Below are 48,559 nucleotides of genomic sequence, written 5' to 3'. Positions count from 1 at the left end.
GCCCCGCCGATGCCCGCGGCGGCCCCCGCGGCACCCGCGCCGGCCCCGGCCGCCGCCCCGGCCCCCGGCGGCACCGGGAAGATCAACCTCGACAAGGGCCGCGTCGACCTCCGGAAGAACCAGACCGTCTCCCTCGTCAAGGGCGGCCGCCCGCTGCTCTCCCAGGTCAAGATGGGTCTGGGCTGGGAGCCCGCGTTCGGCGGCCGGGCCATCGACCTGGACGCGTCCGTCATCGCCTACGGCCCGCAGCGCAACCACATCGACAGCTGCTACTTCGGCAAGCTGTCGATCCTCGGCGGGGCCGTCAAGCACTCGGGGGACAACCTGACCGGCGAGGGGTCCGGGGACGACGAGGTCATCGTCGTGGACCTCGGCCGGCTGCCCGCCGAGGCCACGGGCCTGGTCTTCACGGTCAACTCCTTCTCGGGCCAGAAGTTCACCGAGGTGGCGAAGGCGTACTGCCGTCTGATCGACGCGGCGAGCGACGAGGAGCTGGTCCGCTTCGACCTCACCGGCGCCGAGCCGCAGACCGGCGTCATGATGGCGAAGCTGATCAGACAATTCAGCGGCGAGTGGGAGATGACGGCCATGGGCGACTTTGTGAAGTCCCGCACAGTGCGCGGCATGGTCAAGCCCGCCTCGGAAGCACTCTGAGCAGGTGGGCGGCCACATGGCGCCACCCGGCGCCGACACCGGGTGAGCGATGACACCTCTAAATCGGAGGTGACTGTCAGTGGCCGCCCGTAGCCTTGTAACCATGCAGAAGACACTCCAGCCCGCGGGTCCGGCCCGCCCGTCCGCCGCAGAGGCGAACGCGGCGATCCGGCACCTCGTCGAGACCCGAGTGGACGACGAGTGGCCCTCCGAGGCGTACGAATTCCTGCTTGAGGAATGGGCCGCGGCCTCCCGCGCGGAGGCCACTCCGGTCCAGTAGGGCCGCTAGCCGGCCGGGCCGCGTGGGCCCGGCCGTCGTCCGTCGGCGTTCGTCGGCATCCGTCGGCGTCCTCAGTGGGCGCGCCGCCACGGCCCGGTGATGGCCAGCATGATTCCCGGTTCCTGGATGTTGGCGTACAAGGTGCGCCCGTCCGGGGAGAAACAGACGCCGGTGAACTCCGAGTACTCGGGGTTCTCGGCCGTCCCCATGTTCATCTCGTTGCGGGCGAGCGGGTAGGTGCGGCCCGATTCCGTGGCGCCGAGCAGGTGCTGGACGCCCTCGCCGTCCTCCGCGATGACCAGACCGCCGTACGGGGACACCGTGATGTTGTCGGGCCCGTCGAAAGCCCCGTCCTCGGACGGGTCGGCGTTCACCCCGAACAGCACCATCAGCCGGATCGTGCGCCGCTTGGGATCGTAGAACCACACCTGGCCGTCGTGCGCGGTGCCGGGGCTCTCGGAGCGGGCGTAGGAGGAGACGAAGTACGCGCCCCCGTCGGCCCACCACATGCCCTCCAGCTTGCGCGCCCGGGTCACGGCGTCCGCCCCGAACTGCTTGCGCACCGATGTCGTGCGCGCGTCACGGTCCGGGACCTCCACCCAGTCGACCCCGTACACGGTGCCGGTGCGCGTCGCGCGCGAGAGGTCGTCGACGAACCGCCCGGTGCTGTCGAAACACTTGGCCGCCGCGAGCACGCCCGCGTCGGGGGCGAGCGTACGGAGCTTCCCGCGCCCGTGGCGGAAGCCCTGCGGCGGGGTCCAGCGGTACAGCAGCCCGTTCGGGCCGGAGGCGTCCTCCGTCAGGTAGGCGTGGCCTTGGCGCGGGTCGATGACGACCGCCTCGTGCGCGTACCGCCCGAACGCCTTGACGGGCCGCGGGTCGCGGTTGGCGCGGCGGTCGTGCGGGTCGACCTCGAAGACGTAGCCGTGGTCCTTGGTCATCCCGTTCTTGCCGGCCACGTCCTCGGTCTCCTCGCAGGTCAGCCAGGTGTCCCAGGGGGTGGCGCCGCCGGCGCAGTTGGTGGACGTACCGGCGATGCCGACCCATTCGGCGACCTCGCCCCCGCGGCGCACCTCGACGACCGTGCAGCCGCCGGAGGCCGCCGGGTCGTACACGAGGCCCTCGGTGAGGGGGACGGGGTGCGCCCAGCCTGAGCGGGGGCCCTTCAACTCGTGGTTGTTGACGAGGAGGGTGACCCCGCGGTGGCCCTCGAAGGCGGCCGTCCCGTCATGGTTGGAGGGGGTGCTCTCGCCGGAGTCGAGCTTCGTCACACCGCTGTGGGTGATGACGCGATAGGTGAAACCGGCCGGGAGGGCCAGGATTCCGGCCGGGTCGAAGACGAGGGGGCCGTAGCCGGGCTCGTACGGGCGGCCGTTCCCGTCATGCCGGGTGGTGTCGTCGGCGGCCGGCGCGCCGGGGGCGGTGGCGAGCGCGCCGACGGTCCCGGTGAGCGCGACTCCCGCGCCGGCGATGACGGAGCGGGCGGTGAAGTCTCTACGGCTGAGGGGCATCATGGCTCCAGGGGTGGGCGGTGGTGCGCCTGTCGTACGGTCGTCGGCGCACACGCTCCCGCCCGCACGTGAACGGCGGCTGAATTACCCCCGACGACCGACCGTCCCATGCCGGCCCCCCGAAATGGCGAACTCCGGTCCCGGATCGGCGCGTTGTCCCCTCTTGCGCTGGCGCCCTGCCCGTCCGGCGCGGTCCGGCGGCCCGCCCGAGCCGCCACGCGGGCACGGCCGTCCGGGACCGGTCAGGGGCGGCGGGAGCGGGCCTTGAAAGCGGCCTTTCGGGCTTCCTTCGCCGCCTTCTTGTCCGGGTGCATCCGGCCCATCGCCTCCAGGACGTCCGCCGTCGCCGGGTGCTCCACCCGCCAGACCTCGTCGAAGAACCCCGCGTGGTGCCCTGTCAGGCTCCGCATCAGCAGCGGCAGTTCCTCCGCCTCGCCGTCCGCCGCGAGCTGCGCCGCGATCGTGTCGACCGTCAGCCAGAACACCATCGCCCCGTCCGGCGCCGGTACGTCCTTCGCCCCGCGCTCGGCCAACCACACCCGTGCGAGCCCGCCGAGGCGCGGATCGTCCAGCACCGCCCGGACCGCGGGTTCCGCCTCCGGCCCCGCGGGGGCGAGTGCCTGCTGACAGCGCAGCCGGCGCAGCGGGGCCCCCTCGTCGTCGCCCCGGGCCGCGTCCAGCAGTTCGGCCACCGCCGTCGGCAGTTCGCGCCCGGCCAGCCACTGTTCGATCTCCGCCTGCGCCGCGTGCTCCGGGTAGCGCGAGACCGCGTCCAGCAGCGCGTCGGCTCCCTTGTCGGCGAGTTCGCCGATGGCGGGCGCCTCGACCCCGGCTTCGAGCATGCGGGCGCGGACGCCGTACAGGCCGAGAGGGGTCAGCCGCACCATCCCGTACCGGGCGATGTCCTCCTCGTCCGCGTCGGCCGGGTCCGGGAGCAGCTCCTCGTCGTCCGCCTCCGCCATCAACTCCTCGTCGACGGGACGGAACTCGACCAGCCCGATGGGCTCCAGCTGTCGGAACTGGTCGTCGAGGCGCATCATCGCGTCGGAGACCTGCTCCAGCACCGCGTCCGTCGGCTCCCCCATGTCGTCCGGGACGACCATGGACGCCGCGAGGACGGGCAGCGGCACCGGGCTCTGCCCCACCCCGCCCTCCGCGACGGTGAGCAGGTAGAGGTTGGCGAGGACCCCGTCGAGGAAGTCCGCCTCGCGCGCCGGGTTCCAGTCCAGGCGGTCGAAGTCGATCCCCGCGCCGTCCTCCGGCTCGCCGACGAGGTCGTCCGGATCGGGTACGGCCGCGTCCGCGAGCACGGTGTCCAGCGCGGCCAGCCACAGGTCGAGCACCTCGGCGGGCGCGCCGCCGGTGATCAGGGCGAGGTCCTCGCCCGGCTCGGCGGCCCCGTGTTCCGGTTCGCCCGCCTCGTCCTCCTCGGGTTCGGTCACGTCGACCAGACCGGTGTCGACGGCCACCCTCCAGGCCTGGCTCGCGTGCGTCGGGCCGTCGGGGTCGGCCGCGTCGAACCCGAGCGCGGTCGCGGCCCGCGGCAGCTGCTCGGCGGCGAGTTCGCCGCCGAACCCGACGCGCGTGTCGGGTCCGGCCCAGCGGGCGAGGCGCACGGCCCGGGCGAACAGGGGTGCGACGAGGGCGTCGCGGGCCAGTTCCGCATCGGAGTGCAGCCGTACCGGCGGCAGCGTGGGGTGCGGCTCTGCGGACATGGGGCGGTTCTCCTCGGGGACGCGGTGGTGACCGTCGGGCCGGACGGTGACGCCCAGCGTAGACGCATTTCGGGCACGACCAGGGGGCCAACGCCTTTGGTTCATCCCACAGTCAGCTGCCGTCTTCCCTGGAGACCTTGACAACTTCACGCCCCACACAGGAAATTGACGCGCGTAGACATAGCGAAGGCCCCGTCCCGTTCCCTCCACACGATTCCGGGTACCCGCGACCCCCTGGGTTCCCCCTCCACACACCGGAGTTCCTGACCATGCGCTCCTCGCACCCCCGTTCCGCCGCCATCGCGGCCCTCGTCGCCACGGCCCTGGCCACCGGTCTGCTCGCGGGCTCCGCCGACGCGGCCGAGGGCGCCGCGTCCGCCGACCCGGTCCGCATCCACGACATCCAGGGCACGACCCGGATATCCCCGCTCAACGGCAAGCAGGTCACCGGCGTCGAGGGCATCGTCACCGGCGTGCGTACGTACGGCTCGCGCGGCTTCTGGATGCAGGACCCCGACGCCGACGACGACGACGCCACGAGCGAGGGCATCTTCGTCTTCACGAGCTCGGTCCCGACCGTCGCGGTCGGCGACGCCGTCAAGGTGAACGGGACGGTCGGCGAGTACATCCCGGGCGGGGTGTCCTCCGGCAACCAGTCGGTCACCCAGATATCCAAGCCGGCCGTCACCGTCGTCTCCTCCGGCAACGCGCTGCCCGAGGCCGTCACGATCAACGAGTACAGCGTCCCCGCCGAGTACGCCCCGGCCGGTGACACCGCCGCGGGCGGCAGCGTCAACGGCCTGACGCTGGACCCCTCGCGGTACGCCCTGGACTACTACGAGTCCCTGGAGGGCATGAACGTCCGCATCGGCACCTCGCGCGTCGTCGGCGCCACCGACCCGTACTCGGAGCTGTGGGTCACGGTGAAGGGCTGGGAGAACACCGCCAAGCGCGGCGGTACGCTCTACGGCTCCTACGAGTCCCAGAACACCGGCCGCCTCCAGATCCAGCAGCTGGCGCCGCTCGCGCAGCAGCCCTTCCCCGTGGCCAACGTCGGCGACAAGCTGACCGGCACCACCGAAGGCCCCCTGGACTACAACCAGTTCGGCGGTTACACCCTGGTCGCGCGCACCCTGGGAGAGGTCCGGACGGGCACGCTCACCCCGGAGAAGACCAAGGCGCAGGCCCCGGGCGAGCTGGCGGTGGCCACCTACAACGTCGAGAACCTGGACCCGTCCGACCCGCAGACGAAGTTCGACAACCTGGCGAAGGCCGTCGTCGAGAACCTCGCCTCCCCCGACATCGTCGCCCTGGAGGAGATCCAGGACGACAACGGCGCCAAGAACGACGGCACCGTCTCGGCCGATCAGACGCTGACCAAGTTCACCGCCGCCGTCACGGCGGCGGGTGGTCCGGCCTACCAGTGGCGCTACATCAACCCGGAGAACAACAAGGACGGCGGCGAGCCCGGCGGCAACATCCGCCAGGTGTTCCTGTTCAACCCGGCCCGCGTCTCCTTCACCGACCGCGCGGCGGGCGACTCCACCACGGCGACCGGCGTCACGACGGAGAAGGGCCACGCGGCCCTGACCCACTCCCCCGGCCGGATCGACCCGGCGAACCCGGCGTGGACCGACAGCCGCAAGCCGCTGGCGGGCGAGTTCGTCTTCCGCGGCAGGACCGTCTTCGTGATCGCCAACCACTTCACCTCGAAGGGCGGCGACGAGGGCCTGACCTCGGCGCACCAGCCGCCGGTGCGTTCCTCGGAGGCCAAGCGACTGCTCCAGGCGCAGGCCGTGAACGGCTTCGTCAAGGAGATCCTGGCGACGGAGAAGAACGCGGACGTCCTCGCGGTCGGTGACATCAACGACTTCGAGTTCTCGGGGACGGCGAAGGCGCTGGAGGACGGCGGCGCGCTGTACTCGGCGATCAAGTCGCTGCCGAAGGCGGAACGTTACTCCTACGTCTACCAGGGCAACGCCCAGGTGCTGGACCAGATCCTGACGAGCCCGGCGGTCAAGAACTTCTCCTACGACAGCGTGCACATCAACGCGGAGTTCTCCGCCCAGAACAGCGACCACGACCCGCAGGTGCTGCGCTTCCGCCCGTGACCGGACCGCGGGCGGCCCGGGCGCTCTCCCGCCCGGGCCGCCCGCCGTTTTCCCGGGCACGCCCTCGTGCCCCGCGCGGTACGGATGCTCCCGGTCCGGCGGGGTGACGGGCGAGGCGCGGGGTTGACGACCGGGCGGGCGCGGGCGGCGGCGAGATGAGACGTTTCGCCCCCTGACGTGACGCCGGCCACATCCGTACCCGTTCCGCCCGGGTTGTGGTGTTGAGTATCCCCACGCTCGACCCGCCCGGGCCGGGCGCATGCCGGACCCGCGCCCGATCCCGTCCCCCCGCACTCCTGGAGGACCGCGTGCTCCCCTCCATCCCCCTCGCCCGCGAAATCGGCCTGGCCGTCCTGCTCGTGGCCGCGCTGGTCTGGGTCATCGGCCTCGGCCGCGTGTTGTGGGAGACCCGGTTCCACCACCCGGAGCCGGGCGCCCACGAGGGCCTCGCGGCCATCCCGGCCCAGCGCGGCCGGGCCGGCCATCCGATGGAGACGGTCGAGCTGACCGAGGAGGAGGAGCGCGCCTTCGCGGGCCTGATCCGCACGATCGCCCTCCACTGAGCCCGTCGCGCGGGAACCCCGCGTCCACGCGAACGCCCTCCCGCCCCGCTCGGGGGTGTGGGAGGGCGTTCGCGCGTACCGGCCGGGGGGCGGGGCGGGTCAGTTGTGGCTGTGGAGGACCTCGTTCAGGCCGCCCCAGACCGCGTTGTTCGGTCGGGCCTCGACGGCGCCGGTGACCGAGTTGCGGCGGAAGAGGATGTTGCTCGCGCCCGAGAGCTCCAGGGCCTTGACGATCTGGCCGTCCGGCAGGGTGACGCGGGTGCCCGCGGTGACGTAGAGGCCGGCCTCGACGATGCACTCGTCGCCCAGCGCGATGCCGACGCCCGCCTCGGCGCCGATCAGGCAGCGCTCGCCGATGGAGATGATCTGCTTGCCGCCGCCCGAGAGGGTGCCCATGGTGGAGGCGCCGCCGCCGATGTCGGAGCCGTCGCCGATGACGACGCCCGCCGAGATGCGGCCCTCGATCATGGAGGTGCCCAGGGTGCCGGCGTTGAAGTTGACGAAGCCCTCGTGCATGACGGTGGTGCCCTCGGCGAGGTGCGCGCCGAGGCGGACACGGTCGGCGTCGGCGATGCGGATGCCCTTGGGGGCGACGTAGTCCGTCATCCGCGGGAACTTGTCGATCGAGGTGACCTGGAGGTGCAGGCCCTCGGCGCGGGCGTTCAGTCGGACGGTCTCCACCTGGTCGACGGCGACCGGGCCGAGCGAGGTCCAGGCGACGTTGGCCAGCAGGCCGAAGAGGCCGTCCAGGTTCTGGCCGTGCGGCTTGACCAGGCGGTGGCTGAGCAGGTGCAGGCGCAGGTACGCGTCGTGCGCGTCCAGCGGCTTGTCGTCGAGCGAGGCGATCACCGTGCGGACGGCTACGACCTCGACGCCGCGGCGCGCGTCCGACCCGAGGGCCTTGGGCGCGGCCTCGCCCAGGAGCTCCACGGCCTGCTCGGCGGTGAGGCGCTCGGTGCCGGCCGGGCCGGGCTCGGCGACCAGCTCGGGGGCGGGGAACCAGGTGTCGAGGACGGTGCCGTCGGCGGCGAGGGTGGCAAGTCCGGCGGCGACGGCGCCGGTGGTACGCGTAGCAGTCATGTCCGAAACCTAACCGGCCAGGGCCCGCGGTCGCGAACCGGTCTCATGTGCCGGGCGTGGTGCGGGCTGCCCGGCCCGGTGGACGGCCTCCCCGCGCCCCTGCCGCGCCGACGCCCAGAACACCGCCCCGCCCGCGCCCGTCGCGAGCGCCGCGCACAACGGCCAGAGCAGCGCCGGCGCCGCCGCGTACAGGGCCCCGCCCAGCGGCGCGCCGAGCACGACCCCGCTGACCGAGACCCCGGCGTACAGGCTCTGGAACCGCCCCACCGCGTGCTCCGGCGCCTGGTCGGCGACGTAGGCGGTGGCGGTGGTCTTGTAGAGGATCTCCCCCAGGCTCAGCAGCACCATCATGGCGACGGCGCTCGCCGCGCCCGCCCCGCCCAGCAGTGCCGCGTACCCGGCGCCGACGAGCACGAGCCCGGTGGCGATCACGGGCAGCGGGGGCCGGTCGCGCAGCGCGACGGCGGCGGGGAGCTCCAGCAGCAGGATGACGCCCCCGTTGAGGGCGATGACGAGCCCGAATGCGCCGACGTCGAGGCCGTGGTCGGCGAGGAAGACCGGGAAGGTGCCGTACTGCTGGCGGTAGACGAGGTCGGTGACCAGGATCGCCCCGAGGAGGACGAGTACGGCCGGCCTCGCCCGCAGTTCGCCCCACACGCCGGGCCCCCGGCCCCCGTCCGGCGCCGCCGCCGGCTTCCGGCAGGCGCCGCGGGCCGGGACGACGCGGGCGGTCCAGACTGCGAAGAGGAGGGTGCCGAGACCGTCCGCCAGGAAGAGCCAGTCGTAGGACAGGGCGCCCGCGACCAAGGCCCCGAGGGGCGGCCCGAGGGTGAAGCCTCCATTGGAGACGCAGCGCACCACTGCGAAGGCCTGCCGGCGGGCGCCCTCCGGCACGGTGACGGCGACCAGTGCGGAGTTGGCGGCGCGGATCACGCCGGAGGCGTACTGGGCCGCCGGCAGGGCGGCGTACAGCAGCGCGGTGGGCAGCAGCGGAAGGCTCATGAGGGTGAGCCCGCCGAGGCAGGCGGCGGCGAGGAGGACCCGGCGGTGGCCGAAGCGGTCGCCGTACCAGCCGCCGGTGAAGTTCCCGGCGACCATGCCGACGCCGCCGATGCCGACGGCGATCCCCGCCTGGGCCGGGCCCAGACCGTGCGGGCCGGACAGGTAGAGGAAGACGAAGACGAACGTGAAGCTGACGACCGCGTTGACGAACACCCCCGCGGCCAGCAGCCAAACCACCCTCGGCACGTCCCCGAACGCCCGCACACCTAAGGCCTCCGTCCCGGACCTCCGCGCACCGGACCTCCTCGCACCGAACCACTGCGGCACAACCCCACCCCCGAGTAAGTTCCTTTTGGGAACGGACTATGTCAGCATGGCAATCCCCGGTCAACGGACAGAAGGAGTCCCATGGTCCAGCGCACCGCCCTCGGCGACGCGGACTGCTCGATCGCCCAGGCCCTCGACATCGTCGGGGACTGGTGGACCCTGCTGATCGTGCGCGACGCCGCGCGCGGCGTGCACCGCTTCGAGGACTTCCAGCGCGAACTGGGCCTGTCCCGCAAGGTCCTCGCCGAGCGACTGAAACTGCTCGGCGAAGCCGGGGTGCTGGCGCGCGTCCCGTACATGGAACGGCCGTTGCGACACGAATACCGGCTGACCCCGCGCGGGCGGGGGCTGCTGCCGGTACTGGTCGCCCTCCAGGACTGGGGCGACACATGGATCCTCGGAGAGGGAGAGATGACGGCGACGACTGGGCGATCCTCGCGCGAGGCGGAACGGGTGCACGCGCTGCGCGGCGCGCGGCTGCCGGAGCTGCGCCTGCCGGACCGCTTCGGCGAAGCGCGCGACCCGGTGGCCGACACGCCCTTCACCGTCCTGTACTGCTTCCCCGGCGCGTACGCCCGCGCGGAGTCCTACCCGCCCGGCTGGGCGGGCATCCCGGGGGCGAAGGGCTGCACGCTGGAGTCGTGCACCTACCGGGACCAGCTCGCGGAGTTCACGGCGGCGGGCGCGACGGTCCACGGGGTCTCCACCCAACGCCCCGATGAGCAGCAGGAGTTCGCGGAAGCGGAAGGACTGCGCTTCCCGCTGTTCTCGGACGCGGACCTGGAACTGGTGACGGCCCTTCGGTTGCCGACCTTCCGGGCGGCGGGGGTGAGCCGGATCAAGCGGCTGACCCTGGTCGTGGACCGGGAGCGGACGGTGCGCGAGGTGTTCTACCCGATCCGGGACATCGAGGCGAGCGTCCGGGCCGCCCTCGCCGCGGTCCGCAGGGACCGGCCCGAGCCCCGCTGACCGACCCCGCGCCCGCCCGGGGCGCGGCGAACGCCCCCGCTACGCCCGCCCCAGCACCCGCGTCAGCAGCTCGCGCGCGGACCGCTCGTCGTACTCGACCCCCGTCAGCAGCACTTGGAGGCTGACGCCGTCCATCACCGCCGACACCGCCCGGGCCGTCTCCGCGTCCACCCGCTCGGCCAGCACCGTCACCACCGCCCCGCACCACTCGGCCGCCACCGGCCGCAGCGCCGGCTTGCGCAGGGCGGCCAGGTACAGCTCGTACTCCAGCTCCGCGCCCGCCCGGTCCGCCGTCAGGAACTCCCCGAGCCGGCGGGCCAGCGCCGCCGCCAGGTCGCCTTCCCCCAGTCCGGACAGCGCCGCCGCGAAACCCTCGTTCGCCTGCCTGAGGGCCGCCACCAGCAGCTCGTCCAGCGTGGCGAAGTGATAGGTCGTCGAGCCCAGCGGTACGTCCGCCTCCGCCGCCACGCTGCGGTGGCTCAGCCCCGCGATGCCCTCGGCCGCCACCACCCGGGTCGCCGCGTCGATGATCCGCTGCCTCCGGTCGGGGTCGTATCGGCGGCCCATCAGTGCGCCGCCCCGCCCAGGTTCAACAGGACCACCCCGGCGATGATCAGCGCGATCCCGGCGATCTTCGCCGCGGTGGCCGCCTCTCCCATGAACACCATCCCGATGGCGGCGATGGCGGCCGTGCCGACCCCGGCCCATATCGCGTAGGCCGTCCCCACCGACATCGATTTCAGCGTCTGCGCCAGCAGGGTGAAGGCGACGAGGTATCCCAGCAGCGTGCCCAGCGAGGGCCACAGCCGGGTGAAGCCGTGGCTGTACTTCATGGCAGTGGTCCCGGCCACCTCGGAGGCGATGGCCGCCGCCAGCAACATGTAGGGCATGTGTACAAGGGTACACATGCCCTACGTACGGATGTACGCAACGGCCGGGACAGCCGGACCGGTCAGGTGAGCGTGAACCAGGCGGTGCGCGCCTTCTTCCACTCGGGGTGCGTGAGGTCCTTGGCCGCCACACCGTCGCCGTACAGGTCCGCCGAGCCGCTGTCGGTGATCAGCTGCACCCGCGCGCCCGGCGCCGTGAGGTCCGGCACCTCCACGATGGCCTCCCAGCCGCCGGGGTCGGTCGTCGGCAGGTCGGCCCGCTTGACCGGGGCGTGGCCGGGGACGCCGTCCCACTGGTAGAGGGCGTACGGGGCTGCGCTGTCGCCGTTGGCGACGGCTTCGGCCCAGGGGCCGGCCAGGATCAGGTACTGGTTCGCCGCGTTCTTGCGGATGTCGCGGACGGCGAGGCCGCCGAGGTCCAGTTCGACGCCCGACCCGAAGACGGCCTCGGAGCCGCTCGACAGCACCTTGTCGAAGTTGGTCACCGGCACGAGCAGCGCCTTGCCGCCGGGCACGGCGGGCGCCAGCGGGGCACGGAACCCCAGGTAGGCGGTGGTCGTGGAACCGGGCGCGAACTCCAGCCCCTCGACGTTGAACCCGTCGATCTGCTTGGGCGCCTCGCCGGCCGCGGTCCCGGCGGCGAAGCCGTACCGGTCGCCGTTCGCCTCGTCCCAGGCCACCAGATCGTCGCGGAGCTTCTTGTACGAGCGTCCGTACGCCAGTTGCGTGCCGGAGCCCGAGCCGCTGACGGTGGTGGTGAAGACCGTGTTCCGGGGCGCCTTGTACTCGCCGTCCTTGTTGTTGCCCAGCGAGCCGGTCCAGTAGACGGTGTCGCCGATCCGGGTCGCCCCCTCGATGTCCACCTCCTTGGTGACGCCGAGCCGGGAGCTGAAGTCCCAGGTCCGCACGGGCGCGGCGGAGCGGGCGCGGTCGTACAGCCGCAGCACGTTGTTCTCGTCGTCGGCGACGACGGTGTACCCGCCGCCGACGTCCACGGCGGCCGAGGAGTCCGAGGCGCCGCTGAAGTAGCGGGCGTCGGCGGGGTTCTGCACCGCGGCGGAGGCCGCGTAGGACAGGGTCTTGGTGGCGGTCTTGCCGCCGAGTCCGGTCACCTTGACGGTCAGGTCGGTGTAGCCGCGGCCCCGCGCGGTGACCGCGAGCTGCCGTACCGCGCCGGTACCGGTGACGGTGACGTCGCCGGTCGTGGCGACCGAGGCCCTGCTGGACGCCGAGGCGCTCACGGTCAGCGCGGACACGTCGGCGCCGCTCTGCCCGACGGTCACGGAGACGGTCTGGTCGCCGACCCCGCCGACGGCGCCGGACAGGTGGGACGAGGAAAGGGTGATGGTCGGCGTACCGTACGTCACCGCGTGCGCCGGCAGGGCCGCCCCGGCGACGACCAGCGCCGCGATCGCGGCGGTGCCCAGCTGCTTCTTCATCCGAAGGGTCCTCTCGTGTGCGTCCGCCACCTCGTGACGTCCGTCGAGAAGATTCGGCCACCGTGGCCAACTCCCGGTGCACGCGGGCCGACCACGGGAAGAACACGGACCGCCCGCACAGACACGGAGGGCCCCCGGCACGATGGTGCCGGGGGCCCTCACGCGTACGCGGAACGCAGACGGGACTCAGACGTTGAAGCCGAGCGCGCGCAGCTGCTCACGACCGTCGTCAGTGATCTTGTCGGGGCCCCACGGCGGCATCCAGACCCAGTTGATGCGGAGCTCGTTGACGATGCCGTCCGTCGCCGACTTCGCCTGGTCCTCGATGACGTCCGTCAGCGGGCAGGCCGCCGACGTCAGCGTCATGTCGAGGGTGGCGATGTTCGCGTCGTCGATGTGGATGCCGTAGATCAGGCCCAGGTTGACGACGTCGATGCCCAGCTCGGGGTCGACCACGTCGTAGAGGGCCTCGCGGACCTCTTCCTCGGTGGCCGGCTTGATCGACGCCTCGGGCGTCGCGTTCTCGGTCATGCCGTCTTCCTCTCGGCGTCGCCCAGTGCCTGGGCGGTCGCGTCCTTCCATGCCATCCAGCTCAGCAGAGCACACTTCACCCGCGCCGGATACTTGGAGACGCCGACGAACGCGACCGCGTCCTCCAGCACCTCCTCCATGGCCTCGTCGGGCTCGATCTTGCCCTTGGACTGCATCATCTCCAGGAACACTGCCTGGATCTTCTGCGCCTCGGCCAGCTCCTTGCCGACGAGCAGCTCGTTCAGCACGGACGCGCTGGCCTGGCTGATCGAGCAGCCCTGGCCCTCGTAGGAGACGTCGGTGAGCGTCTCGCCGTCGTACTTCACGCGCAGCGTGATCTCGTCGCCACAGGTGGGATTGACATGGTGCACCTCGGCGTCGCCGTCGCGCAGGCCTCGCCCGTGCGGGTGCTTGTAGTGGTCCAGGATCAGTTCCTGGTACATCGAATCCAGCTTCACAGCGTCCTCGTCCGCCTCGTCGTCGTCCGACTCGTCGTCATCCGAAGAAGTTCCGTACGTGCTCCAGCCCGTCGATCAGCGCGTCGACGTCGGCGGGGGTGGAGTACAGGTAGAAAGACGCTCGCGTCGTCGCGGGAATTCCGTAGCGCAGGCAGACCGGGCGGGCGCAGTGGTGTCCCACGCGGACGGCGATGCCCTGCTCGTCCAGCACCTGCCCCACGTCGTGCGGGTGGATGTCCCCGAGGACGAAGGAGATCGCGGCGCCGCGGTCCTCGGCCGTGGTGGGGCCGATGATCCGCAGGTCCGGTACCTCGGCGAGGCGCTTGACCGCGTACTCGGTGAGCGCGTGCTCGTGAGCGGCGATCTTGTCCATGCCGATCGCGGTCAGGTAGTCCACGGCCGCGCCGAGGCCGACGGCCTGGGCGATCGGGGGCGTACCCGCCTCGAACTTGTGCGGCGCGGGGGCGTAGGTCGAGGCGTGCATCGACACGGTCTCGATCATCTCGCCGCCACCGAGGAACGGGGGCAGGTCCTCCAGGAGCTCCTGGCGGCCCCACAGCACGCCGATGCCGGTCGGACCGCACATCTTGTGGCCGGTGAAGGCCACGAAGTCGGCGCCCAGCGCCTGCACGTCCAGCGGCATGTGCGGAGCGGCCTGCGAGGCGTCGATCAGCACGAGCGCGCCGACGTCCTGGGCGCGCCGGACGATCGCCTCGACCGGGTTGACGGTGCCCATGATGTTGGAGACCAGCGTGAAGGAGACGATCTTCGTCTTCTCCGTGATGACCTCTTCGATGTCGGACAGGTCGAGCCGGCCGTCGTCGGTCAGGCCGAACCACTTCAGCTTCGCGCCGGTGCGCTGCGAGAGCAGCTGCCACGGCACGATGTTGGAGTGGTGCTCCATCTCCGTGATGGCGATCTCGGTCTCGCGGTCGACCCGGTAGGGCTCGTCGGCCCAGCCGAGCATGTTGGCGACCAGGTTGAGCGACTCCGAGGCGTTCTTGGTGAAGATCACCTCGTCGCGGCTCGGTGCGTTGATGAAGGCGGCGACCTTGTCGCGTGCGCCCTCGTACAGCGCCGTGGCCTCCTCGGCGAGCACGTGCACGCCGCGGTGGACGTTGGCGTTGTGCTGCTCGTAGTACTCGTTCAGCGCGTCGAGTACCTGGCGCGGCTTTTGCGAGGTCGCCGCGTTGTCCAGGTAGACGATCTTCTTCCCGTCGTGGACCACACGATCCAGCAGGGGGAAGTCCTTGCGGATCGCCTCGTCAAGCAGAGAGCCGGTGAGGAGGCCAGGCAGCTGTGTCACGCGGTCGCGCCACCCTTCACGTACTTGTCGTAGCCCTCGGCCTCCAGCTGGTCCGCCAGCTCGGCGCCACCGGACTCGGCGATGCGGCCGTTCGCGAACACGTGCACGAAGTCGGGCTTGATGTAGCGCAGGATGCGCGTGTAGTGGGTGATCAGCAGAGTGCCGACCTCGCCGGTCTCGCGGACGCGGTTGACGCCCTCGGAGACGATGCGAAGGGCGTCCACGTCGAGACCCGAGTCGGTCTCGTCGAGGATCGCGATCTTCGGCTTGAGGAGCTCCAGCTGGAGGATCTCGTGGCGCTTCTTCTCACCGCCGGAGAAGCCCTCGTTGACGTTGCGCTCGGCGAAGGCCGGGTCCATCTGGAGCTGCTCCATCGCGGACTTGACCTCCTTCACCCAGGTGCGCAGCTTCGGCGCCTCGCCGCGGATGGCGGTGGCGGAGGTGCGCAGGAAGTTGGAGACCGAGACGCCGGGGACCTCGACCGGGTACTGCATGGCGAGGAAGACGCCGGCGCGGGCGCGCTCGTCGACGGACATCTCCAGGACGTCTTCGCCGTCGAGGGTCACGGTGCCACCGGTGATGGTGTACTTCGGGTGACCGGCCAGCGAGTACGCCAGCGTGGACTTGCCGGAGCCGTTGGGACCCATGATGGCGTGCGTCTCACCCTGCTTGACGGTGAGGTCGACGCCCTTGAGGATCTCGCGGGCGCCATTCTCGGCCTCGACGGAGACGTGCAGGTCGTGGATTTCAAGCGTTGCCATGGATACCTCAGGACTCCTGGGTGAGGGAGACGAGCACGTCGTCCCCTTCGATCTTTACGGGGTATACGGGTACGGGGCGCGTCGCGGGGAGGCCGGACGGCTTGCCGGTGCGCAGGTCGAAGGCCGAGCCGTGCAGCCAGCACTCGATCATGCAGTCCTCGACCTCGCCCTCGGAGAGGGAGACGTTGGCGTGCGAGCAGATGTCGTTGATCGCGAACACCTCGCCCTCGGTCCGGACGAGGGACACCGGCGTGCCGTCGAGCTCCACCCGCTTCGGGGTGTTCTCCTCCAGCTCGCTCAACGCGCAGGCCTTGACGTAATTCATCACACGGAACCCTGGAGCTCGGCCTCGATCTTGGCGAGCAGGCGCTCCTCGATGTCGGGGACACCGATCTGCTGGACGAGCTCGGCGAAGAAGCCGCGCACGACCAGGCGCCGCGCCTCGTCGGCCGGGATGCCCCGGGCCTGGAGGTAGAAGAGCTGCTCGTCGTCGAACCGGCCGGTCGCGGAGGCGTGGCCGGCGCCGACGATCTCGCCGGTCTCGATCTCCAGGTTCGGCACGGAGTCGACCCGGGCGCCGTCGGTGAGGACGAGGTTGCGGTTCATCTCGTAGGTGTCGGTGCCCTCGGCGGTCTTCTCGATGAGCACGTCACCGATCCAGACGGCGTGGGCGTCCTGGCCCTGGAGCGCACCCTTGTAGACCACGTGCGACTTGCAGTGCGGGGCGTCGTGCTTGACCAGGAGGCGGTGCTCCTGGTGCTGGCCGGCGTCCGTGAAGTACAGGCCGAGCAGCTCGGCCTCGCCGCCGGGGCCCGCGTAGCTGATCCGCGGGTGCAGGCGCACGACGTCACCGCCGAAGGTGACGACGATCGACTTGTAGCTCGCGTCCCGCCCGACCAGCGTGTTGTGCTGGGAGCAGTGCACGGCGGTGTCGTCCCAGTCCTGCACCGACACGACGGTGAGCTTCGCGCCGTCGCCGACGAGGAACTCGACGTTCGCGGCTCGCACACCGTCACCGGTGTGGTCGATGACGATGACGGCCTCGGCGAAGGCCTGCACGTCGAAGACGGTGTGGCCGAAGGTGGTGCCGCCCTCGCCGTGCAGCGAGACGCGCACGGGCTCGTCCAGGACGGTCTCCTTGGGCACGGTGACGACCGTGGCCTTGGCGAAGGAGGAGAACGCCTGGGCGGCGACGCGGTCCACGGGGGCGCCGGCCCTGCCGATACGGGCGTCATCGCGCTCGACCGACTCGATCGTGACGACGTCCGGGGCGTCGATCTGGGCCTTCATGGTGCCGTTGGCGACCGCGGTGCCGTCGTGGAGACCACGCAGGCGCGCCAGCGGGGTGAAGCGCCACTCCTCCTCGCGGCCGTGGGGGACGGGGAAGTCCGCCACGTCGAAGGACGGGGGTGCACTCATCCGGGTGGCGACGGTGGACTCTGCGGCCACCGCGATCGCGCCGGCGGTGGTCGAGCCCGCCGGGATGTTCTGAGCCTCAGCCATGGCTGTCGTGTTGCTCACTCTCTTGTAAAGCGCTGCCTGCGAAGGATTGCCGCGGATCGGGGGCGGTCGGGATTAACCGACCGAACCCTCCATCTGCAGTTCGATCAGCCGGTTCAGCTCCAGCGCGTACTCCATGGGCAGCTCGCGCGCGATGGGCTCGACGAAGCCCCGCACGATCATGGCCATGGCCTCGAACTCGGTCAGACCGCGGCTCATCAGGTAGAAGAGCTGGTCGTCGGAGACCTTGGAGACGGTGGCCTCGTGGCCCATGGAGACGTCGTCCTCGCGGACGTCCACGTAGGGGTACGTGTCCGAACGGGAGATCGTGTCGACCAACAGCGCGTCGCACAGCACGTTGGACTTGGAGCCGTGCGCGCCCTCGCCGATCTCGACCAGGCCGCGGTAGGAGGTCCGGCCGCCGCCCCGCGCCACCGACTTGGAGACGATGTTGGAGGAGGTGTGCGGCGCCATGTGGACCATCTTGGAGCCGGCGTCCTGGTGCTGGCCCTCGCCCGCGAAGGCGATGGACAGGGTCTCGCCCTTGGCGTGCTCGCCCATCAGGTAGACGGCCGGGTACTTCATGGTGACCTTGGAACCGATGTTGCCGTCGATCCACTCCATGGTCGCGCCCTCGTACGCCACGGCGCGCTTGGTGACCAGGTTGTAGACGTTGTTCGACCAGTTCTGGATGGTCGTGTAGCGGCAGCGGCCGCCCTTCTTGACGATGATCTCGACCACGGCGCTGTGCAGCGAGTCCGAGGAGTAGATCGGGGCGGTGCAGCCCTCGACGTAGTGGACGTACGCGTCCTCGTCGACGATGATCAGCGTCCGCTCGAACTGGCCCATGTTCTCCGTGTTGATACGGAAGTAGGCCTGGAGCGGGATGTCGACCTTGACGCCCTTGGGCACGTAGATGAACGAGCCGCCCGACCACACGGCGGTGTTCAGCGACGCGAACTTGTTGTCGCCGACCGGGATGACCGTGCCGAAGTACTCCTGGAAGAGCTCCGGGTGCTCCTTCAGCGCGGTGTCCGTGTCGAGGAAGATGACGCCCTGCTCCTCCAGGTCCTCGCGGATCTGGTGGTAGACGACCTCGGACTCGTACTGGGCCGCGACACCGGCGACGAGGCGCTGCTTCTCCGCCTCGGGGATGCCGAGCTTGTCGTACGTGTTCTTGATGTCCTGCGGCAGGTCCTCCCAGGAAGCGGCCTGCTTCTCGGTGGAGCGCACGAAGTACTTGATGTTGTCGAAGTCGATGCCGGAGAGGTCGGAACCCCAGTTCGGCATGGGCTTCTTGTCGAACAGCCTGAGGCCCTTGAGGCGGAGGTTCAGCATCCACTCCGGCTCGGACTTCTTGGCGGAGATGTCGCGGACGACCTCTTCGGACAGACCCCGCTTGGCAGCGGCACCGGCCGCGTCGGAGTCGGCCCAGCCGTATTCGTAGGTGCCCAGGCCATCGAGCTCAGGGTGAGCAGTCTCCGTGGTCATGCGGGGTTCCTCCCGGCCGTGCTTGCAGATACTGATGTGTCGGTCTGTGCGGCGCCCGTGGCGCCGGCGCTTCCGCTTCGCGGAATGAACGTCGTGCACACCCCGTCGCCGTGGGCGATGGTGGCGAGTCGCTGCACGTGTGTCCCGAGCAGGCGGGAGAAGACCTCGGTCTCCGCCTCGCAGAGCTGCGGGAACTGCTCGGCTACGTGGGCCACCGGGCAGTGGTGCTGGCAGAGCTGTTCACCGCTGTGCGGACCGGGAGCGCTCTTCGCCGTAGCAGCGTACCCGTCCGCGGTCAACGCCTTGGCCAGGGCCTCGGCGCGGTCCTCGGGGCCGGCCGCCTCGACGGATTCCCGGTAGGTCTCCGCCTGCGCGGCCATGCGCGCCCTGGCGAAGGCGGCGACGGCCGCCTCGCCCGCCTCGCCGCCGCCGGCGGCCTGCGCGATCCAGCGCATGGCGTCCACGGCGAGCGAGTCGTAGGACTGGTCGAAGGCGTCGCGACCACAGTCGGTCAGCGCGAAGACCTTGGCGGGCCGACCCCGGGTACGCGCCCCGTAGACGCGCTGCGCGCGGGGGGCGACCACGTCGTCCGCGACGAGTGCGTCGAGGTGACGGCGCACGGCGGCCTGGGTGAGGCCGAGGCGCTGCGCGAGGTCGGCGACGGTGGACGGACCGTGGTCCAGGATGGAGCGCGCGACCCGGTCGCGGGTTGACCGCTCCCCGGTTGCGAGCTCCCCCTGAGGGGTCTCGATCATCCGTTCGCCGTATTTCACAACGCCATTGTTGCGTAATTAGCGGAGGCCGGACAAGCCGTGACGGACGCCACTCTTGGTGTCCTCCATCACTAAGGGTTACCTTATTTACTTAAAAGATCACCGAAAGCCGCACGTGAGAGCGAGTTCCGGCCCCCTCCACCCCACGGCCCGGACCGCCGTACGGCCCTCCGTAGACTCACCCGCATGAGTAACGACCCCGCCGTGGAGATCCGCGGACTGGTGAAGCGGTACGGTCCGAAAACCGCGGTGGACGGCCTCGACCTCACCGTCCGCAGGGCCTCGGTCACCGCCGTCCTCGGCCCCAACGGCGCGGGCAAGACCACCACCGTGGAGACCTGCGAGGGCTACCTGCGCCCCGACGCCGGCACGGTACGCGTCCTCGGCCTCGACCCCATCGCCCAGGCCCCGGACCTGCGCCCCCGGATCGGCGTGATGCTCCAGTCCGGCGGCGTCTACTCCGGCGCCCGCGCCGTGGAGATGCTGCGCCACATGGCGAGCCTCTACGCCGACCCGCTCGATGTCGCCGGCCTCGTGGAGCGCCTCGGCCTCGGCGGTTGCGGACGCACCCCCTACCGCCGGCTCTCCGGCGGCCAGCAGCAGCGCCTGGCCCTGGCCATGGCGGTCGTCGGCCGCCCCGAGCTGGTCTTCCTGGACGAGCCCACCGCCGGCCTGGACCCGCAGGCCCGCCGCGCGACCTGGGACCTCGTACGGGAGCTGCGCGCCGACGGCGTCGGCGTCGTCCTCACCACCCACCACATGGACGAGGCCGAACAGCTCGCCGACGAGGTCGCCATCGTGGACGGGGGCAAGGTCATCGCCCACGGCAGTCCCGAAGCGCTCTGCCGCGGCGGCGCCGAGAACACCCTGCGCTTCACCGGCCGCCCCTCCCTCGACCTGGGCTCGCTGCTGAAGGCGCTGCCCGACGGCACGCAGGCCGCCGAGCTCGGCGCGGGCGTCTACCGGGTCACCGGGGAGGTCGACCCGCAGCTGCTGGCGACCGTCGCGTCCTGGTGCGCGCAGCACGGGGTGATGCCGGACAGCCTCACGGTGGAGCGCCACACCCTCGAAGACGTCTTTCTGGAGCTGACGGGCAAGGAGTTGCGTTCATGACGCCGATCACCACAGACCCTCGCCGGGGGTCCGGGGGTCGCCCCCCGGGAAGACACCGCCTGGAACTCACGGGCAGGGAGCTGCGCGCATGAGCGCCGGTACGTTCACCCCCCGGCCCGCGGCCGCGCCCCTCTCCCGGATGATCCGGGCGCAGACCCTGCTGGAAACGCGGATGCTCCTGCGCAACGGCGAGCAACTGCTGCTGACCGTGATCATCCCGGCGCTGCTGCTGGTGTTGTTCTCGGCCGTCGACATCGTGGACACGGGCGCCGGCAAGTCCGTCGACTTCCTCGCGCCCGGAGTCCTCGCGCTCGCCGTGCTGTCCACCGCCTTCACCGGCCAGGCCATCGCCACCGGCTTCGACCGGCGCTACGGGGTGCTCAAGCGACTCGGGGCCTCGCCGCTGCCGCGTCGGGCGCTGATGGCCGCCAAGACCCTTTCGGTGCTCGTCACCGAAATCCTCCAGGTCGCCCTGCTCACGGTGATCGCCCTCGCGCTGGGCTGGTCGCCGCACGGGAACCCGCTCGCGGTGGCCGCGCTGCTCCTCCTGGGCACCGCGGCCTTCTCCGGGCTCGGGCTGTTGCTGGCGGGCACCGTGAAGGCCGAGGTCACCCTGGCCGCCGCGAACCTGGTGTTCCTGCTGCTGCTGGTCGGCGGCGGGGTCATCGTGCCGCTGGACAAGTTCCCCGACGCGGTGCGCTCCGTACTGGAGCTGCTGCCGATCTCGGCCCTGTCGGACGGCCTGCGCGCGGTGCTCCGCGACGGGGCGGCGATGCCCTGGGGCGACGCGGTCGTCCTGGCCTGCTGGTCGGTGCTGGGCCTCGGTGCCGCCGCCCGCTTCTTCCGCTGGGAGTGAATCCCTTCCCCCGCGCGTTGTACGGGGGACAGGATGGGCGCCGCCGCCACACGGCAGCGACGCACACCAGGACGGGGGCGGGGCATGGGACAGCGCGAAGCCGTTCTGCGACTGGACCAACAGTGGGCGGACATCCGCTCGGGAGCCGCGTACGCCGAGCCCGGCGAGGCGGACCGGCTGCTCGCCGAGCTGATCGGCGCGCTGCGCGAGCCCGCCCGTACCGACGCCGAGTGCGCCGCGCGACTGGGGCTGCGCCTGGGTGACCTCGCGGCCCGCCGGTTCGCCGCCGGCGACCGGGCGGGGGCGCTGTCCGCCGTCGAGGAGGCGCTCCGGCACGCCGGGGACGCGGCCGGGCACGACCCCGAGTACGCCCGCTGGTACGCCCGGGCGCTCGTCAACCAGGGCGTCTGGCTGGCCTGGCCGCTGAGCGACGGGGACCGGCTGCCCCGCTACCCGCTGGGCGCTGCCTCGGAGAACGGCCCGAGCCCCATGGAGCGGGCGGCCGGTGAGCGCGCCCGTGACGTGACCCGGGCCGCCGTCGAGGTCTGGGCCGGCCTCGACGGGCACGATCCCGTCAACCGGCGCGGGCTGGCGCAGTCCAAGGTGTTCCTCGGGGACCGGCTCGCCGAGCTGGGCTTCGCCGAGGACGCGGTCGCCTGGGCGGTGGACGCGGAGGCCGGTTTCCGCCGCATCCTGCTCTCCTCGCCGGGCCCGGAGGAGGCGGAGGAGGCCGAGGCGGCCCTGGACCACATCGGCCGGCAGCTGGAGCTGCGGCTGCGCCACCTGTCCTTCGACTCCCTCGCCCGGCTGCGCGCCGGCGGCCTGCTGCCCGAGCGGCTGCTGCCCCGGGCCGTGGTGGCCGCGCGGATCCAGGGCGCCGGGGAACCGGATATCGCGGCTCGGCTGGGCCTGGAGGTCGAACAGGTCGCCACGATGCTGGAAGTCACGCCCTGGCTGGCGGTGTGGCGCGTGGAGGTGCGCGGAGCCGACGGGTTGTGGACCGTACAGGAGCACCCCTGGCACGGCGCGTCCGAGGTGCGGGGCCGTACGGCCGAGGAGGTCGCCGCGGGGTTGGTCCGCGGGTTCCGCGGGTCGGCGCAGTACCCGGGCGACGCGGGCTACTGGCGCGTCCGCGTGTGGTGGCACGAGGAGGGCGATCCGGCGGTCGCGAAGTTCCGCCTGGTCATCGGCCCTGACGCACCCATGGGCACCCCCTCGTGAAACTTTGCACAAGGCGCGGCCTACGATAGGGGCCGTGTTGAACCCCTTCGCCTTCCTCGCCGACCGCTGGACTCCGTCACCCCGGACCGTCCGGCGGGCCGCGTCCGCCGCGCTCCTGATGAGCGTGGTCATCGTCGTCACCGGTGGCGCGGTGCGGCTGACCGGGTCCGGTCTCGGCTGCGACACCTGGCCCAAGTGCACCGGCGACAGCCTGATCGTCACCGAGGAGCAGGGATTCCACGGTGCGGTCGAATTCGGCAACCGCATGTTGACCTACGTGCTGTGCGCGGCCGTCGGCTGGTGCATCCTCGCCGCCCGCTCCGCCAAGCCGTGGCGCCGTTCGCTCACCAGGCTCGGCTGGCTGCAGTTCGCCCTCGTGATGGGCAACGCGGTCCTCGGCGGCATCACCGTCCTGACCGGACTGAACCCGTACAGCGTGGCCGGGCACTTCCTGCTCGCCACCTCCCTGCTCACGGTCACCACCGTCACCTGGCAGCGCACCGCCGAGGGGGACACCGCCCCCCGGCCGCGTGTCCCCGCCCCCGTGCGCAGGCTCTCCTGGGCCCTGGTCGCGGCGACCCTGGTCCTGATCGCGGCGGGCACGGTGGTCACCGGTTCCGGCCCGCACGCGGGCGACAGCAGCGAGATCAAGCGGATGCCGTTCGACTGGGCCGCCACCGCGCACGTCCACGCCGTCTCCGCCTGGGTGGTGTGCGCCCTCGCGCTGGCCATGTGGCTGGTGCTGCGCGTGGCGGACGCCCCGGTCGACACCCGGGCGCGCGCCCGCGACCTGCTGGTCGTGCTGCTGGCCCAGGGCGCCGTCGGCTACGTCCAGTACTTCACCCACGTGCCCGAGGTGCTGGTCGCCGTGCACATGCTCGGCTCCTGCCTGGTGTGGATCTCGGTCCTGCGCGTGGCGCTCAGCCTGCGCGAGCGGTCGGTGGAGCGGGCGGACATCCCCGCCCAGGGCGACAGCCGGCTCTCCTCCGTCTGAGTCTGCGCCGTCCGAGAGCGCCGGGGCCCGGCGAGCCGCGAGCGGCTCAGGCCCGTTCGTCCAGCCGGTAGACGCGGCGGGCGTTGCCGGCCGCGATCATCGCCGCGACCCGGTCCGCGTCCCGCCAGGACCAGGCCCCGTCGCCGACCCAGCCGCTCAGCACCCGGCCCAGCGCCTCGCGGAACACCAGGGCGCCCACCGCGTGCAGCTCGGGCAACTGTCGGCCCCCGCTGGAATACAGCAGCTTCCCGAACGGCGCGAGCTCCAGCAGCTCGGCCAGGACGGAGGCCGCCCCCGCGCCGGTCCGCGCCAGGAGCGGCCCCAGGTCGGCGTACACGTGCGGGAACGCCTCGGCCAGCCGGGCGGCGGCGCGGTGGTGCGGGTACCCGCCGAGCAGCACCAGCGGCGCGCCGAGGCCCGCGGCAGCCCGGACGAAGCCGGTCAACAACGCGGGGTCGGCGTGTTCCGGCCGCTGCCCCGGCTCCCCCGCGCCGGTGTGCAGCTGGATCGGCAGTCCGGTCGCCACGGCGCTCCACAGCAGGTGCCGCAGGAGGACGGGGTCTCGCACGGCGCCGCCCTTGGCGCGGCCGGCCAGCCACCGTCCGGCGGCCCCGCGCACCTCGCCCGGGCCGGGCGGCTCGGGCGCGTGGGCCAGGGCGGCGGGATAGCGGGCGTCGGCCCCGCAGGTGAAGGCGACGGCCCCGGCGGCGGCGTGGTGGACGGCCCCGGCGAGGTTGGTGAGGAAGGCGGCGACGGTCCCGGAGGTGTCGGCGACCTGCTCGGCCAGCGGCTCCAACCGGACGAGCTCGAAGGCCTCCGCGTCGCCGGCGCGGGCCAGCTCCTTGGGGGTGGTGAGGTCGCCGGGCACCCCGGTGTCGACGAGGTGGACCCCGACCCCGGCGCCCCGTAGCAGCAGCCGCCCCGTCTCGGTGACCCCCAGCTCACGCCGACGGGCGAGGTAGCGGGCGGGCGCGCAGTGGGGTTCGAGCCCGAGCAGCGGCGGGCACCAGCGGCGCACGGCGAAGCCGGTCTGGGTGTCGAAGAAGGTGGTGCCCGCGGCGGCCGGCCCGGCCGAGCGGACCAGTTGGCCCTCGAAGGTGCCGAGGCCCAACTCCGTGCGGAGCACTCCCTGGCAGTACTGGTCCACCAGGGGCGGCGTTTCGATCATCCGGGCATCCCGTTGCGGACGTGAGGAAGCGGCTTCCACACGTCCTAACGGGTGAGCGGGGTGCCAGGTGTTGCTCGCGCTGTTGACCGAGCCGCCCCCCTCGCGGTCCGCGGGGGGCACCGCCCTTGCCGACCGAAGTCGGCACGGGCGAAGCGAGCCCCGATCAGAGCTGGATGCCGGCCATGCGCGACCACTCGTAGGGGCCGGTCTTGACCCGGGCGGCGAGCTCGCCGTCGAACTCCTCGTGGAGGGTCAGCCCGGCCTTCTCGGCGGCCTGCTCGGCCACCGCGTAGGTCGGGGCCACCAGGTCGCCCCAGCCGCCGTCCGTGCCGACGAGCACGATCCGGGTGCCGGCCTGGCCGATGTGCGCGAGCTGCCCCTCGGCGCCGCCGTGCCGCGCGGCGAACGCGCCGATCTGCTTGGCCAGCTTCGCGGCCTTGCGATCCTGCTTCTTGGTGTCTGCGGTGTCCGCGGTGGTGTCTGCCATGGACGGCATGCTACCGGCGGGTAATGAACGGAGGAAGCATCAGCGCAGGAAGGGATCGACGGCCACGGCCACGAAGAGGAGCGACACATAGGTGATCGACCAGTGGAACAGTCGCATCTCCTTGAGCTTCGCGCCCGTCACGCCGGCCTTGGCCCGCGCGTTCAGCCCGTGCGCCTCCCACAGCCACCAGCCGCCCGCCAGCAGCGCCACCGAGGTGTAGAACCAACCGGTGTAGCCCAGCGGCGTCAGCAGCAGGGAGACGGCCACCATCACCCAGCTGTAGAGGACGATCTGACGGGCCACGACCTTGTTGCCCGCGACGACCGGCAGCATCGGCACGCCGACCCGCGCGTAGTCGTCCTTGACCTTCATCGACAGCGGCCAGTAGTGCGGCGGAGTCCAGAAGAAGATGACGAGGAACAAGATGACCGCGGCCCAGGAGACCTCGTCCTTGACCGCCGACCAGCCGATGAGCACCGGCATGCAGCCCGCGATGCCGCCCCAGACGATGTTCTGGGCGGTGCGCCGCTTCAACAGCATCGTGTAGACGACGACGTAGAAGAGGAGGGCGCCGAGGGAGAGCGCGGCGGACAGCCAGTTGATCAGCAGGCCGAAGAACAGGGTCGACACGACGCCGAGGGTGATGCCGAAGGCCAGGCATTCGCGCGGGCTCACCATGCCGGTGACCAGCGGTCGCTGCGAGGTCCGGTCCATCAACGCGTCGATGTCGCGGTCGATGTACATGTTGAGCGCGTTGGCGCCGCCGGCCGAGAGGTAACCGCCGAAGCAGGTCGCGAGGACCAGCCACAAGGGCGGCACGCCCTGCTCTGCCAGGAACATCACCGGCACTGTGGTGATCAGCAGAAGTTCGATGATCCGCGGCTTGGTCAAAGCCACGAAAGCCATGACCCTGGCCCCGAACGGCCGGTGACCGGGAGGGCTCCCAAGCACCCCCGCTGGACGGGATTCGACGGCCGTCACGCACACCCCTGACAGAGAATTCAGCGAGCCGCGGGCAAGGGGCCCGGCAAGGCTCGCACGTACTACGCCACTCTAGACGTTGCCCTCACCCCGCCCGGCCCCGGGGTCGCCCCGTGTTGGGCCGATCGGCCCGAGCGCAGGTGAACAGCGGTCGGCGAGCAGGCGACGCACTATCGGCACTCGAATAGTGGCAGGCCGTCTCGGGGGTAGGCTCGGAATCGCGCCGGTGCACCGTTCGTCACCGGGAAACAACATGTGGAGAGGAGCCCTGACTCACGGTGAGCACCAAGCCGACCACCACAGAGCTCGAGTGGACCGAACTGGACCAGCGGGCCGTCGACACCGCCCGCATCCTGGCCGCGGACGCGGTCCAGAAGGTCGGGAACGGCCACCCCGGAACGGCGATGAGCCTGGCCCCCGCGGCGTACACCCTGTTCCAGAAGGTCATGCGCCACGATCCGGCGGACCCCCTGTGGGTCGGCCGCGACCGTTTCGTGCTCTCCGCGGGCCACTCGTCCCTCACCCTCTACACCCAGCTCTACCTCGGCGGCTTCGGCCTGGAGCTGGACGACCTCAAGGCCTTCCGCACGTGGGGCTCCAAGACGCCCGGTCACCCGGAGTACGGCCACACGGCCGGTGTCGAGACCACGACCGGCCCGCTCGGCCAGGGCGTCGCCAACGCGGTGGGCATGGCCATGGCCGCCCGCTACGAGCGCGGTCTGTTCGACCCGGACGCCGCCCCGGGCACCTCCCCGTTCGACCACATGGTCTACGCGATCGCCGGTGACGGCTGCCTCCAGGAGGGCATCTCCCACGAGGCGTCCGCCCTGGCCGGCCACCAGAAGCTCGGCAACCTGGTGCTGCTGTGGGACGACAACCACATCTCCATCGAGGGCGACACGGAGACGGCCGTCTCCGAGGACACCCTCAAGCGCTACGAGGCGTACGGCTGGCACGTGCAGCGCGTCGCCCCGCAGGAGAACGGCGACCTCGACCCGAAGGCGATCTTCGACGCCCTCAAGGCCGCGAAGGCCGAGACCGGGCGTCCGTCCTTCATCGCCATGCGCTCGATCATCGCCTGGCCCGCCCCGGACGCCCAGGGCACCGAGGCCGCGCACGGCTCGGCCCTCGGTGACGACGAGGTCGCCGCCACCAAGCGCGTCCTCGGCTTCGACCCGGAGAAGACCTTCGAGGTCTCCGAAGAGGTCATCGCGCACACCCGCAAGGCGCTGGACCGCGGCCGCGAGGCCAAGGCCGCCTGGGAGAAGGACTTCTCCGCCTGGCGCACCGCCAACCCGGAGCGCGCCGCCGAGTTCGACCGCATCGAGGCCAACGAGCTCCCCGAGGGCTGGGAGGACAAGCTCCCCGTCTTCGAGCCCGGAAAGGGCGTCGCCACCCGCGCGGCCTCCGGCAAGGTGCTCCAGGCGCTCGGCGGGGTCATCCCCGAGCTGTGGGGCGGCTCGGCCGACCTGGCCGGCTCCAACAACACCACCATCGACAAGAACTCCTCGTTCCTGCCGGTGGGCAACCCGCTGCCGGAGGCCGACCCGTACGGCCGCACCATCCACTTCGGCATCCGCGAGCACGCCATGGCCGCGTCCATGAACGGCATCGCGCTGCACGGCCACACCCGCATCTACGGCGGCACCTTCCTGGTGTTCTCCGACTACATGCGCAACGCCGTGCGCCTGTCGGCGCTGATGCACCTGCCGGTCACCTACGTGTGGACGCACGACTCCATCGGCCTCGGCGAGGACGGCCCGACCCACCAGCCGGTGGAACACCTCGCCTCGCTGCGCGCCATCCCGGGCCTGAACCTGGTCCGGCCGGCCGACGCGAACGAGACCGTCGTCGCCTGGCGCGAGATCCTGCGCCGTCACACCAAGGTCTTCGGCAAGGGCGCCCCGCACGGCCTGGCCCTGACCCGTCAGGGCGTGCCGACGTACGAGCTGAACGACGACGCCGCCAAGGGCGGGTACGTGCTCTTCGAGGCGGAGGGCGGCGCGCCCGAGGTCGTCCTCATCGGCACCGGCTCCGAGGTCCAGCTCGCCGTCGGCGCCCGCGAGGCGCTGCAGGCCGAGGGCATTGCGACGCGCGTGGTCTCCATGCCGTCCGTCGAGTGGTTCGAGGAGCAGGACCAGGCGTACAAGGACAGCGTGCTGCCGCCCTCCGTCCGTGCGCGCGTCGCGGTCGAGGCGGGCATCGGCCTGACCTGGCACCGCTACGTCGGTGACACGGGCCGCATCGTGTCGCTGGAGCACTTCGGCGCCTCGGCCGACGCGAAGGTGCTGTTCCGTGAGTTCGGCTTCACCCCCGAGGCCGTCGCCGCCGCCGCCCGGGCCTCCCTCGACGAAAGCCGTGGGATCGCCGCCGCCGCGCGCTGACGCCCGTACCCGACCAGTAGGAGATGCAATTCCCATGACAGACGCACTCAAGCGCCTCTCCGACGAGGGCGTGGCGATCTGGCTGGACGACCTGTCCCGCAAGCGCATCACGTCCGGCAACCTGGCCGAGCTGATCGACCAGCAGCACGTGGTCGGTGTCACCACCAACCCGTCGATCTTCCAGAAGGCCATCAGCCAGGGCGACGGTTACGACCGGCAGCTCTCGGACCTCGCGGCCCGCAAGGTGACCGTCGAGGAAGCCATCCGCATGATCACCACGGCGGACGTCCGCGACGCCGCCGACATCCTGCGGCCGGTCTTCGACGCGACCGAGGGCCAGGACGGCCGGGTCTCGATCGAGGTCGACCCGCGCCTCGCCCACAACACCAAGGCGACCGTCGCCGAGGCCAAGCAGCTCGCCTGGCTGGTGGACCGCCCGAACACCCTGATCAAGATCCCGGCGACCATGGGCGGCCTGCCGGCGATCACCGAGGTCATCGGCCGGGGCATCAGCGTCAACGTGACGCTGATCTTCTCGCTGGAGCGCTACCGCCAGGTCATGGACGCGTACCTGGCGGGCCTGGAGAAGGCCAAGGCCGCGGGCCTGGACCTGTCCCGGATCCACTCGGTGGCCTCCTTCTTCGTGTCCCGCGTGGACACCGAGATCGACAAGCGCCTGGACGGCATCGGCACCGACGAGGCGAAGGCCCTCAAGGGCAAGGCGGCGCTGGCCAACGCCCGTCTCGCCTACGAGGCGTACGAGGAGGTCTTCTCCTCCGAGCGCTGGGCCGCCCTGGACAAGGCGCACGCGAACAAGCAGCGTCCCCTGTGGGCCTCGACCGGCGTGAAGGACCCGGCGTACAAGGACACCCTGTACGTGGTGGACCTGGTCGCGCCCGGCACGGTCAACACCATGCCGGAGGCCACTTTGGAGGCCACCGCCGACCACGGCGAGGTCAGCGGCGACACCGTTCGCGGCACCTACGAGCAGGCGCGCGCCGAGCTCGACGCGATCGCGAAGCTGGGCATCTCGTACGACGATGTGGTCCAGTTGCTGGAGGACGAAGGCGTCGAGAAGTTCGAGGCGTCGTGGAACGACCTGCTGAAGTCGACCCAGGCGGAGCTTGAGCGCCTCGCCCCCGCGGAGGACTGAGTATTTTGTCGGTGAACGGAGCGAACCCGCTTCGTGACGCACAGGACCGGCGGCTCCCGCGCATCGCGGGGCCGTCCGGCCTGGTCATTTTCGGCGTTACGGGTGACCTGTCGCGCAAGAAGCTGATGCCCGCCGTCTACGACCTCGCGAACCGCGGCCTGCTGCCGCCGGGCTTCTCGCTGATCGGGTTCGCCCGCCGCGAGTGGCAGGACGAGGACTTCGCCCAGGAGGTGTACGAGGCCGTCAAGCAGCACTCGCGCACCCCCTTCCGCGAGGAGGTCTGGCAGCAACTGGTCCAGGGCTGCCGGTTCGTCCAGGGCGAGTTCGACGACGACGCGGCCTTCGAGACGCTCAAGGCAACGATCGAGGAACTCGACAAGGCGCAGGGCACCGGCGGCAACTTCGCCTTCTACCTGTCGGTCCCGCCCAAGTTCTTCCCGAAGGTGGTCCAGCAGCTCAAGGACCACGGTCTGGCGCAGAAGGAGGGCTCTTGGCGGCGTGCCGTCATCGAGAAGCCCTTCGGCCACGACCTCAAGAGCGCCGAGGAACTCAACAAGGTCGTCCACGAGGTCTTCCCCCGTGACGAGGTCTTCCGGATCGACCACTACCTCGGCAAGGAGACCGTCCAGAACATCCTGGCGCTCCGCTTCGCCAACACCATGTTCGAGCCGATCTGGAACCGGTCGTACGTCGACCACGTGCAGATCACGATGGCCGAGGACATCGGCATCGGCGGCCGGGCCGGTTACTACGACGGCATCGGCGCGGCCCGTGACGTCATCCAGAACCACCTGCTCCAACTGCTGGCGCTGACGGCGATGGAGGAGCCCGGCTCCTTCCACCCCAAGGCCCTGGTGGCCGAGAAGCTCAAGGTGCTGACCGCCGTGGAGCTGCCGGAGGACCTGGGCAAGCACACCGTGCGCGGCCAGTACTCGGCGGCGTGGCAGGGCGGCGAGAAGGTCGTCGGGTACCTCGAAGAGGACGGCATCGACCCCAAGTCGAAGACCGACACCTACGCGGCCATCAAGCTGGAGATCAACAACCGCCGTTGGGCGGGCGTCCCGTTCTACCTGCGGACCGGCAAGCGCCTGGGCCGTCGGGTGACCGAGATCGCGGTCGTCTTCAAGCGGGCCCCGTACCTGCCGTTCGAGTCGGGCGCGACCGAGGAGCTGGGGCAGAACGCCCTGGTCATCCGGGTCCAGCCGGACGAGGGCGTGACGGTGCGTTTCGGCTCGAAGGTTCCGGGCACCTCCATGGAGGTCCGCGACGTGACGATGGACTTCGCCTACGGCGAGTCCTTCACCGAGTCCAGCCCCGAGGCGTACGAGCGGCTGATCCTCGATGTCCTGCTGGGTGACGCGAACCTCTTCCCGCGCCACCAGGAGGTCGAACTGTCCTGGAACATCCTCGACCCGATCGAGGAGTACTGGGACAAGCACGGGAAGCCCGCGCAGTACCCGGCGGGCACCTGGGGGCCGGTCGAGGCGGACGAGATGCTCGCACGAGACGGACGGAGCTGGCGCCGGCCATGAAGATCGACCTTACGGAGACCACCTCCAGCAAGATCAACGCCGCGTTGGTGCAGGCGCGCCGGGACATCGGCACGCCTGCCATCGGCATGGTCCTCACGCTGGTGATCGTGACCGACGAGGAGAACGCGTACGACGCGCTCAAATCGGCGAACGACGCGTCCCACGAACACCCTTCGCGGATCATCGTCGTGGTCAGGCGGGTCAGCCGCTCCCCTCGCAGCCGTCGCGACGCCCGGCTCGACGCGGAGATCCGCGTCGGGACGGACGCCGGCACCGGCGAGACGGTGGTGCTGCGCCTGCACGGTGAACTGGTCCACCACGCCCAGTCCGTGGTTCTCCCGCTCCTCCTGCCCGACGCCCCCGTGGTGGTCTGGTGGCCGGAGGGGGCTCCGACGGACCTCGCGGGCGATCCGCTGGGTGCGCTCGGCCAGCGCCGGATCGCGGACACCTACTCCTCCGAGAACCCCATCGGCGCCCTCGGCGCCCGGGCGGAGGCCTACGCGCCGGGCGACACGGACCTGTCCTGGACCCGGATCACGCCCTGGCGCTCGATGCTGGCCGCGGCCCTGGACCAGCAGGAGGTGTCGGTCGTCTCCGCCACCGTGGAGGGCGAGGACGAGAACCCGAGCTGCGAACTGCTGGCCATGTGGCTGGCGGACCGCCTGGGCGTGCCGGTGACGCGCGCGCTGTCCCAGGGCCCGGGCCTGACCTCCGTGCGCATGGAGACCAAGGACGGCCAGATCGTACTGGACCGGGCGGACGGCGCCCTGGCGACGCTGTGCATGCCGGGCCAGCCCGACCGGGCGGTGGCGCTCAAGCGCCGCGACACGGCCGAGCTGCTGGCGGAGGAGTTGCGCCGGCTGGACCCGGACAACACCTACGAGGCTTCGCTGAAGTTCGGCGTGGGGCGGCTGGAGGCGGCCTCGGCCGCGCCCGCCGAGGCCCCGGCCGCGGCGGACGCCACCCCGGCGGACGCCGCCCCGGCGGCCAAGCCCGCGGGCAAGGCCGCGGCGAAGAAGGCCACGGCCAAGCAGTGACGTTTCACGGCCGCCGGCCGGGTCCCTTCGCGGGGGTCCGGCCGGCGGCCGATCCATTTCCGTCCGGCGCCGTCGACACGGCGCCGGGTACGTCCGGCACGAGCGAGAAGGCGGCACGCACATGGGTATGACGACTCCCCAGGTCGTCGTCCACCGGGACAAGGAACTGATGGCACAGGCCGCCGCGGCCCGGCTCATCACCAAGGTCGTGGACGCGCAGGCGGCCCGCGGCAGCGCCTCGGTGGTGCTGACCGGCGGCCGCAACGGAAACGGGCTGCTCGCCGCGCTCGCCGCGGCCCCGGCCCGGGACGCGATCGACTGGTCCCGGCTGGACCTGTGGTGGGGCGACGAGCGCTACGTCCCCGCCGACGACCCCGAGCGCAACCACGTACAGGCCCGGGAGGCGCTCTTGGACGCCGTCCCGGTCGATCCGGCGCGCGTCCACGCCATGCCGGCTTCCGACGGCCCCTACGGGGCGGACGTGGACGCGGCGGCGGCCTCCTACGCCGAGGAACTCCGCAAGGCGGCGGGGCCCGAGGACCACGGGCCGGTCCCCCGCTTCGACGTGCTGATGCTGGGCGTGGGCCCGGACACCCACGTCGCGTCCCTGTTCCCGGAACACCCTGCGGCGCGCGAGAGCGACCGCACGGTGGTCGGGGTCCACGGCGCCCCCAAGCCGCCGCCGACCCGGGTCTCGCTGACCCTCCCGGCGATCCGGGCCGCCCGTGAGGTCTGGCTCCTGGCGGCGGGCGAGGACAAGGCGGGAGCGGTGGCCATCGCGCTCGGCGGCGCGGGCGAGGTCCAGGCCCCGGCGGCGGCGGCCTACGGGCGTAGCCGCACCCTGTGGCTGCTGGACCGCGCGGCGGCGGCCAAGCTGCCCCCGGGCCTCTACCCGCCCGCCTCCGCCTGACCGACGACCCGAGGCGGGGGCGGGGGCCACCGCGGCCCCCGGCCCCGCCGACGGATCAGGCCCGGCCGCGCAGCTCCCGGTAGGTGTTCACCAGCGCCCGGGTGGACGGGTCGAGGTCCTCCGTGTGGGAGCCGTCGACCAGGGCCGGCTCGATCCGCTTGGCCAGCACCTTCCCCAGTTCCACGCCCCACTGGTCGAAGGAGTCGATGTTCCACACCGCGCCCTGTACGAACACCTTGTGCTCGTACAGGGCGATCAGCTGACCCAGTACCGCCGGTGTCAGCTCGTCCGCCAGGATCGTCGTCGTCGGGTGGTTGCCCCGGAACGTCTTGTGCGGGACCAGCGCCTCGGGGACGCCCTCCGCCCGCACTTCCTCCTCCGTCTTGCCGAAGGCCAACGCCTGGGTCTGCGCGAAGAAGTTGGCCATCAGCAGGTCGTGCTGGGCCTCCAGTTCCGGCTCCAGTTCCGCCACCGGACGGGCGAAGCCGATGAAGTCGGCCGGGATCATCCGGGTGCCCTGGTGGATCAACTGGTAGTACGCGTGCTGCCCGTTGGTGCCGGGCGTGCCCCAGACCACCGGGCCGGTGTCCCAGTCCACCGGCTGTCCGTCCCGGTCCACGGACTTGCCGTTGGACTCCATGTCCAGCTGTTGCAGGTACGCCGTGAAGCGCGAGAGGTAGTGGCTGTAGGGGAGCACCGCGTGCGACTGCGCGTCGAAGAAGCCCCCGTACCAGACGCCGAGCATGCCCATCAGCAGCGGCGCGTTCCGCTCCGGCGGGGCCGTGCGGAAGTGCTCGTCCACGGTGTGGAAGCCGCCCAGCATCTCCCGGAAGGCGTCCGGGCCGATCGCGATCATCAGCGAGAGGCCGATGGCGGAGTCGAAGGAGTAACGACCGCCGACCCAGTCCCAGAACCCGAACATGTTGGCCGGGTCGATGCCGAACTCCTCGACCTTCTCGGCGTTGGTCGACAGCGCCACGAAGTGCCGTGCCACCGCCGCGTCTTCACCGCCCAGTCCGGCCAGCAGCCAGGTGCGCGCCGAGGTGGCGTTCGTGATGGTCTCGATCGTCGTGAACGTCTTCGAGGCGATGATGAACAGCGTCTCGGCGGGATCCAGGTCCCGTACCGCCTCGTGCAGGTCGGCGCCGTCCACGTTGGACACGAAGCGCACGGTCAGCCCGCGGTCGGTGAAGGCGCGCAGCGCCTCGTAGGCCATCGCCGGACCGAGGTCGGAGCCACCGATGCCGATGTTGACGACGTTCTTGATACGCCGGCCGGTGAAGCCGGTCCACTCCCCCGACCTGACCTGCTCGGAGAAGGCGGCCATCTTGTCGAGGACGGCGTGGACGGCGGGTACGACGTTCTCGCCGTCCACCTCGACCACCGCGTCGCGGGGCGCCCGCAGCGCGGTGTGCAGGACCGCCCGGTCCTCCGTCGTGTTGATCTTCTCGCCGCGGAACATCGCGTCGCGCAGCTCGGCCACGCCCGTGGCGGAGGCCAGTTCGCGCAGGAGCGCGAGCGTCTCGTCGGTGACGAGGTGCTTCGAGTAGTCGATGTGCAGGTCCCCGACCCGCAGGGTGTAACCGGTGCCCCGCTCCGGATTCGTCTCGAACAGCTCCCGCAGATGCGTCCGACCCAGCGCTTCCCGGTGCTTGCCGAGTGCCGACCACTCGGGCGTCCGGTTGAGCCTCGTCCTGCGGCTGTCTGCGTTCATCTCGGACATCAACCCACTTCTTCCGTCCTGTTGTGCCCCGCCACGCCCCAACTTAAGGGATGTGAAGGGGGACAACGCGCACAAAGGGGCCCGGCCCGCGGGATTGTCTCTCCCGCGGGCCGGGCCCGATCCACTCTCACGTGCGACGGCGGGGGCCGACTCTCAGATCTCGCCCCGGAGTTTGGCGAGCGCCTCGGCGAGGATCGCCTCGCCGTCCGCGTCGCTGCGCCGCTCCCGCACGTACGCCAGGTGCGTCTTGTACGGTTCGGTGCGCGGCGGCGCCGGCGGGTTGTCCCGGTCCTGACCGGCGGGGAACCCGCAGCGCGGGCAGTCCCAGGTGTCCGGGACCTGCGCGTCGCTGGCGAAGCTCGGCTGCGTCTCGTGCCCGTTCGAGCACCAGAAGGAGATGCGCAGGCGGGGCGCGGATTCGCCGCGCTCGGCCTCGCCCATCGGCCCCGCTCCGACCCGACTTCCACGGATCGCGTTGCCACTTGCCACGGTCGTAACTCCCTGCCTGATGGTGCCGCGGAGCGTGAGGGGTATTCCGCTGCGGGCGCCCAAGTCTACGTAAGGCCGGGCGGCCGTCCAGCAATTGGAGGGGGCGCCCCCGCAGATGCCCATGATAGGCCGGAGGGGGCGTACCGGACCGGCACAATGGCCGGAAAGGTCGGCTTCCGGATTACTTCCTCAGCAGGCCCAGCGCGATGATGCAGGCGAACCACAGCAGACCGATCACGACGGTGATCCGGTCCAGGTTGCGCTCGGCGACCGAGGAGCCGCCGACCGACGACTGCATGCCGCCGCCGAACATGTCGGAAAGGCCACCGCCCTTGCCCTTGTGCATCAGCACGAGCAGCATCAGCAGGGCGCTGAAGACGATCAGGGCGATCGAGAACCCCAAAATCACGGCTGATTCCTACTTTCTGGCTTTTCTGGCTTTCCGGCTCTGCTGGGATGTGCGCGGGGGCCAGTGGCTGGTGGTGCAGCCTCCTGGCCCCCGCAAGGGTACGACGGATCCGTCCTGCCGCATACTCGCTGCGGGGACGGCCGGGGCCTACTGGTCCCGGAAGCGGACGATCTTGACGAACTCGTCCACGTCCAGCGCCGCGCCGCCGATCAGGGCGCCGTCGACATCGGGCTGGGCCATGATCGCGGCGATGTTGCCGGCCTTGACGGAGCCGCCGTACTGGATGCGGACCTTGTCGGCCAGCTCCGGCGAGTACAGCTCGGCCAGGCGGCGGCGGATCGCCCCGCAGACCTCCTGGGCGTCCTCGGGGGTGGCGACCTCGCCGGTCCCGATGGCCCAGACGGGCTCGTAGGCGATCACGATGGACTCGGCCTGCTCGGCCGGCAGGTCCTTGAGGCCGCCGTCGACCTGGGCGAGCGTGTGCTCGACCTGCCGGCCGGCCTTGCGGACGTCGAGGCCCTCCCCGACACACAGGATCGGGGTGATCCCGTGACGGTAGGCGGCCTTGACCTTGGCGTTGCAGAGCTCGTCGCTCTCGCCGTGGTACTGGCGGCGCTCGCTGTGGCCCACGGCCACGAACGTGCAGGCCAGCTTGGCCAGCATCGGGCCGGAGACCTCACCGGTGTAGGCACCGGAGTCGTGCGCCGAGATGTCCTGGGCGCCGTACTTGATCCTCAGCTTGTCGGCGTCGACGAGGGTCTGGACGGAGCGCAGGTCGACGAAGGGCGGCAGGACCGCGACCTCGACGGCGTCGTAGTCCTTGTCGGCGAGCGAGAAGGCGAGCTTCTGGGTGTGGGCGATGGCCTCGATGTGGTTGAGGTTCATCTTCCAGTTGCCCGCCATGAGCGGGGTGCGCGTGGTCATTGAGGGTCAGACCTCCAGTGCGGCGAGGCCGGGGAGCGTCTTGCCCTCGAGGTATTCGAGGGAGGCGCCGCCACCGGTCGAGATGTGGCCGAAAGCGTTCTCGTCGAAACCGAGCGTGCGCACGGCGGCGGCGGAGTCCCCGCCGCCGACGACGGTGAACGCGTCGCTGTCGACGAGGGCCTGCGCGATCGCGCGGGTGCCTCCGGCGTAGTCGGGGTGCTCGAAGACGCCCACGGGACCGTTCCAGAACACGGTCTCCGCGTCGGCGATCTTCGACGCGTACAGCTCACGGGTCTTGGGACCGATGTCCAGACCCTCCTTGTCGGCGGGGATCTTGTCCGCGTCGACGGTGGTGAAGTCGGCCGGGGTCTTGCCCTTGAGGTCGGGGAAGTCCGTCGAGGCGAGGATGTCGACCGGCAGGACCAGCTCGACACCGTTCTTCTCGGCGCGCTCCATGTACTCCTTGACGACGTCCACCTGGTCCTTCTGGAGCAGGGAGATGCCGACCTCGTAGCCCTTGGCGTAGAGGAAGGTGTACGCCATGCCGCCGCCGATGAGGATGCGGTCGGCCTTTCCGAGCAGCTGGTCGATGACGGCGAGCTTGTCGGAGACCTTGGCGCCGCCGAGTACGACCACGTAGGGACGCTTCACCTCGGCGGTCAGCTTCTTCAGGACGCCGACCTCGGTGGCGATCAGGTAGCCCGCCGCGTGGGGCAGGCGCGCCGGGAGGTCGAAGACCGAGGCGTGCTTGCGGTGGACGGCGCCGAAGCCGTCGCCCACGTAGAGGTCGGCGAGCTCGGCGAGCTCGTCCGCGAAGGCGCCGCGCTCGGCGTCGTCCTTCGAGGTCTCGCCGGGGTTGAAGCGCAGGTTCTCGATGACGGCGACTCCGCCGTCGGTGAGGGCCGCGACGGTCTCCTTGGCGGAGGAGCCGACGGTGTCGGTGGCGAACGCGACGTCGGTGCCGAGCAGCTCGCCGAGCCGCTTGGCGGCCGGGGCCAGCGAGAAGGCCGGGTCCGGGGCGCCCTTGGGGCGGCCCAGGTGCGAGGCGACGATCACGCGGGCGCCGGCTTCGGCGAGCTTCGCGATGGTCGGCTGGACGGCACGGATGCGTCCGTCGTCGGTGATCTCGGTGCCGGCGAGCGGCACGTTGAGGTCCGCGCGGACGAACACCCGCTTGCCGGAGACGCCCTCGGCGAGAAGTTCGTCGATCGTCTTCATGTGTTTCTTGCTCCTTATCCCCACGCGGGGTTTCCGTCCCGACCTGGGTGAGAGGGTACGAGACAAGCCACAGGGCCCGTGCGGCGCCTCGTCGCGCCACCCGGACCCTGTGCCTCACATCGTGCTGCCTGCCGTGATGATCAGAGCTGACCGCCGACGAACACGGTCAGGTCGACGAGGCGGTTGGAGTAGCCCCACTCGTTGTCGTACCAGCCGATGACCTTGACCTGCGTACCGTCCTGAACCATCGTCAGGGACGCGTCGAAGGTGCAGGAGGCGGGCCAGTTCACGATGTCGGACGAGACGATCGCGTCCTCGGTGTAGTCGAGGATGCCCTTGAGCTGACCCTCGGCGGCCTTCTGGAAAGCCGCGTTGATCTCTTCCTTGGTGGTCTCGCGGGAGAGCTCCAGGACGAGGTCGGTGACCGAGCCGGTCGGGACCGGGACGCGCATGGCCATGCCGTCCAGCTTGCCCTTGAGCTGCGGGAGGACCAACGCGGTGGCCTTGGCGGCACCGGTCGAGGTCGGGATGATGTTCTCGGCGGCGGCGCGGGCGCGACGCAGGTCCGAGTGCGGGAAGTCGAGGATGCGCTGGTCGTTGGTGTAGGCGTGGACCGTCGTCATCATGCCCTTGACGATGCCGAAGTTCTCGTCGAGGACCTTGGCCATCGGCGCCACGCAGTTGGTGGTGCAGGAGGCGTTGGAGATGACGTGGTGGTTGGCCGCGTCGTACTTGTCCTGGTTGACGCCCATCACGATCGTGATGTCCTCGTCCTTGGCCGGAGCCGAGATGAGGACCTTCTTCGCGCCGGCGGCGATGTGCTTGGCGGCGTCGGCCTTCTTCGTGAAGATGCCGGTCGACTCGATGACGATGTCGGCGCCCAGCTCGCCCCAGGGCAGGTTGGCGGGGTCGCGCTCGGCGAACGTCTTGAAGGTGTTGCCGTTGACGGTGATGGTGTCGTCGGTGTGCGAGACCTCGGCCTTGAGGCGGCCGAGGATCGTGTCGTACTTGAGCAGGTGCACCAGAGTGGCGTTGTCAGTCAGGTCGTTGACACCGACGATCTCGATGTCCGCCCCCTGCTCAAGGAGCGCCCGGAAGTAGTTGCGGCCAATACGACCAAAACCATTGATGCCTACGCGGATCGTCACGAACCGATCTCCTCGTTGGTGCGCCGGTAAAAGTCCCCCGGCGAGCTGTATGGGATGTCCCCGACCGCTTACGACCCTACCTCTCCGTGAGCTTCCGAGTGACATCGGTCGACGGCTGACACTCCCCTGCTTCCCAGGAATGACACCGTGAGGCCCCGTACCGGACGTACCGGTACGGGACCTGTGGGACCTTGTCCCTGTTACCCGGAGTGAGCGTCGGCCAAGCCTCGGATCAGCGCTTCAGCGAACGGAGTGCCGTACCGACGAGTACGGCCCGGTCCGCCGCCGTCGGGAGGTGTTCCAGGCCGAACCCGAGCAGGACCGTGTCACGCGTAGTGACAGCGGCGTAGGACTTGAAGAGCTCCCCGGACCTGTACCAATCCCCGGGGACGACGGGACTTCCGGGCGGTGCGCCCTGTGCCGTCCACGCCCCCAGCGAGGTCTCGAAGCCATCGACGGGCTGGTCCTTCCCGCCGACGGCCAGCCGCGCCTCGTCCGCGAAGACGCCCCGGCCGCCCGCCCCGCCGTCGGTGACGTACGACAAGGAGACCTCGACGGACTTGCCCGCGTAGGCGCTCAGGTCGAAGGAGACCTGCTTCCAGCCCCCCGAGGAGCCGGTGAAGCTGTTCCACGCCCCGCTGCTGCCGTGCGGCGCGCAGCCGCCGGCGGTCAGGTCGAGGTAGTGGCGCAGGAAGGGGTGTCCGTTGACGAAGAACCCGGCCTCGCACTCGGCGGGGACGGCGGTGCTGCTGAGGCCTCCGGCCTCGGGCAGCGTGGTCCAGTCCTCCGCCCCGGTGGTGTGCGCCTCCAGGACGGCGTGGTCGTAGCCCTGCTCGGTGTTCCAGTTGAGGGCCATCTTGAGCTGCGGCGCGTCGGCCGCGGACACCTTGGTGAGGTCGATGGTGCGGGTCAGCCGCTTCCATTCGTTGTCCTCGTGGGTGGCCGAGGCCATCCCGGTGCCCGCGTAGGGGGCGTACGGGTTCACGACCCCCGCGTACTGGCCCGCCTGCGCGCTCTTGAACTGCGGGAACCGCGCCGGTGGCAGCGTCTCGGAGGTCACCGAGAAGGCGCCGGGGGCGTCGAGCGGGTTGCCCGCCGCGTCCCCGAGGCCGCCCTTGGCGCCGGCGAGGGCGCCCGCGCCGGTGAAGGCGGTGGGCCCGCTGACGCCGGCCCGGCCGTAGGCGCCGAGGTAGTACTGGCTGAAGTCGTCGGTGACGGCGCGGCCGACCCGCGCGTTGCCGCCCGCCGACTCGCCGGCCTCGATCAGCTTGCCGCCCTCGTTGAGGAAGTCCCGTACCGCCAGCTGGGTTTCACCGCCGGGGGCCTTGGCCCCGGTGTAGTGGACGACGGTGCGGAAGTGGGAGAGCACGCCGAGGTGGTGCGGCGCTCCCTGGGTGGCGACGTCCCATACGGCGGCCTTCTTGCCGTTGGCGCGCAGGGCGTCGACGTACTCCTGCGCGTGGACGGCCTTCGCGCCCTCCTCGGCGATCACGAGCACGTCGGCGTCGCGGGGCCGTTCGGCCACCGTGTAGGTGAAGTGCCCGCCGGTGATCTCCTTGCCGCCGTCACGACCGCTGAACCAGACCTCGACCTTGTCGCCCGGCTTGGTGCCGTCGACCTTGGCCCGGTACTCGTCGAACCAGTTGTTGTCGTCGCCGCCGTAGACATCGCCGCCCTTCCAGGCCTTCAGCCCGTCGTCGTGCGTACGGCCGCCGTTGACGCGGAACTTGAGCTGCTTGTCCCGCAGCGCCTTGCGGGCGGTGACGGAGACGGTCTGGTCCTCGCCGCGCTGCACGTAGGAGGTGGTGAAGGGGTCCGCGGTGAAGTCGGCGGCGCTCAGGCCGACGGAGGACACCGGTCGGTCCGGGTGCGCGGCGCTCTCCGCGACGGACAGCGCGAAGGGCACGTTCTTGGCGAACTCGGCCTGGATCAGATTCTCGTCGTCGGGGAAGTTGAAGACGGACGGGCAGTCCTCGGGCTTCCACCGGTCGTCGGGATCGGCGGCGGAGGCCGTCTGGCAGGTGCTCATCTCCGGCGTGAACATCATGACGCCGTTGACGTTGGCCGCGTGGCCGTCCGCCTCGCCGTTGGTGGTGTAGAGCTCGGAGGACACCTGCGGGTAGTAGCCCGGGACGGCCGAGTGCTCCGGGGTGCCGGCGAGCGCCTTGTAGGCCACGTCGTCGGGGGTGGGGGTGGCGACCTGCCAGCCCACCCCGTAGAGCAGCAGTTCGGCGGCCGAGTGGTAGTTGATCGCGTACGCGAAGCCGACGCGCTTCTCGAAGGCGTCGAGGGCGACGGTCTCGGGCTCGGAGTTCGCCTTCGGGCCGCGGTAGGTCTCGCTCGACGGGCTCTCGGAGGAGCCCTCGTCGTCGTACCCCCACCTGTAGGCGAAGTTCCGGTTCGGGTCGACCCCGTCGACGGCGGTGATCTTGCCGTCGCCGTCGTTGTCGCGCATGTTCTTGCGCCACAGCCGCTGCCCGTCGGGGGCGTGCGTGTAGTCGTAACCGTCGGGGTTGGCGGAGAGCAGGAACCACATCTCGGTGGAGTCCACCAGCTTGGTGAGGCGCTGGTCCTTGCCGTAGCCGTCGAGCGTCCGGTGCATCAGCCGCCGGGTCATCTCCGGGGTGATCCACTCGCGGGCGTGCTGGTTGGACATGTAGAGCACCGAGGGCTTGGAGCCGTCCTTGGTCTTCTTGGCGTCCTTGGTGACCTTCAGGGCGAGGATGTCCTTGCCCTGGACGGTCTTGCCGATGGACACGACCTTGGTGAGGGACGGGTTGGCCCGCGCGGTGGCGAGGATCTCCTCCTGGAGGCCGCCCTTGCCGCTGTACGGACGGAACACCCCGTCCCCGGGGGCCTCCGCGCGAGCGGACGGGGCGATCCTGCGCTCGGTGATCTTGACGCCCTGGGCGGCGAGCCCCCTGGCCTGCCCCGCGGTGAGGAACAGTTCGACCTTCGCCGTCCCGCTCTCGGGTGGGCGTTCGGCCAGTTCGTGGGCGTCCTGGCCGGCGGCGAGGACGAGCGGGATCTGTTCCTTGGTGACGGCGGCGTCGTAGACCCGGACCTCGTCGGAGGCCGTTGCTGCTCCGGGGTCCGCCGTGGGTCGGGCCTGTGCCGCTGCGGGTAACGCGGCGAGTGTGGTTCCGATGACGAGTGCGCTTGCGGCGAGGATCGATCTCGCGCGGTGCCTCATGTGCCCCCCTGGGCGTCGTCTGCCACGAAAGCGTTGGCAGCCAGGCTCACGATCGCCCATGCCCATGTCAATGGGGCGTACGGCGAGGGACCCGCACGATCACCCGTGCGGGTCCCTGTTCGCCGTGCTCCGGCCGAGGTCGGCCGGTCGCGTCCCGGGGCGGGGGTCAGCCGACCATGTTGTCGGCGAGTTCCTCGCTGAGGTCGAGGTTCGACTCGGTCCCGGGGATGCCGAGGTCCTGCGCCCGCTTGTCGGCCATCGCCAACAACCGGCGGATGCGGCCCGCGACCGCGTCCTTGGTCAGCGGCGGGTCGGCGAGCGCGCCCAGCTCCTCCAGGGAGGCCTGCTTGTGCTCCATGCGCAGCCGGCCGGCCGCGGCGAGGTGCTCGGGGACCTCCTCGCCCAGGATCTCCAGGGCGCGCTGCACGCGGGCGCCGGCGGCCACCGCGGCCCGCGCCGAGCGGCGCAGGTTGGCGTCGTCGAAGTTGGCGAGGCGGTTGGCGGTGGCGCGCACCTCGCGCCGCATCCGCCGCTCCTCCCACGCCAGCACCGACTCGTGGGCTCCCAGCCGGGTCAGCAGCGCGCCGATCGCGTCGCCGTCGCGGACCACGACCCGGTCCACCCCGCGCACCTCGCGCGCCTTGGCGGCGATCGAGAGCCTGCGGGCGGCGCCCACCAGGGCCAGGGCGGCCTCCGGGCCCGGGCAGGTGACCTCCAGGGAGGAGGACCGGCCCGGCTCGGTGAGCGAGCCGTGGGCCAGGAAGGCGCCGCGCCAGGCCGCCTCGGCGTCACAGGTGGCCCCGGAGACGACCTGCGGCGGCAGGCCTCTGATGGGGCGACCACGGCCGTCCACGAGACCGGTCTGGCGGGCCAGCTGGTCCCCTCCGGCCACGACACGGACGACGAACCGGCTGCCGCGGCGCAGCCCGCCCGGGGCCATCACCACCAGGTCCGAGGAGTGCCCGAAGATCTCCAGGATGTCCTTGCGCAGGCGTCTGGCGGCGATACCCGTATCCAGCTCCGCCTCGATGACGATGCGGCCGCTCACCAGGTGCAGCCCGCCCGCGAACCGAAGGATCGCCGAGACCTCCGCCTTCCTGCAGCAGGTCCGGGTGACGGGGAGGCGGGAGATCTCATCCTTCACCGCGGGCGTCATCGCCATGGGCCGATCCTTCCATGCATCCGAAAAATACGGTCGTACGCGGCGGCCAGCAGCTCCGGATCGTGCTTCGGAGTGCCGTCCTGCCTGGCCACGGGCGCCAGCTCGACCGCGGCACCGAACCGTTTGGCGGCATCGGCCAGGGATTCGCGATCGGGCACGGCGGCCTCGTCGGCCAGCACCACGTCCAGGGCGAGTTTAGGGGCGTGTCGGGCCAAAACCTCCAAATGACGCTGCGGAGAGAAGCCCTCTGTTTCGCCGGGCTGCGGCGCGAGGTTCAGCGAGAGCACCCTGCGGGCCTTCGTCGCGATGAGCGCGTCGAGCAGTTCCGGCACCAGCAGGTGCGGGATCACGGACGAGAACCAGGACCCCGGACCGAGCACCACCCAGTCGGCGTCGAGCACGGCGGCGACCGCCTCCGGCACGGCCGGCGGATCACCCGGGACCACCTGCACGGACAGCACCTCGCCGGGGGTCAGGGCCACCGTGGCCTGCCCCCGTACGGTGTCCACGTCCTGCGGGCGCGCCGGGTCGTGGCCCTTGACCAGCGCCTGGAGCTCCAGCGGGACCGCGGACATCGGCAGCACCCGGCCCTGCGCGCCGAGCAGCTTGCCCACCAGGTCGAGCGCCTGCACGGGGTCGCCGAGCTGCTCCCACAGGGCGACGATCAGCAGATTGCCGACCGCGTGCTCGTGGAGGTCACCGGCGGACTGGAAGCGGTGCTGGATGACGCGGGCCCAGGTCTGGCCCCACTCGTCGTCCCCGCACAGCGCGGCGAGCGCCTTGCGCAGGTCACCGGGGGGCAGCACGCCGAGCTCCTCGCGGAGCCGGCCGCTGGAGCCGCCGTCGTCGGCGACGGTGACCACGGCCGTCAGTTCGCCGGTGATCCGGCGCAACGCGGCGAGGGAGGCCGACAGGCCCATGCCCCCGCCGAGCGCGACGACCTTGGGGGCGACCACCTTGGCGGCGGAGCGCCGTCCGGCGCGGCCCGCGCCGTCCTCGCCCCGGGTGGGGGCGAGTCGGCGCAGGCGGCGCAGGCGCAGGGAGCGTCCGGTCACTCGCGCCCCATGTCCCGGTGGACGACGACGGTCTCTACTCCCTCGGAGGCGAGGCGGGCCGCGAGCTTCTCGGACATGGCCACGCTGCGGTGCTTGCCGCCCGTACAGCCGACCGCGATGGTCACGTACCGCTTGCCCTCACGGCGGTAGCCGGTGGCGATCAGCTGGAGCAGCTCGGTGTACCGGTCGAGGAACTCCTTGGCGCCGGGCTGGCTGAAGACGTACCCCGACACCTCCGCGTTGAGCCCGGTGAAGGGGCGCAGCTCCGGCACCCAGTGCGGGTTGGGGATGAAACGGCAGTCGACGACGAGGTCGGCGTCGACGGGCAGGCCGTACTTGTAGCCGAAGGACATGACGGTGGCCCGCAGCTCGGGCTCCTCGTCCCCCGCGAACTGGGCGTCCATCTTGGCGCGCAGCTCATGCACGTTCAGGCTGGAGGTGTCGATGACGAGGTCGGCGTCACCGCGCAGCTCGCGCAGCAGGTCGCGCTCGGCGGCGATGCCGTCGACGATGCGCCCGTCACCCTGGAGGGGGTGCGGGCGGCGGACCGACTCGAAGCGGCGGACCAACGCGTCGTCGGAGGACTCCAGGAAGACGATGCGGCGGGTGACGCCGCGGGCCTCCAGGTCGGCGAGGGACTCGCGCAGGGCGTCGAAGAACTGACGGCCGCGGACGTCGACGACGACCGCGATGCGCGCCACGTTGCCCTGCGAGCGGGCGCCGAGTTCCACCATGGTGGGGATCAGCGCCGGCGGGAGGTTGTCCACGACGAACCAGCCGAGGTCCTCCAGGCACTTGGCCGCGGTACTGCGGCCGGCCCCGGACATCCCGGAGATGATCACCAGCTCGGGGATGGCCGCCTCGGCGGTATCGCCGGGCTCCACTGTCGTGCCCGTACTCACCTGTGCTCCGTCTCGGTCGTGCTCGGTCTCGCTCTGGTCCACCGCGGTCTGGTCCGCTGAGGCTGCGTGTTCGTTCGCTGGGCGCTCGGTCATGGCGTGGTCCCCCGTTCGGACGACGTTCCCGCGGACGCGGGAGTCTCATCCTCAATGATCTCTCCTGTCGCCATGTTGACGGCAGGACGGGCGGGGACGGCCCGGGCGAGCGCAGCCGCCACGATCTCGGCCGTCTTGCGACCTATGCCGGGGACCTCGCAGATCTGGTCGATTGTCGCCTGTCTCAGCTTCTTCACCGAACCGAAGTGCTTGATCAGGGCCTGCTTGCGGCTCTCGCCGAGGCCCGGCACCTCGTCCAGCGGGCCGGCCTTGAACCGCTTGCCGCGCTTGTTGCGCTGGTACTGGATGGCGAAACGGTGGGCTTCGTCACGCACCCGCTGGAGCAGGTAGAGGCCCTCGCTGGTGCGGGGCAGCACCACCGGGTCGTCCTCGCCGGGCAGCCAGACCTCCTCCAGCCGCTTCGCGAGTCCGCACACCGCCACGTCGTCGATCCCCAGCTCCTCCAGGGCCCGCTTGGCGGCCGTGACCTGCGGCCGGCCGCCGTCTACCACGACGAGCTGCGGCGGGTAAGCGAAGCGCTTGGGGCGCCCGTCGTCCTCCTCGGGCCCGTCCGTCCCGCCGTCCTCGGGGGACCACTCACCGGTCTTGAGCTTCTCCTGGAGGTAGCGCCGGAAGCGCCGGGAGACCACCTCGTGCATGGACCGGACGTCGTCCTGTCCCTCGAACGACTTGATCTGGAAGCGCCGGTACTCGCTCTTGCGGGCGAGTCCGTCCTCGAAGACGACCATGGAGGCCACCACGTCGTCACCCTGGAGGTGGGAGATGTCGAAGCACTCGATGCGCAGCGGCGCGCCGTCCAGCTCCAGGGCCTCGGCGATCTCCTCCAGGGCGCGGGAGCGGGTGGTGAGGTCGGCGGCCCGCTTGGTCTTGTGCAGGGCGAGGGACTGCTGCGCGTTGCGGTGGACGGTCTCCATGAGCGCCTTCTTGTCGCCGCGCTGCGGGATGCGCAGGCTGACCTGGGCGCCGCGACGCTCGGCGAGCCACTGGCTCAGCACCGGCGTGTCCTCGGGCAGGGCGGGGACCAGCACTTCCTTGGGGACGGTCTCGCCCTTCTCCTCGCCGTACAGCTGCTGGAGCGCGTGCTCGACGAGCCCGGCGGTGTCGACGGCCTCCACCTTGTCGGTGACCCATCCGCGCTGGCCGCGGACCCGGCCGCCGCGTACGTGGAAGATCTGCACGGCGGCTTCCAGCTCGTCCTCGGCGACGGCGATGAGGTCGGCGTCGGTGGCGTCGGCGAGCACGACGGCGTTCTTCTCCATGGCCCGGCGCAGCGCCCCTATGTCGTCGCGCAGCCGGGCGGCCTTCTCGTACTCCATGTCCTCGGCGGCCTCGTGCATCTGCCGTTCGAGGCGGGAGAGGTAGGTGCCGGTGCGTCCGGCCATGAAGTCGCAGAAGTCCTCGGCGAGTTCGCGGTGCTCGTCCGGGGTGACGCGGCCGACGCAGGGCGCGGAGCACTTGCCGATGTAGCCGAGCAGGCAGGGGCGGCCGATCTGCGCGGAGCGCTTGAACACGCCCGCGGAGCAGGTCCGCACCGGGAAGACCCGGAGCATCAGGTCGACGGTCTCGCGGATCGCCCAGGCGTGGCCGTAGGGGCCGAAGTAGCGCACGCCCTTCTTCTTGGGTCCGCGCATGACCTGGACGCGGGGGTACTCCTCGTTCATGGTGACGGCGAGGGAGGGATAGCTCTTGTCGTCCCGGTACTTGACGTTGAACCGGGGGTCGAACTCCTTGATCCAGGAGTATTCGAGCTGGAGCGCCTCGACCTCGGTGGAGACGACGGTCCACTCGACGGACGCGGCGGTCGTCACCATCGTCGCGGTACGCGGGTGCAGGTTCGCGACGTCCTGGAAGTAGCTGGCCAGGCGTTGCCGCAGGCTCTTGGCCTTCCCGACGTAGATCACCCGGCGGTGCTCGTCGCGGAACTTGTAGACGCCCGGGGAGTCGGGGATCTGCCCCGGCTGGGGGCGGTAGCTGGAAGGGTCGGCCATGCCAACCACCCTACTGTCGCCCAAGGACAACCCACCCCACGCCCCGACACCACCACCCGTCCGCCCTCGGCCGCGGGGGCGTGGGGCGGGCCGGGGGCGGGGGAGCCCGGCCGTGCGGCGGGACGCCCGGGGGGGGGCGGGGCGGGCCGGGGGCGCCGAGGAAGCCCGGCCGTGCGGCGGGGACGCGCGGGGGGGTCACGCGGCGTGGAGCCGTCGGGCTGGGGGTGTGAGGCCGCCGCTGGGGGGTGGGACGGCCGGGCCTTGGGGGCCGAGGGAGCCCGGTCGGGCGGGGCGTCGAGGGGGGCAGGGCCGCCCGGCATGGAGGCTCCCCGCCCAGGGATGTGGGGCGGCCCTTCCCCCGGGGCGGAACCGCCGGCGGCAGCCGGGGGCCGATGGGGGGACCGGTCGGGCAGCGGGGTACGGGCCGCCCGGGGCCCCGGCCCGAGACCCGGGCCCGGGTACGGCACGGTCCGGGGCGCCGGCCCGAGGTCCGGGAGGCGACGCCGCTCCCGTGCGGCGGACCCGCCGGCGGCACCTGGGGGTGGACTCGGAGGAGCCCACCGCCGGGAAGCGGATCCCCGTCCGCGCCCGTCCCGCCCCGGTCCGGGGCCGAAGCCCCAACGGCCCCGCCGTCCCGGGCGGAACGAGCAGCCCGCGGCACGCACCGCGCCCCGGAAACAGAGACCGTCCCGCGCGGGCGTGCGGCCCCTCAAGGGGCCGCCCCCGCCGGGGTCAGGCCCGAGTACGACCCGTCGAACGGGCCCGCGCGTGCCGGGGCCAGCCGGGCGCGGGGCGCGTTCCCTGGCGGCGGACCGAGCCGGGCCCGGCGGGGTGGCCGCCACGGGGTACCGAACCGGGGGCGCCCCCGGGCGTCGGGCCCGCCGTCCTGGCGGTACGGCGGGCCCGGTGGGGTGGGTCAGGCCCCGTGTGTGCGGCGGCGTCGAAGGCGCCCGCGTGCTCCAGTTCGGCCCGGCGGGCGGGGTCGAGCCCGGCGGGCGAGCCCGGTTGGGGGCTGCCGTCCGCCAAGTGCGCGAAGG

At 71.4% G+C, this 48,559-nt stretch carries 43 protein-coding genes and 1 pseudogene; 14 read left to right on the top strand and 30 right to left on the bottom strand.

Annotated features, from left to right (window positions below):
* Both E6R62_RS31580 and E6R62_RS39920 read left to right on the top strand, forming a co-directional pair.
* The coding region (locus tag E6R62_RS31580; protein ID WP_206308905.1) for a TerD family protein at positions 1-654 on the top strand (654 nt) is incomplete at its 5' end.
* Positions 655-757: 103 nt separating this feature from the next.
* Complete coding sequence (locus E6R62_RS39920) at positions 758-934, top strand: hypothetical protein (RefSeq protein WP_168714243.1); 177 nt, start codon at positions 758-760, stop codon at positions 932-934.
* 71 nt (positions 935-1,005) lie between these two features.
* Here the strand turns inward: E6R62_RS39920 and E6R62_RS31575 are convergent, their stop codons facing one another.
* Positions 1,006-2,445: an alkaline phosphatase PhoX gene (locus tag E6R62_RS31575; RefSeq protein ID WP_136216908.1), complete on the bottom strand. Its 1,440-nt coding sequence runs from the start codon at positions 2,443-2,445 to the stop codon at positions 1,006-1,008.
* Between the two features lie 242 nt (positions 2,446-2,687).
* Positions 2,688-4,160 (bottom strand): hypothetical protein, encoded by a 1,473-nt coding sequence (locus tag E6R62_RS31570; RefSeq protein ID WP_136216903.1) that lies wholly within the window; start codon positions 4,158-4,160, stop codon positions 2,688-2,690.
* Between the two features lie 269 nt (positions 4,161-4,429).
* Between E6R62_RS31570 and E6R62_RS31565 the strand changes: the two genes are divergently transcribed.
* Both E6R62_RS31565 and E6R62_RS31560 read left to right on the top strand, forming a co-directional pair.
* Entirely contained in the window at positions 4,430-6,271 is a 1,842-nt protein-coding gene (locus E6R62_RS31565; RefSeq protein ID WP_136216902.1) for an endonuclease/exonuclease/phosphatase family protein, read from the top strand.
* Between the two features lie 308 nt (positions 6,272-6,579).
* Positions 6,580-6,834 carry a hypothetical protein gene (locus E6R62_RS31560; RefSeq protein WP_168714242.1) on the top strand — a complete coding sequence of 85 codons (255 nt, stop codon included), beginning with the start codon at positions 6,580-6,582 and terminating at the stop codon, positions 6,832-6,834.
* A 99-nt stretch (positions 6,835-6,933) separates the two neighbouring features.
* Here the strand turns inward: E6R62_RS31560 and dapD are convergent, their stop codons facing one another.
* Positions 6,934-7,914 (bottom strand): 2,3,4,5-tetrahydropyridine-2,6-dicarboxylate N-succinyltransferase, encoded by a 981-nt coding sequence (gene dapD, locus E6R62_RS31555; RefSeq protein ID WP_136216900.1) that lies wholly within the window; start codon positions 7,912-7,914, stop codon positions 6,934-6,936.
* Between the two features lie 9 nt (positions 7,915-7,923).
* Entirely contained in the window at positions 7,924-9,180 is a 1,257-nt protein-coding gene (locus tag E6R62_RS31550) for an MFS transporter (RefSeq protein ID WP_136216899.1), read from the bottom strand.
* A 144-nt stretch (positions 9,181-9,324) separates the two neighbouring features.
* On the opposite strand from E6R62_RS31550, the gene E6R62_RS31545 reads away from it, so the two are divergent.
* Complete coding sequence (locus tag E6R62_RS31545) at positions 9,325-10,212, top strand: winged helix-turn-helix transcriptional regulator (RefSeq protein ID WP_136216898.1); 888 nt, start codon at positions 9,325-9,327, stop codon at positions 10,210-10,212.
* Positions 10,213-10,251: 39 nt separating this feature from the next.
* Here E6R62_RS31545 and E6R62_RS31540 read toward each other — a convergent pair whose 3' ends face one another.
* The 11 genes from E6R62_RS31540 to E6R62_RS31490 form a co-directional block, all read right to left on the bottom strand.
* Entirely contained in the window at positions 10,252-10,779 is a 528-nt protein-coding gene (locus tag E6R62_RS31540; RefSeq protein ID WP_136216897.1) for a TetR/AcrR family transcriptional regulator, read from the bottom strand.
* Complete coding sequence (locus E6R62_RS31535) at positions 10,779-11,102, bottom strand: multidrug efflux SMR transporter (protein ID WP_136216896.1); 324 nt, start codon at positions 11,100-11,102, stop codon at positions 10,779-10,781. The genes E6R62_RS31540 and E6R62_RS31535 overlap by 1 nt, the downstream gene beginning before the upstream one ends.
* A 62-nt stretch (positions 11,103-11,164) precedes the next feature.
* On the bottom strand, positions 11,165-12,541 hold the full coding sequence (locus E6R62_RS31530) for a hypothetical protein (protein WP_240802016.1): 1,377 nt from the start codon (positions 12,539-12,541) through the stop codon (positions 11,165-11,167).
* A 186-nt stretch (positions 12,542-12,727) separates the two neighbouring features.
* The gene (locus E6R62_RS31525) at positions 12,728-13,072 is read right to left on the bottom strand and encodes a metal-sulfur cluster assembly factor (protein WP_030388904.1); all 345 of its coding nucleotides are present in this window, start codon (positions 13,070-13,072) and stop codon (positions 12,728-12,730) included.
* Positions 13,069-13,530, bottom strand: a complete 462-nt coding sequence (gene sufU, locus E6R62_RS31520) for a Fe-S cluster assembly sulfur transfer protein SufU (RefSeq protein WP_030027090.1) — start codon at positions 13,528-13,530, stop codon at positions 13,069-13,071. Before sufU ends, E6R62_RS31525 begins: the two co-directional genes overlap by 4 nt.
* Positions 13,531-13,567: 37 nt before the next feature.
* Entirely contained in the window at positions 13,568-14,836 is a 1,269-nt protein-coding gene (locus tag E6R62_RS31515) for a cysteine desulfurase (protein WP_136216895.1), read from the bottom strand.
* The gene (gene sufC, locus E6R62_RS31510) at positions 14,833-15,597 is read right to left on the bottom strand and encodes a Fe-S cluster assembly ATPase SufC (protein ID WP_053785807.1); all 765 of its coding nucleotides are present in this window, start codon (positions 15,595-15,597) and stop codon (positions 14,833-14,835) included. The genes E6R62_RS31515 and sufC overlap by 4 nt, the downstream gene beginning before the upstream one ends.
* Positions 15,598-15,604: 7 nt before the next feature.
* Positions 15,605-15,922: a bifunctional 3-phenylpropionate/cinnamic acid dioxygenase ferredoxin subunit gene (locus E6R62_RS31505; protein WP_136216894.1), complete on the bottom strand. Its 318-nt coding sequence runs from the start codon at positions 15,920-15,922 to the stop codon at positions 15,605-15,607.
* Complete coding sequence (sufD, locus tag E6R62_RS31500; RefSeq protein ID WP_136216893.1) at positions 15,922-17,100, bottom strand: Fe-S cluster assembly protein SufD; 1,179 nt, start codon at positions 17,098-17,100, stop codon at positions 15,922-15,924. The genes E6R62_RS31505 and sufD overlap by 1 nt, the downstream gene beginning before the upstream one ends.
* A gap of 72 nt (positions 17,101-17,172) precedes the next feature.
* The gene (sufB, locus tag E6R62_RS31495) at positions 17,173-18,588 is read right to left on the bottom strand and encodes a Fe-S cluster assembly protein SufB (protein ID WP_136216892.1); all 1,416 of its coding nucleotides are present in this window, start codon (positions 18,586-18,588) and stop codon (positions 17,173-17,175) included.
* Positions 18,585-19,343: a metalloregulator ArsR/SmtB family transcription factor gene (locus tag E6R62_RS31490; RefSeq protein WP_136216891.1), complete on the bottom strand. Its 759-nt coding sequence runs from the start codon at positions 19,341-19,343 to the stop codon at positions 18,585-18,587. The genes sufB and E6R62_RS31490 overlap by 4 nt, the downstream gene beginning before the upstream one ends.
* Before the next feature lie 204 nt (positions 19,344-19,547).
* On the opposite strand from E6R62_RS31490, the gene E6R62_RS31485 reads away from it, so the two are divergent.
* The 4 genes from E6R62_RS31485 (at position 19,548) to E6R62_RS31470 (ending at position 23,545) form a co-directional block, all read left to right on the top strand.
* Entirely contained in the window at positions 19,548-20,474 is a 927-nt protein-coding gene (locus E6R62_RS31485; protein ID WP_136216890.1) for an ABC transporter ATP-binding protein, read from the top strand.
* 88 nt (positions 20,475-20,562) lie between these two features.
* Entirely contained in the window at positions 20,563-21,330 is a 768-nt protein-coding gene (locus tag E6R62_RS31480; protein WP_136216889.1) for an ABC transporter permease, read from the top strand.
* An 84-nt stretch (positions 21,331-21,414) separates the two neighbouring features.
* Positions 21,415-22,551: a hypothetical protein gene (locus E6R62_RS31475; RefSeq protein WP_136216888.1), complete on the top strand. Its 1,137-nt coding sequence runs from the start codon at positions 21,415-21,417 to the stop codon at positions 22,549-22,551.
* A gap of 25 nt (positions 22,552-22,576) precedes the next feature.
* Entirely contained in the window at positions 22,577-23,545 is a 969-nt protein-coding gene (locus tag E6R62_RS31470; RefSeq protein WP_136216906.1) for a heme A synthase, read from the top strand.
* Between the two features lie 46 nt (positions 23,546-23,591).
* Here E6R62_RS31470 and E6R62_RS31465 read toward each other — a convergent pair whose 3' ends face one another.
* The 3 genes from E6R62_RS31465 to E6R62_RS31455 all read right to left on the bottom strand — a co-directional run bounded on the left by E6R62_RS31465 (position 23,592) and on the right by E6R62_RS31455 (position 26,187).
* Positions 23,592-24,713 (bottom strand): amidohydrolase family protein, encoded by a 1,122-nt coding sequence (locus tag E6R62_RS31465; protein WP_136216887.1) that lies wholly within the window; start codon positions 24,711-24,713, stop codon positions 23,592-23,594.
* Between the two features lie 163 nt (positions 24,714-24,876).
* Entirely contained in the window at positions 24,877-25,200 is a 324-nt protein-coding gene (locus E6R62_RS31460; RefSeq protein WP_136216886.1) for a hypothetical protein, read from the bottom strand.
* Between the two features lie 39 nt (positions 25,201-25,239).
* Positions 25,240-26,187 (bottom strand): heme o synthase, encoded by a 948-nt coding sequence (locus E6R62_RS31455; protein ID WP_136216885.1) that lies wholly within the window; start codon positions 26,185-26,187, stop codon positions 25,240-25,242.
* A 272-nt stretch (positions 26,188-26,459) separates the two neighbouring features.
* On the opposite strand from E6R62_RS31455, the gene tkt reads away from it, so the two are divergent.
* The 5 genes from tkt (at position 26,460) to pgl (ending at position 33,197) form a co-directional block, all read left to right on the top strand.
* Positions 26,460-28,565, top strand: coding sequence for a transketolase (gene tkt, locus E6R62_RS31450; protein ID WP_136216884.1), 2,106 nt, complete (start codon positions 26,460-26,462; stop codon positions 28,563-28,565).
* A 34-nt stretch (positions 28,566-28,599) separates the two neighbouring features.
* Positions 28,600-29,718 carry a transaldolase gene (gene tal / locus E6R62_RS31445; protein WP_136216883.1) on the top strand — a complete coding sequence of 373 codons (1,119 nt, stop codon included), beginning with the start codon at positions 28,600-28,602 and terminating at the stop codon, positions 29,716-29,718.
* Positions 29,719-29,720: 2 nt separating this feature from the next.
* Positions 29,721-31,250 carry a glucose-6-phosphate dehydrogenase gene (gene zwf / locus E6R62_RS31440; RefSeq protein ID WP_136216882.1) on the top strand — a complete coding sequence of 510 codons (1,530 nt, stop codon included), beginning with the start codon at positions 29,721-29,723 and terminating at the stop codon, positions 31,248-31,250.
* Positions 31,247-32,287: a glucose-6-phosphate dehydrogenase assembly protein OpcA gene (gene opcA, locus E6R62_RS31435; RefSeq protein ID WP_136216881.1), complete on the top strand. Its 1,041-nt coding sequence runs from the start codon at positions 31,247-31,249 to the stop codon at positions 32,285-32,287. The genes zwf and opcA overlap by 4 nt, the downstream gene beginning before the upstream one ends.
* 127 nt (positions 32,288-32,414) lie before the next feature.
* On the top strand, positions 32,415-33,197 hold the full coding sequence (gene pgl / locus E6R62_RS31430) for a 6-phosphogluconolactonase (protein ID WP_136216880.1): 783 nt from the start codon (positions 32,415-32,417) through the stop codon (positions 33,195-33,197).
* A 55-nt stretch (positions 33,198-33,252) separates the two neighbouring features.
* On the opposite strand, the gene pgi is transcribed toward pgl, so the two are convergent.
* From pgi to E6R62_RS40375, 12 genes and pseudogenes are all read right to left on the bottom strand, one after another.
* Positions 33,253-34,911, bottom strand: a complete 1,659-nt coding sequence (gene pgi, locus E6R62_RS31425) for a glucose-6-phosphate isomerase (protein ID WP_136216905.1) — start codon at positions 34,909-34,911, stop codon at positions 33,253-33,255.
* A 162-nt stretch (positions 34,912-35,073) separates the two neighbouring features.
* A complete protein-coding gene (locus tag E6R62_RS31420; RefSeq protein ID WP_010352468.1) occupies positions 35,074-35,409 on the bottom strand; it encodes an RNA polymerase-binding protein RbpA in 336 nt (111 codons plus the stop codon).
* Between the two features lie 181 nt (positions 35,410-35,590).
* Positions 35,591-35,818 carry a preprotein translocase subunit SecG gene (secG, locus tag E6R62_RS31415; protein ID WP_206308903.1) on the bottom strand — a complete coding sequence of 76 codons (228 nt, stop codon included), beginning with the start codon at positions 35,816-35,818 and terminating at the stop codon, positions 35,591-35,593.
* Between the two features lie 147 nt (positions 35,819-35,965).
* Positions 35,966-36,742 (bottom strand): triose-phosphate isomerase, encoded by a 777-nt coding sequence (gene tpiA, locus E6R62_RS31410; RefSeq protein ID WP_136216879.1) that lies wholly within the window; start codon positions 36,740-36,742, stop codon positions 35,966-35,968.
* 6 nt (positions 36,743-36,748) lie between these two features.
* Positions 36,749-37,960, bottom strand: coding sequence for a phosphoglycerate kinase (gene pgk / locus E6R62_RS31405; RefSeq protein ID WP_136216878.1), 1,212 nt, complete (start codon positions 37,958-37,960; stop codon positions 36,749-36,751).
* A 140-nt stretch (positions 37,961-38,100) separates the two neighbouring features.
* Positions 38,101-39,108 (bottom strand): type I glyceraldehyde-3-phosphate dehydrogenase, encoded by a 1,008-nt coding sequence (gene gap, locus E6R62_RS31400; RefSeq protein ID WP_136216877.1) that lies wholly within the window; start codon positions 39,106-39,108, stop codon positions 38,101-38,103.
* A gap of 232 nt (positions 39,109-39,340) precedes the next feature.
* A complete protein-coding gene (locus E6R62_RS31395; protein ID WP_136216876.1) occupies positions 39,341-42,301 on the bottom strand; it encodes a M14 family metallopeptidase in 2,961 nt (986 codons plus the stop codon).
* Positions 42,302-42,467: 166 nt separating this feature from the next.
* Positions 42,468-43,463, bottom strand: coding sequence for a DNA-binding protein WhiA (gene whiA / locus E6R62_RS31390; RefSeq protein WP_136216875.1), 996 nt, complete (start codon positions 43,461-43,463; stop codon positions 42,468-42,470).
* On the bottom strand, positions 43,454-44,518 hold the full coding sequence (yvcK, locus tag E6R62_RS31385) for a uridine diphosphate-N-acetylglucosamine-binding protein YvcK (RefSeq protein ID WP_136216874.1): 1,065 nt from the start codon (positions 44,516-44,518) through the stop codon (positions 43,454-43,456). Before yvcK ends, whiA begins: the two co-directional genes overlap by 10 nt.
* Positions 44,515-45,513: an RNase adapter RapZ gene (gene rapZ / locus E6R62_RS31380; protein WP_136216873.1), complete on the bottom strand. Its 999-nt coding sequence runs from the start codon at positions 45,511-45,513 to the stop codon at positions 44,515-44,517. The genes yvcK and rapZ overlap by 4 nt, the downstream gene beginning before the upstream one ends.
* Complete coding sequence (gene uvrC / locus E6R62_RS31375) at positions 45,510-47,522, bottom strand: excinuclease ABC subunit UvrC (RefSeq protein ID WP_136216872.1); 2,013 nt, start codon at positions 47,520-47,522, stop codon at positions 45,510-45,512. The genes rapZ and uvrC overlap by 4 nt, the downstream gene beginning before the upstream one ends.
* Positions 47,523-48,254: 732 nt before the next feature.
* Positions 48,255-48,559 (bottom strand): annotated as a pseudogene (locus E6R62_RS40375) (hypothetical protein); the annotation flags it as partial.

This window comes from Streptomyces sp. A1136 (assembly GCF_004795055.1).
Classification (GTDB): Bacteria; Actinomycetota; Actinomycetes; order Streptomycetales; family Streptomycetaceae; genus Streptomyces.
Note: the sequence above shows the minus strand (reverse complement) of the source record. Positions and strands in the feature narration are given on the sequence as shown.

Bases quoted from the DNA above. Each gene is read 5' to 3' on its own strand.
- E6R62_RS39920 (WP_168714243.1), top strand. From the start codon at position 758: ATGCAGAAGACACTCCAGCCCGCGGGTCCGGCCCGCCCGTCCGCCGCA.
- E6R62_RS31575 (WP_136216908.1), bottom strand. From the start codon at position 2,445: ATGCCCCTCAGCCGTAGAGACTTCACCGCCCGCTCCGTCATCGCCGGC.
- E6R62_RS31570 (WP_136216903.1), bottom strand. From the start codon at position 4,160: ATGTCCGCAGAGCCGCACCCCACGCTGCCGCCGGTACGGCTGCACTCC.
- E6R62_RS31565 (WP_136216902.1), top strand. From the start codon at position 4,430: ATGCGCTCCTCGCACCCCCGTTCCGCCGCCATCGCGGCCCTCGTCGCC.
- dapD (WP_136216900.1), bottom strand. From the start codon at position 7,914: ATGACTGCTACGCGTACCACCGGCGCCGTCGCCGCCGGACTTGCCACC.
- E6R62_RS31545 (WP_136216898.1), top strand. From the start codon at position 9,325: ATGGTCCAGCGCACCGCCCTCGGCGACGCGGACTGCTCGATCGCCCAG.
- E6R62_RS31540 (WP_136216897.1), bottom strand. From the start codon at position 10,779: ATGGGCCGCCGATACGACCCCGACCGGAGGCAGCGGATCATCGACGCG.
- E6R62_RS31535 (WP_136216896.1), bottom strand. From the start codon at position 11,102: ATGCCCTACATGTTGCTGGCGGCGGCCATCGCCTCCGAGGTGGCCGGG.
- E6R62_RS31530 (WP_240802016.1), bottom strand. From the start codon at position 12,541: ATGAAGAAGCAGCTGGGCACCGCCGCGATCGCGGCGCTGGTCGTCGCC.
- E6R62_RS31525 (WP_030388904.1), bottom strand. From the start codon at position 13,072: ATGACCGAGAACGCGACGCCCGAGGCGTCGATCAAGCCGGCCACCGAG.
- sufC (WP_053785807.1), bottom strand. From the start codon at position 15,597: ATGGCAACGCTTGAAATCCACGACCTGCACGTCTCCGTCGAGGCCGAG.
- E6R62_RS31505 (WP_136216894.1), bottom strand. From the start codon at position 15,922: ATGAATTACGTCAAGGCCTGCGCGTTGAGCGAGCTGGAGGAGAACACC.
- sufD (WP_136216893.1), bottom strand. From the start codon at position 17,100: ATGGCTGAGGCTCAGAACATCCCGGCGGGCTCGACCACCGCCGGCGCG.
- sufB (WP_136216892.1), bottom strand. From the start codon at position 18,588: ATGACCACGGAGACTGCTCACCCTGAGCTCGATGGCCTGGGCACCTAC.
- E6R62_RS31490 (WP_136216891.1), bottom strand. From the start codon at position 19,343: ATGATCGAGACCCCTCAGGGGGAGCTCGCAACCGGGGAGCGGTCAACC.
- E6R62_RS31485 (WP_136216890.1), top strand. From the start codon at position 19,548: ATGAGTAACGACCCCGCCGTGGAGATCCGCGGACTGGTGAAGCGGTAC.
- E6R62_RS31480 (WP_136216889.1), top strand. From the start codon at position 20,563: ATGAGCGCCGGTACGTTCACCCCCCGGCCCGCGGCCGCGCCCCTCTCC.
- E6R62_RS31475 (WP_136216888.1), top strand. From the start codon at position 21,415: ATGGGACAGCGCGAAGCCGTTCTGCGACTGGACCAACAGTGGGCGGAC.
- E6R62_RS31465 (WP_136216887.1), bottom strand. From the start codon at position 24,713: ATGATCGAAACGCCGCCCCTGGTGGACCAGTACTGCCAGGGAGTGCTC.
- E6R62_RS31460 (WP_136216886.1), bottom strand. From the start codon at position 25,200: ATGGCAGACACCACCGCGGACACCGCAGACACCAAGAAGCAGGATCGC.
- tal (WP_136216883.1), top strand. From the start codon at position 28,600: ATGACAGACGCACTCAAGCGCCTCTCCGACGAGGGCGTGGCGATCTGG.
- opcA (WP_136216881.1), top strand. From the start codon at position 31,247: ATGAAGATCGACCTTACGGAGACCACCTCCAGCAAGATCAACGCCGCG.
- pgl (WP_136216880.1), top strand. From the start codon at position 32,415: ATGACGACTCCCCAGGTCGTCGTCCACCGGGACAAGGAACTGATGGCA.
- pgi (WP_136216905.1), bottom strand. From the start codon at position 34,911: ATGAACGCAGACAGCCGCAGGACGAGGCTCAACCGGACGCCCGAGTGG.
- tpiA (WP_136216879.1), bottom strand. From the start codon at position 36,742: ATGACCACGCGCACCCCGCTCATGGCGGGCAACTGGAAGATGAACCTC.
- pgk (WP_136216878.1), bottom strand. From the start codon at position 37,960: ATGAAGACGATCGACGAACTTCTCGCCGAGGGCGTCTCCGGCAAGCGG.
- E6R62_RS31395 (WP_136216876.1), bottom strand. From the start codon at position 42,301: ATGAGGCACCGCGCGAGATCGATCCTCGCCGCAAGCGCACTCGTCATC.
- whiA (WP_136216875.1), bottom strand. From the start codon at position 43,463: ATGGCGATGACGCCCGCGGTGAAGGATGAGATCTCCCGCCTCCCCGTC.
- rapZ (WP_136216873.1), bottom strand. From the start codon at position 45,513: ATGACCGAGCGCCCAGCGAACGAACACGCAGCCTCAGCGGACCAGACC.
- uvrC (WP_136216872.1), bottom strand. From the start codon at position 47,522: ATGGCCGACCCTTCCAGCTACCGCCCCCAGCCGGGGCAGATCCCCGAC.